Genomic DNA, 57,671 nt, shown 5'->3' on the forward strand with positions numbered 1-57,671 from the left:
TCTTCACTCCACTAGGTACGTTTTTCAGCTCATCTACGATTTCTTCCACATGATAAGGAATCAGTCTTACTTCACTCATATACATTCCTCCTATCCTATAGTTAGCTCGGACTAATATTCTGAATTATCAAAAATAATAAAGGAAAATGCTGTGAATTTCAATAGGGTGATATACCTGAATTTCCATATGGTAAAGTCACTCACCTTGTCATATGGTAATATATGTACTGGAAATTAAGGGGGGATAACTTGAAAGAAAAGTACTTCTGGGTTGCTATTGTTGTTGTGGTTATAGCTTGGATTGGAAATTATACATATTTAAAATCTCAACAATTGGATAAGCCGATCATTCTCAGTCATTACTATGAACTAGAGCAGGCGGATCGAACTGATATACGAATCTTTTACCTTACAAACAAAAATCATCAAGCATTACAAAGGGCACAAATAAATGGCATGGATGCTTACTGGAGAGATGATCAAGGCTTTTCAATGTACGATCAACCGATACAACCTCAAGTCGTGCAAGAATTCCGGCACCATTATTTAAAGTCAGCTGTGCTTGAAGTTGCCGGCGATATGCTGCCACTAAAGAAGGGATCAGGAGATATATGGTCCACAAATGAACTATCTCCAACCTTCATCGATTCAGGTCAAACGGTTCAATTAAAGCCAACTGAATTAGGGATGGTATCGATTATAGCTGGTTATCCGAATAAACAAGCCTTCCTTTTGACGGGTAATAGCGGAAATAATCGAACATATGTCACTAAAGAGGCACTAAAGCCAGTTGTCATTGATGAGATTAATCTACCGTTTAAAGAGCAACTTAAAGAACATATGAACATTAAGGTTGATTTAAATCAAAATCAAGTATACCAATCTAGTTGGAATCGCATTTCGTGGAATGAGGTGCCAGGTAAGGAGCTAAAGGAGGTTACTTTTCCTATACACCTTAAGAAAAGAGACAATATGAGTGTTTATGTACAACTAGATGATCAACTCAAAAGCTATGTTCACCTCAGTTTGAAATTAAAGGGAAAAACAACTGATGGAGACCAATTTATTACACCGGTTAGTATCTATTCACACCCGTATTTTACACAAAAAGATATTGACGAAATCATTTCTGATAAAGGAAGAGGGAGGTAGTCATGAAGGAAGCTTTTTCAAAACTATTTTGGGGATTCTTATTCATATTAATCGAAATACATTTCATTTGGATTGATATTCTGGCCGATCCAATCGGTTATTTCTTAATCTATCTAGGATTAGCAAAGCTTACGGAGATGTTCAAAATACAAAACTTTTCAAGAGTACTAGCCATACTATTGATTGTAATCTCACTGCCAACTGTGTTCATGGATCAAACGAAGAACAACGGCTCTAGCATGTCAGGAATGATAGAATGGTCCATGTATGAACAAGCCCTAGGTTTGGCGAAACTCGTACTTACGTATTTTGTATTGAAGGTCATGTTGGAAGTTGCCAAACAGATTGGAAATAACGATCTACAAGGGGTGACACTTAAGTTTTTCAAAATCTACATGCCCACCATGGTCATCATTAGCTTCGTACAACCATTTCTGATGAACATGCATAGTAAAATGCAAATTGGAGTGACCCTCTTTTCTGCAATTGTAAGTCTCATCTTAAACATCATATTCTTAGTCATTTTACGAAAGTTTAGAAAGAGTGAATGGCTAGAAAAGGAACCGGTGAAATCAAGAGAAGAACTAGGTCAAGCGTAGCGAATAAAATAGATTAGAAGAAAGGGCTAACCAATTATTTATACGATTCGGTCCAGCCCTATTGGCTTACTTCACATATTTCACATCGTATTCATGTACAAGATAAATTCGGAAGTCACCTTTCAACTCAAGATACCCGGAATCATACCTCCAAATTACTGTATAAGTTTTACCTCGATAAACAACCCTTGTGCCTTTGTTCACCACCTGTTGTTCCTCCTTTTGTGCATCTCGTCAACTCATGATAGGGAGTTCGGTACTGATTAGTTTCAAGTCATTTGATAATAAAAGTCGATTTGATTCAAGAAGGTTGTCAAAGGATTGTTGGTGATCATCTAATGATTTATAACAAATAGCCTTTTCAGATTTGACTAAAGCTAACCAAGAATCGTTCTTATGAGTATTGAAAATAGATTCAGACTTATTAAATTCCTTAATTGCACTCTGATGTTCTGTCTTTTTCATCAACACTTTACCAAGGGCATAATGACATTGGGCCTGGAGGTGTGATTTTCTTTCGGATCGCTCTATACCTAATTGAATATAATGTTCTGCGAGTTCAATATTATCGATATACAAATAGGATAATGATAATTCATAGTAATTGTTTACTGCATGTGCAGTGAAATTAAGTTTTTCAGCCTCATCAAGGCAAGCGTGTAGTTCTTCTAACGACTGAACAGCTTTGTTCTGCTTTCTTAGTAAAATGCCCAAATTAATTCGTGAACCAATATACCGGTGTGTATCTACTACAGGATCGAAATAGTCGATGGCTGATCTAGTAGATAAGAATCCTGCTGCATACTTACGCATATATAATTCTGCGATTCCTTTTAACATATAAAAGTGACCATTAGAAAACTTAATGTCGTTCTTCTCCATGATGGCCATAGCATCATCAACAACGTCCAAACCTTTTTGAAATTCCTTAATACGGCAATAACAAAGGGCTAGATTATAAAGAATATTGATTTCAAGTAGACAGTCTACTTCTGCGTGATAGGTGTTAATCAATGCAGAGGCTTTCAAAGCAGCGACAATACCTTCTTTATATTTATCTAACTTTCGATTAGAAAGTGTTATGTAATAATACACTTCTACAATTTCATTGGTGTCAGTTGATGATAGGTAGGAGAGGGATTCTTTGAAGTGTGTAAGTGCGCTTTCATGTTGATCCATTTTTTGGTGGATTCGGCCGAGCAATTTATACGCTAACCACTTATTCGGGAAATGAACACTCTTAATGTTGACTAGTTCATTCAATCTACTTTCTGCTTCTGAATACTTTTTTACCTTGAATAATGTTTGGCAAATATTTAGTCCTTTTTGTATGTCATCAGCTGTGGTCAATGGCATAGAAGCATCTTTTATTTCACCAAGCAAGTCCCCGACAGAAACACCCAGTTTGTATGATAAGTATTCAATCGTTCTGAGGGAGGGAGTAGTCAGGTCTCTTTCAATTAGACTTAACATGGCTCGACTTAACTGATCCCCTGCTAAATCACCTTGTGTTAATCCTAAATCCTTACGTAATCTTTTAATACGTGTTCCAACACTACTTTCCAATTTCTATCGCCTCCCACTACTATTTTACCATTGTTGTCAATTCATTAACACAATTTTTAAATAATTTAATATATTACTCAAAAAACGAGTTGACAATTCAAAATGTTAAATTTATGATAAAAATGTAAAAATATTCAAATTAAAACGGAGGTGCTTTATGGTAAGAGGTTTGAAGAAAATTGTAAATGGTGTTTGTGCAGGTGTTATGCTAGTTGGGATCACTTGGTCCGGACAGGCGGTAAATGTGGAATGGAAAGAGGGGGGAGCCTCAGAAAACATTTCATTCATCGTGTCTTCCGATCCAATTTGGCCTGACAATGATCCAGTTTGGCCAGATGGAACAACTGAAAGTGTAGACCCAATATGGCCGGATTCCCCTCAAAACCCCGATGAAGATCCAGTATGGCCCGATGAAAATGCTTCAACCAAATCAGACCCGATCTGGCCAGATGATGAACGATATTCCCTCTAAAGGAAGTACACCCTTCTCCATTAATCATTCTATCTTTTCCTATTCACTTAGAAATTCTCTGTAAATGAACGACCTTATCGATCATCCCCTTCTAAATTATTCATTCTAGCTCCCTAAAAAAAGCCACACCTACCAATTTAAATTCCGAAAACTCAAATTAAAGATCCTCCTGCCCTAATAAGTATGTAAAAGTGTGCGAGCATTACTTATCAGAATATAGGCAGGAGGAAATTTTATCTGACAAGTATGATTGTATTAAGGGAAGCTTAATTTTTATTTTGAAGAAATTGTAGGAGATCGACACACCATGGGGATTGAAAGGCGATGGTTAGTCTATTTTGTATTTGCGTTTGAATAGTAATGCATTGATCGTGCCACCTATAATTAACGTTTGTGCCGTTAAATATAGCCAAATCATGAGGATGATGAGTGTTTTTACATTGCCGTAAATTAATGAATACTGACTATACCGTACATAAAATGAAAACCCGAGCGAGATGAGCTGCCAAAGAATAGTGGCGGTTACAGCACCAGGTAACACCTCAATGAACTTCAGTTTCGCTTTTGGAACAAAGTGATAGAGTACATAAAAGAAAACGAACAAAACAATACTTCCTACTACCCATTTGATTGGATTCCAAAAGGTGATGATAAATGTGAATAACCACGCATCTTTGTCGATCAGGCTAAGAACAATCCGTTCAGCTACAGGGACAAGTACGGAAATGACTACAACACTAATGAATGCAAATGTAAGCAATAATCCTTCAAGGAGTTGGAAGAGAAAAGAGCGTTTTGTCCTTTGGGGGTAACTTTCATTAAGTATCCGTGAAAAAGATTGTATCGCAATAGATGATAACCAAATCGATGCTACGAACCCGAATGTCATCAAGCTTTTTTCTTGATTAGCGAAAATACCAACTAACGTTTCTCTTAAAAAGTAAACGGTCTGTTCAGGTGCATAAGGCTCAATTAAATCAAGAACAGAACCAGTATCAAGCGGAAGTTTACCAACTAATGTAATTACCACAATTAAAAATGGGAAAAGGGACAATAAAAAGTAATACGACATTTGTGCAGCAAGGTCGTACATTTTCCTATCAAAAAATTCTCTATATAGTGCTTTAACTAACCATCCCAAAAGCGCCATGCGACATCCCTCATTTTTCTCACTATGCTTGGTATAACCAAAATGAAGGACTTTATGAAGAAAGAGCAGTTATTTGAAAATGTGAGAGTAAAATTAAAGAAAAAAAGCTCATCTAGTTGATGAGCTTTTTTATATTCAAATCACTACTATTTAACAACATGTGGCGTTTTATATTGTTTATAAGCATCTAAAATAGCAGATAAAAGTGTTGCTTGGGCTTTCCCATAATAATGATTTTCGATTTCTTTATTAATTAAGTTCAGCCCATCTCGTAAACTCAACCCTTTAATAACTGAGGATAAATAGGATTGTGCATGATTAGTGTCGAGATTACAGTCTGCCCAAACAATTACGCCATACAATTTATCTACTTCTAATGTAACGGTGACAGACTGATTTAAATCGTTAAATGTTAACCCTTTTGGTAGTCCAGCATGTCCTGATATCATTATTGTATGAGGCAAATTTTACTCCTCCTTTAGAATACAAATCATTAGTGTTCAAGTATTAATTAGACATTATGCAGTTGATTCCTTTAATGAAATAGTTCTTTTATGATTTAGAATTGGATTTCAAATTTACAGTAGAAATTTACAGTAGAAAGGAAGAACGATACATGGACTTACAATTAAATGGAAAGAGTGTGGTTGTAACAGCAGGAAGTAAAGGTTTAGGGAAAGCGACTGCTATGGAGTTTGCTAAGGAGGGTGCTCATGTAATTATAGCAAGTCGTAATGAAGAACAGCTAAGCAAAGCGAAAGATGAAATCATTCGTGAATCCAAAAATGAACATGTTGACTATGTAATTTGTGACATTACCAATCCAAATCAAATAAACAACCTTGTCGATTTAGCTGTAGAGAGAAATGGAACAATTGATGTCTTAATTAACAATGCTGGTGGACCGCCAGCAGGACGATTCGAGGATATGAATGATGAAGATTGGCAATATGCATTCGAATTAAATTTACTTAGTTTTATCAGGTTATCACGTAAAGTAATCCCACATATGAAAGAGCAACAAAATGGACGCATCATCAATTTCGCTTCATCTTCTATTAAACAACCGCTCGACAATTTGATTTTATCGAATACGTTCCGTGCAGGGATTGTTGGTTTAGCAAAAAGTTTATCCCAAGAACTAGCAGCCGATCAAATCATGGTGAATACTATTGGACCTGGTCGAATTGCAACAGACAGGGTAGCCGAACTGGATGGCATTAGGGCAAATAACATGGGGACCCCGTATGAGGAATTTGTTCAATATACTGAAAAGAAAATACCACTCCAAAGATACGGTACTCCAGAGGAATTCGCCAAGTTAGTCGTATTTCTAGGTTCAGGTGCTAACACATACATTACAGGACAATCGATACTTGTAGATGGTGGTATGGTAAAAGCACTCTAAAGTCAATGATCATGGGCGTTTTCATAGTTTTTTGAAAACAACTTGCAATTTGTTCATTTACCTGATAATATAAGAGTTAGTTATTTTTGTTCGACACTTATGGATCGTTTATCACAATGAACATTACGTCTGTTTTGAGCAAGAATAGAAATACAATTGTGCAAAAAGCACTAGGAGGCAACAAAAATGGAACACGGAAAAGTAAAATGGTTTAACGCAGAAAAAGGTTTTGGATTTATCGAACGCGAAGGTGCAGACGACGTATTCGTTCATTTCTCAGCTATCCAAAGTGAAGGTTTCAAATCACTTGACGAAGGTCAAGAAGTAACTTTTGAAGTAGAACAAGGTCAACGTGGACCACAAGCTTCAAACGTTCAAAAAGCGTAAATTATAACTATGATATAAAACAGACTCTCCTGTAGAGTCTGTTTTTTTGTACTTCAATCATATGTATGATTAGCGTAATATTTGTGTAAATCTATTCACAATGGTTATGCTTGTAATATGATATAATGGAGTTAGAAAGGGAGTGACCGTTTGAAATATTCAAATAACCAGTTTAGTGCTGGGGATGTTGTAAATATTCAAAAGACTGGTGAGTCCGTTACGATAAAAGACTGGAAATATATTAAAAATATGAAGAGATACTCATATATCGTAAATGAACATCCAAACACATTCTTTTTTGAAGAAGAATTCGAGAAAAAGAAATAATGATGCTATACAAAAAGTAGTCAGCCAAAGGAAATTTGCTGACTACTTCTTTATTATATTTTACGTATGTACAGATTTGTTAGATTTTGTTTCGACGAGCAAATATGATTTAACAATATGTGCAAATCGATCAGCATCCTCATAATGGGGTGTATGGCCACAATTTTCAAAATGAATGATCTCACCATTCTCGGCACTATTATTGAAAGCAGAAACGTGGTGCGCACATGTCACGGCATCATGCTCGGCGGTTATTAACAACATCGGATTATTTACTGTTTGTAGCTTTGGAAGGAGAGAGTCGAAAATAACACCTTCTTCTCTTAACCTTGTATAATGAACTTCAGAACGATCATACAACTCATCAATTTCTTCTTCCGTATATCCTGCAAAATAATCAGTAGGATTGTCAAAATTGTAAGTGTAAATTTCCATTCGATGTTCACCAAGTTCATCACTTAAAGGAAGGTATTCCTCAACAAACTTTCTTGGTGATATATCTGATTCAATTAACTTAAGTGCTTTTGATTGAGCTTCCTCTTTACCATACTTTCCTAGTAACATTGCCGTTTTCCTCAAAAGCTCTTTAGCAGTTAACTTAAAATCAAATGTAGGACATTCAAATATAACTCGCTCAATGGAATGAGGATATTGATCAACATAGGATAACGCTAAATATCCCCCGACTGAATGACCGATTAGAGACCACTTAGTTATACCAAGTTCTTTACGAAGTGCTTCACAATCCTCTACAAGATCTTGAAACCCAAATGGTTCACCCTCTTCAATTAAAGCAGAGCGACATACACCTCTTTGATCAATTGCAATCAAATAAAAATCGTTTTGTAAACGTTCAGGCTGATGCGCAGAAAAATCGTAACAACTTTCACCAGGACCACCATGCAAATATAGGAGGGCTGGATTTTCTCTGGATCCGTAGGTTTCAACATAAAGATCCTTACCCCTGATGTTCATTAATGTACCCTTCATAAAATAACACCTCAAATCATCAATTTCTTTGCTAGACCTACTTCTTGAAAAAGATTAGCAATCCTTTTTTTGTAAAACGAAAAGGGAAACTTAATAAGGGTATGGAATTTTGTAATAAACATAAAGAGTTGATTTGTAAGAATCAACAAATTAGGGGTGTATAAATGAAATGGACAGGGCGCATTGCTATCTCATTGATTATGTTATTAGGCGTTTCATTCCTAAATGCACCTACTCCTGCACAAGCTTGTTCATGTGCTGTTCCGTCTTCTCCAGATGAGGAAATGAAACGTTCAGATGCTGTGTTTATGGGCACAGTAAAAGATATAAAGGATAAAAGCTTTCTCAGATATAGCCCAAAAAAGGTTGTATTTGAAGTGTCTAAATCATGGAAAGGCGAGATTAAAGAGGAAATTACTATCTTAACAGGAACCAATAGCGCGAATTGTGGATTCCCTTTTGAAGAAGGTGAGAAATATATCGTTTATGCAATGAAGCCGAACATGTATGGGGGTAATCGTCATCTTACCGCCACGCTATGTAGCTTAACTTCTAATTTAAACCCTGACAAAGAGGGTTTGTTGAAACCCCACAGTAATGTAATTCCCAGTGGCGATTGGAAGGTGCCAACACAAGAGACCGAGCAAAATCATACACTCTTATACACGTCCATATGGGCTGCCTTTACAGCAATCAGTGGGCTGATACTTTGGAAAATGGTCAAGTAAGGGGAGAGCACTATGGAATATCTATTAAGAGAAGGTCAAGATTCCGATTTCGAAAAGTTAAAACCAATCCACAAGGAGGTGCATGACCTTCATGTGATGGGAAGACCTGATCATTATAAAACGACTGAAGACACGTTAGATGAGAAGTACTTTAGGGGATTAATCAATGAGAACGGCGGAAAGGTATATGTCATCGAATTAGACTTGAGGCTGATCGGATTTATATTTTTGCGATTGAGGGAATCCCCGGATCGAACAACCCATGTGAAATCTACACAATTATTTGTGGAGGACTTTGGTGTATCAGGATCCTATAAAGGGCAAGGGCTTGGAAAGTTATTATTCGATAAAGCGGTTGAAGTAGCAAAGGAAATGAATGCTAGTAGGCTAGAGCTAGGTGTTTGGGAATTTAATCAAGCAGCTATTCAGTTCTATGAATCACTCGGGATGTCAACTCAGGTGAGGAAGATGGAGTTGAAAATAAAATAAGTCCCCTATAAAGCTCAATTTTTGAACAACTCTTATGTAGTGAAACATTCGGTCCATGTTCATACTAGGGAGTGTAGAGAGGAGAATGTTGAAAATGAGAGCGATGATGATTAATAAATATGGAAAAAATGAACAATTACATATGAAAGAAATCGATCAGCCAGAGGTAGGCGTTCACGATGTCTTAGTTGAAATTCATGCTGCGAGTGTAAATCCAATTGATTTTAAAATCCGGAACGGCGGGGCGTTAAAGCTGATCTTGAAATATGACATGCCACTAACACTTGGAAATGATTTTTCAGGGGTAGTCGTTGAAGTTGGTTCCAATGTAACGAAATTCAAAGTCGGTGATGAGGTTTATGGTAGACCGAGTAAAGATCGAATCGGAACATTTGCAGAAATGATTGCCATTCATGAAGACGAGCTTGCGAAAAAACCGAATACACTTTCCTTTGAGGAGGCTGCCTCTTTACCTCTAGTCGGGCTTACGACTTGGCAGGCATTTCACGAAAAATTCAACCTTAAAGCAGGGCAGAAAATATTGATCCATGCGGGCTCTGGTGGTGTAGGGACGTTTGCCATCCAACTCGCAAAAGCAATGGGTGCATATGTTGCAACAACAGTCAGTGATCAAGGATATGAGCTTGTTAAATCTTTAGGTGCGGACGAAATCATCAACTACCGAAAGAAGAACTTTGAAGAGGAATTATCTGGGTACGATGCAGTCTTTGATACTTTAGGTGGAGAATCGCTAGAGAGATCTTTCAAAGTATTGAAACCTGGTGGGAAAATTGTTTCTGTTTCGGCAGTTCCAACGAAAACGCTAGCAGAAGAGATGGGGTTAGGTCCTCTCAAAAAAATTCTGTTTTCAGTGATTAGTCGTAAGTTAATGATAATGGCTAAAAAGCACGATGCAGAATATGATTTCTTACTTATGCGCCCAAGCGGCGAGCAGCTTGATAAAATCAAAGAGCTAGTAGAGTCCGGCAAGATCAAACCCATTATCGATAAAATCTATGCACTAGAAGAAGCGCAAGGTGCGATGGCATACAATGAAACCGGGAGAGCAAAAGGGAAAGTCATCGTTAAAGTAAAATGATGTATAAATATGTGTTATTTAAGAAAATAAGAGCTGTCAGAATTTCTGAATTCTGACAGCTCTATGAAATATGAAAAGTTTTTATTTTCCTGGTAGTGGCACACCGACATTCCAATCGTTTACAGAGTCAGTATCTGTAGTTACGTCACTACGATAAATGGCTTGTCCTGTATTGGCAGTAATGTTCCAACCAGATACATAATTTTCATAGGCTAAAAAGTCGATTTCAGATCCAGAAGGATTTTGAAGTGAAACTTGGTCACCAGAATTTCCTAGAGCAAGTGACATTCCAGAAACATCTGGATCAAACCCGAATAAGTTACGGAACCCTGTAGTGTCCTTAGCTACTACTAGATATTGACCTGGATCAATTGTAGTACCGGAAGGCAGTGCAAATGTACTGTAGTTATCTTTTAATAAATATCCACTTATGTCGAGTGTTTGTGATGAAGTGTTGTAAATTTCTAAGTATTCACCAACGCTGTCGTTTCCTTCTGCATCATAATATACTTCTTGAATAAGTAACTCATCTGAAGTACCACCGCCCGAACAATTACATGTATACCCAGCAGATTGTGCATCTTGTTCAGTAAAGAAGAATACACGGTCTTCAATTGGTACTTGAGTGTAGTTTTGTGGAGTAACATATTCTTTCGAGAAATAGTTACCGACATATTTATCAGGCTGATCGTTGAACATGCGATCACGATATTCAAATGGAAGCTCTTCTAAAGGATTTGATGCATCCCAGACACCAACTTTATTGTTCATACCTGTGATCATTGCGTTACGGTAATCTTCAAACTTAGGATCCTCAAAAGGCCAGATGAAATAAGAGATAGCATGACCATTCTCCAACATAGAACGGTTTACATCCATATTTCCTTTAAACACATATGCTAACAGACGACCGAAGCCATCCACTTCTTCAGCACCAGTAACTAGTGTTACCTCAGTTCCACTTGGTAGAACTGATTTGAGATAATCGGTGGCTGCATTTCCGTGTGGGTCAATTTGATTACCAGGGTCTTTGCCACCCGATACGAATGTTTCAGGTGTATCAATACCTAAGAAACGAACTTCATCTGCACCTTGAACAGGATTTGTAAGCATGATCGTATCACCGTCCTTCACATAATCGACGGTGCCAGTGTAAGTTCCAGCAGCTGCGACATCCGGTTCGATAACGGAAAGTGGAACAAGTAATACAGCGACTAACATCCAGATGCTCATCATTTTCTTCACAATAAAAAACCTCCCCAATATATTTGGTACTCCCCAATAAACGTACCAAAAGACTGTGAAGGTTGTATAAAGTCACTGTAAAACCAGATAGGTCCTACTTTAGATATATGTATCCTCAAAAAAGATTATTAATAGATGGTTAGTGTAAACTTTTTTACTAAAAAATGAGACTTTTATTACCGGTTTCTACAAATTAAGACGAAGGTAGAGTCCATTGGCTTAATTAAATAAAACTTTACATTTGCGATTGTAGAATAAAGGAAATTCGACAAGAAATTTGTCGGGTTTTTTTCCTTGTCCAATGGTCAACATATTGATACTATAATAGTAATTATTTTTGTTCAGTAGATTCATGAATTTATTAGAGCAAGAATAGTAAAACAATGTGCTTAAAGTGCAATAGGAGGCAACAAAATGGAACAAGGTAAAGTAAAATGGTTCAACGCAGAAAAAGGTTTCGGTTTCATCGAGCGTGAAGGTGCTGAAGATGTATTCGTACACTTCTCAGCGATTCAAGCAGAAGGATTCAAGTCTCTAGAAGAAGGTCAAGACGTTACTTTCGACATCGAAGAAGGACAACGCGGACCTCAAGCTGCTAACGTACAAAAAGTATAATTTGACGATGCTGACGAACAGGCTCCTTTAATAAGGGGTCTGTTTTTTTGTTTTTTAATTAGTTTATAAGGATGAATTTGGAAATAGATGTTTTGATTCAATAATTTTAGGTAATAGTTCATATGTAAACAATTATAGAGAAGGGGTTTTAATTTATGTCACACGAAAAGTACCAATCAGTAATTGATGCGCTACATGAGTGTATGGTTGCATGTAACCACTGTTATTACTCCTGTTTACAAGAAGATGATGTAAAGATGATGGCAGAGTGCATCCGTTTAGATCGAGAATGTGCTGATATGTGCTCCTACTTAGAACAAGCATTAGTGAGAAATACGCCATTTGCACCTGAATTAGCTACCGTTTGTGCAAAGATTTGTGAAGCATGTGGAAATGAATGTAAGAAACATGATCATGAACACTGTCAACAATGTGCTGAAGCCTGCTACAAATGTGCAGAGGAATGTAAGAAGTTAGCATAACGATAAAAGAGCTAGACCCGCACGTATTTCGCTGGGTCTAGCTCTTTTCTTATCTTCCTTGTTGAATAACTTCATCTATGATCCCGTATTCTCTTGCCTCAACAGCTGACAGAAAATAATCCCGGTCTGTGTCCCCTGCTACTTTTTCAAGTGGTTGACCTGTTCGCTCAGCGATTATTTCATTAATGTGCGCCCTCAATTTTATTATTCTTTTTGCAGAAATTTCTATATCCGAAGCTTGCCCCCGAGCTCCGCCGAGTGGTTGGTGTAACATAATTTCGCTATTTGGTAAGGCATAGCGTTTGCCCTTCGTACCAGCGAGCAGAAGCATCGCACCAAACGATGCGGCCATACCTGTGCAAATGGTTCTGATGTCAGGCTTAATATATTGCATCGTATCAAAAATTGAAAATCCTGCAGAAGTTGAGCCGCCGGGACTGTTGATATATAAAGAAATATCCTTTTCGGGATCGTCAGCCGCCAGGAATAGAAGCTGAGCTACAATACTGTTTGCCATATGATCATTAATCTCATCACTGACCATAATGATCCGGTCCTTCAAAAGCCTTGAGTAAATATCGTATGAACGTTCTCCATTATTGGATTGTTCAATTACATAGGGAATGGTTGTCATCCCGTTCGTCCTCCTTCATTCAAGCCATTATGCTGCCATAGAGAGGATGCTTGAAGGAGAAGCCTTTGGTTTTGGTTGTTTTACCAACTGGAACAATTGCGGAATATGACGGATGAGTAGAGTAGGATCTTCCGTTACGATTGCATCGAAAAGTAAGACGTCTAGCCGTAATCGTTGATCGCATATTCTTGTAAAAGTGGAAGATTTTCATCAGACGATATTGTTTTTAGGCGTTTTTTCGCTCGGTGCAAAATTGCCTTAACCGCTGTTTCACTCATTTGAAAAATCTCCGCAATTTCTGAGATCTGGTATTTGAAGCTTTCCTTTAAAGTGAAAATAACAGATTGCTTTGACGTGAGCTTCGCTAAATACTCCTTGATATCTTTTGAACATTCATGCTGCTCAATAATTGATTCAGGAATAGCTCCTAGAACTTCACGACTTCTCTTTTTTAGCTGATCAAGCCACAAGTTGTGGGCAATCTTTTTCAGGAGAGCAGGAGTTATATTCACATTTAGTTCATAATGCTCCAAAGCTTTTCGAAATGCCTCATGCGCTAAGTCCTCACTATCCCAATCATTCTGTGATAGAAATCGGCAATACCGTTTTAACTTTGAGTAAAGCTCCTCAAGTTGAATGTCTTCACTTTGTTCTAATTTACTGCCAGGCCTGGCGTACATTTTTCTCACTCCTTTTTTGCTCCTCTCTAATCCTTAAACGATTAACAAACAATAAAAGATATGGGCAGAAGATATTTTTCTTTATTTTATTCTATTAAAGGATCTTCGTATACATATACTGGATTTCCATATGGATATTTATGTTAAAATCAAGAAAAAGGGGGGATGCAAATGAAAACATGGATATACCCGATCTTCATTTGCTTGGTTTTTATCAGTTTACTTGTAAATCACCATTTACAAAATGAAAGGAAATTACCAACGGATCAATGGAGTAGAACGATCACCCTAAAGGAAGCAACCAGTAAGAGTGTTCCGTTTACGTATCAAAAAGGTAATGAATACCACATTTTCCAAGCCGGTGAGCAAATGGTTAATCACCTCATTACAAATGATCGTTTGGAGACAAGTAAAGTAGAAGAAATTCCAGTGAGAATACCTGATCCTTTAGCGTTTTGGGCTTATGGTTCCCAGTTGATGTTCTTGAAAGATGGTGAAATCATACACTTCGATGGGGAACATGAAAAGGTCCTAGCAAACAATGTAAAAGGAATGTCTTCAAGTGAGAAACAAGTAATATATTGGAATGATAAGTCAATATACAGTATAGATACAGAATCTTTCCGTAGTGAACGTATAGCTGAAAGTGAACAAACTATTGAGGATGTCATTTTAAATATACAATCTGATTCATTTATCGTATTATCTGATCGTGCTTCAACTGATATTAAAGTCCATTATTTTACTAAACAAGGTAAAGATTACACACCGGTAAAGGTAACTGAAATTTCAGAGGCGGGTGTGGCGAGGCTAACGGAAATGGATTTCCTTGAGATAGATGGAAAATTACATATTACATATTCAACATTCGGTACTGCAAAACAACAATTGAACTATCGTTCTTATTACACAAGCATTAATCAAAAGTCGTTAGGTCAGCCGCTAAATTTTGAGGAATTGCTTTTTCATAATGAGGGGAATGGTGAGCGATTATTCAAACCGAGAGACTTACATCTATTTTTGAATGATGGAAAACCCTCTATCCTTTTCACTACAAAAGGAAGAACCGTTGGAAAGCAGATGGCAGACAACATCTACATGTCCTCAAAATCTGGAGAAAAGTGGATGGCAAGAAGAATTAGTACGGGTAATCATTCATCAGAACAGCCGCAAAATATTGGGGATGGTACAGTGATATGGCTTGATTACTCCGGAGAAGAGTACATGGTGAGTGGTGCATCCAACAATCCTGAAGCAGTGAAGCAAAGTATGAAATTAAATAGTGAAGATTGGAAGAATGCCTTGTCCAATTCGATGTCTGGTTTGTTCGCAGGCTTTATTATCTTATTGATTGCATTCATTTGGGTAGCGCCTCCAGCCATTTATTTATTTATCATCAACCTCGTTAAGGAGGAATCCATTGATCAGAAAAAGCAGTGGGTACTTTGGTCAACGATCATTGTGTATATTGCCGTTCAATTTATGCTTGTACCCAAAATATTTAATCGTTCATTCTTTGCGAATGCTCCAGAGTACTTAACTTTCTCAGGAACGATGTTTGTCATTCCACTTGGATTAGCTTTGCTCGCTTATGGATTGATGAAAATAGGTACTGAACATAATTGGGGAATATTTAGTAAGGTCTTTTATTTTGCATGTCTCAACATTCTTTTTTTTATAATTTTGATTGGACCATACACTATATAAGTTAAACCGCCTTTCAATAAGGTGGTTTTTCATATGAAAAAGAAGGAAATATAAGGGATTTATTGAAGTGTTAGTAATGCTTTTTATACTTAAAGTATATAAATTTCCAGATTCAAAATTACTCGACGTTTTAGGAAATTGCAGAATTAAGTATAAGCGCAACTAAGGCTCATCCTGCGCCAAGGCTTGGATTTGCCAAGTTTTCTTTACATAATAGGAGGATTAAGAGATGAACCAATTAACTGGAGTAACTTTTCAAGTTCGTGTATCTAATTTTGAAGAAGGACAAAAATGGTATGAAACGCTCTTCAATAGAAAGGCAGATTTCATACCACACGGTAATTTTGCAGAATGGGAGGTCATTCCGAATACATGGCTGCAAGTTTCAGAAGGGGTTCCATCAATCGGAAATGGACCACTTAGAATTGGAGTAGAAAATATTAAAGAAGAACGATTGAGACTTATGGAAAAGCTGAACTGCACTATAGAAGAAGTAAATACTCGTGAAGGTGTCCCTGCAGCATGGTGTACATTTGAAGACCCAGACGGGAACCTCATCGGACTATTTGAGGATTTAGCAAAAACGTCATGAGTTTAATAAGAGTGGGAACGACATATATACCTGTTCGCAACGTAGCTGAATCATTGAATTGGTATGTGGAGAAATTATCTGCAGTTAAGACTTATGAGGATGACCGAAAGGCGATTATCAACCTAGCGGACCAAAGCTTTTTTCTAGTTAAAGCAGATGAAGGAGAAACGGCAAACTTTAAAGATTCAGAGGGTAATGAACAATTTTCATTAACATTTGAAGTAGATGGATACGACAAGTTGGCGGAATTACATAAAGAGTTTGCTCGAAAAGAAATTCGTGTAGGAGAAATAGAAGACCGAGGTCATGCAGGCAACAACTTCGTTTTTTACGACCTTGATGGAAACAAATTCGATGTATGGAGCGAGCTGAGTGTGGGGTTTAAAGAAAACACTTAAGAATCATGGAGAATACAACTATGAAAATTATTCACACTGATGAACGTTCAAGAAAAACAGTTAAAGAATTTTTAGCACAACATTGGGGTAGCTCTCGGATTGTTGTTTCTACAGGAACTTATCAATGTGAGAGACTGGATGGTTTTATTGCGATTAATGATTCAGATGAAATGATTGGATTGATCACATATATAGTATTAGATGATTATATGGAAGTCATCTCTTTTGATAGCGTATATGAAAATAGCGGGACTGGAACAAAGCTTTTAGATACACTTGAACGATTTGCTGTATCATTAAATTTGAGGGCGATTCAACTGATTACCACAAACGACAATCTGAACGCGCTGGGATTTTATCAAAAAAGAGGGTTTCAGATTATGGATGTGTATCCCAATTCGGTAGCTAACGCTAGGAAAATTAAACCTGAGATCCCTCTTGTCGCTGAAAACAATATACCAATTAGGGATGAACTTCTTTTAATAAAGCCCCTGCACGAAACGAAAGGGAAATGAAAATGAAGGCTGAAAGAAAAACAAATCCAAATACAACTTTTGATTATACATTTATTGATAATCAGGCTGACAAAGTGTGCTTTATGTTTTCAGGAGCGGGATATACATACGATAAGCCTCTATTCTATTATTCTACAATGGTAATGCTTGAATCCGAATACGATGTTGTCCATATTCATTATGCCTATGAAAAAGATGTACGTAACCTTCCGTTAGAGAATCTAACAAAGATAATAGTCAATGATGTAAATCCGATTATTGAAGAAGTTCATAGTAACAAGGACTACAAGGAAAAGGTATTGTTAGGAAAATCCTTTGGTACGCTACCAATTATAGATGGATTTATGAAAGACGCTAAGAGGTTTCATGATTCGAAAATAGTGATTCTAACGCCTCTATTAACTAAAGAACCATTATATGAAACACTATTAACATGTAACCACGATGTCTATCTCGTAATTGGAACTAAAGATCAGTTTTATAGAATAGATAAGATCAATGCTTTATCAAAAAAGGAAAACATGACATTGAAGGTGATCGAGGATGCTAATCACTCTTTGGATATCATCCCGTTCCATACAGAAGAGGCAGTAGAAGTAATGAAAGAAACGATGGCAGGAATGAAGAATTTTATTAAAACAAAAGTAATTGAAAACACAGGGGGAAAATATGAAAGCAGCAGAGATGGAGAAAGCAGTAGATTTTAAGAAACTGACAATCGTAGATTTACAGATTTCACTCCAGGAGAGTGAGAATAGACTAAAGTTTGTTACGAGCACAGCATTTATTGAAGCAGATGTTCGAACGCATGAACCAGAAAGTTTTAATGATGATCCGACTTTAGGGCGAGCACTAGGAAAGTTTGAAACCAATCCGAACGTTGATTATTCTGACAGAGACGTAATTAACATCCACTCATGTGTGTATTTACAAAATGTGAAAATAACGCCTATTTCAGCTCCTGACTCAGCAACCTACTTAGATGAATTCGTGATCTTCACAGACCACATTTTAGGCCTGGCTTTGGCGGATGTTGAGTAAAAAGAGATTTATGTTTTTCGGACTGATAGGAGTCATCATATATTGTAGTCTTACATTCGGTGCTGGCTTCTATTTTAGTGAGAATGCTGCATTAAAGCATAGCTTCCATAAGATCAATGGGGATATCGTTTATGAGAAGGCATTTGCCAACAATAATAAAGTGATCATCATGGACTCTGGAGAAATGAGTACCATAAAAGTGGTGCACAGAACAATGGGCATTCTGTATCGAGTCAATAATATAAGTAGGTTAGGCTTAAGGGATGAAAAACATTTAGAGATAACATGGTCAGCAACTCAAAGAAAAGATGAGGATTATGATAACCTTGTAGCCGCAAAAGTTCTCAATCAAGACATTGAGAAAGTCATTGTTACACATAGGAAAACCGTGGATGCGCATTCGAAATTAATGGAAATGAAGAAGAATGCTTCTTTGTGGATTGAAATGGAAGTCTTGAATGGATACGCTTCAGATTTTCGTATCATTTCAATGTCTGAATTAAAGAATTATACATTTATAGGTGTAAATGCGAAGAAGGAGATTGTTTCAATTGTGAATGGGTAGCATAATTGGACAAAAATGATCACTTACATTAAGTTCTTAGACCGGTTTTTCGTAAAAAGTGCTCTGTTTACCTCACAAAACGGTCAACTTGTTACTAAACATATCCATAGAATAGGCAAATGGACTCCTTATCTAGAAAAATCCAATTTTATCTAGAAAAACGCGAAATTATCTAGAATTCTGAAGAATTATCTAGAAAAACCATTAAATGAACTCATCATTAAGAAAAGGAGCTAACTGATATGCACCCACTGAGGGGGTATGGGGTTAGCTCCTTCATTATTTTATTTTAAATCAATCTTGATCGGATCCATGATAATAGAATCATTGGAAGATAAGTTTTCGAATGGTACGACTAGTGAATAGTCTTTCATATTGAACGAATCAGGGTCCTTAATCTGTATACGAGATTGGAATTGCATCTTCTCTTTGTCAATCAGCTTTGCTTTGTTGTCCCGACTTACGTATTCATAGAAACTGTCTCCTAGCTCTCCGTTCTCGTCATTCTCAATTTTCTCAGTAGGGATGATGCGCACCCAATTTGCGAAGTTCATGAGTAAGTCTTTTCTAAACTCACCTTGCGCGACGTTTTGGAGAACATAATCAATAATCAATTCATCGTTCACTTTTTCAATTTTCTCGACGTTAATTTGATAGTCAAACCGTTTACTCTTCACTGTAAATGGAACAGGCTGACTCATACCTTCGAAAGTACGAGGCTCTCTTTTTCTTAAATCCAGATTAATCTCGAGATGCTTTGCATCTTCATTAATTTTACTCGTAAATAATTCCCTATAAGATAATTTCCATTGTCCGTCTTCAAAGCTTTCGTCTATTTTATTCGCGTGAGATTTGGATAATCGGTTCTTCTGATCATCGAATACGCTTAGAATGATTTCGTCGTTCTTTCCTTTTTCAGGAACCGTTACCGTGTACTCCAACATTGTCGTCGCTTTTCCTTTAATGATGGATTCCATTTCTACTTGATATGAGCCCTCATCATATATGGATTGTCCTGATACTTCAATTTTCTCAGGAGGTATTTGCTCTATGGGTATGTCAAATTTCCATTTTCCATTTACATCCGCCATGTGAGTAAAAGTAAGTGGTAAAGTGAAATTTTCAGGTAAATCAGTTTGATCATTATAAAACTCGATGGCTCCAACGAACGTGCCATCCTTCGTTTCTTTCAACTCTGGTGAGCTCGACGACCAATGCGTTTGATCCAGACCATCGAACAAATGGTAACTGAAGCCGCTAACAGGACGATTCCCGACATCCATATTCTCAATGGTCAATTTTTCACCTTCTGCCTTAAACGTAACCCCGATCACGTTGCCATCATAGTATGCACTCCTAATCGTGATATCTACGCCTTTGCTTGTTGCTTTTTCGTCTAATTCTGTAACTAGATTACTCGCAAACAGTTCACTTCCTACAGAAAGATGCTCATAGAGTGAACCTAGCAACGGAACCTTAGCAAGCGCATCGTTCATCGGCGCGAACAGAAATCCAGAAGCAAGCACAAGGGATGCTGCAGCTGAAGATACAATGGTACTGAGCTTTAGAGCTTTCTTACGTTTTTTCACAACACGATGTTTTCGTCCATCATGGATTCCCAAAGAGATGGCGTTGAATACATCCTCTTTTGGTACTTCAATTTTCTCTGTTTCTTTTTCAAACCAGTCCTTGTTCATAGTGGTTCACTCCTTCCAATTGTCTCTTCAACTCTATTTTGGCCCTTCGTAAATACGTTTTGATCGTACCTTCAGGTTTATCCATCGTTTCTGCAATGGTTTGAATGGACAGATCATGGTAATAAAATAAGATAATAGCTGTTTGGTATTGTTCGTTTAGAACAGAAATAGCTTTAACTAAGTCCATATCCTCTTCAACATTTTTTCGTTTGTTCTCAGGAACAGTACGTAGAAAGTCTTCTCCAGCGAGCACCAACTTCTTGCTTTTTCTTAAAGAATCGTAAGCCGAACGAATCAATATTTTTGTAAGCCAAGTGCTGAAATACTCAGGATTTTTCAGTTGGTCAATAGAGGTATAAGCTTTGCAAATCGCCTCTTGAACAATATCAAGAGCATCTTCCTTATTTCGAACGTATAGGAATGCTGTTCGATAGAGCTTTTCACTCTCATTACGGACGAGCGATTCAAAAGCTTCTTCGTTACCTTTCATCGCTTTCTTCACTAGCTTTGTATGTATCATGTTCAACCTCCTTTCAACCATTAGAGCAATCTTGTATTCAAAAAGTTTCAAAAAAATTTATTTGAAGAAAATGTAGTTACCTCAAACATTTTACATGATGTATTCAACTCTACTGTATAAAATTTCCCCTTTCGTTTGACCCTGTAGTAAAGTACAGGGTTTACTATTTACATAGAGGTGGTGATGATGGTGGCTTATCAAACAGGTGAATTAGCTGAGTTATCTGGCGTCAATAAGGAAACCATCCGTTATTACGAACGGATTGGTCTTTTACAAGAACCACCCAGAAATGAATCGGGGTACAGGATCTATCCCGAGGATGCGCTTAATCGGCTCAAATTTATAAGAAAAGCGCAAGAGCTTGGTTTTACATTAATGGAAGTGGACCGACTACTTGGCGTAGTGGATCAAGACGAGCGTCGGTGTGAAAACATGTCAGATTTTACATCGACTAAAATTACAGAAATCACACAAAAAATCTCAAACCTACAACAAATGAAGTCGATTTTAGAGGACTTGAACAGACGTTGCGAGGAAAACGATGATTTGTATGCGTGTCCTGTGATTGAGCGATTAACTGAGGAATAGAGGTATTGAGAAATGAGAAGAGATAAGAAGTTTTTAATTGGTGCTGTAATAGGAACGGCTATAACCGCACTTTGTTGCTTCACACCCATTTTGATAATTCTTTTTGCGACGGTTGGGTTGGGGGCTTTAACAGGATACTTGGATTATGTATTGATTCCAGCACTGTTCGTTTTTATCGGATTAACGATTTACGCTTATAACAAATACAAAAAGGGGAGTGAATGATTCATGTACGATCTTATCGTCATAGGTTCAGGAGCGGCTTCATTTTCGGCAGCGATTCGAGCTGTCGAAGGTGGTGCGAAAGTTGCGATGGTCGAGAAAGGTACAGTCGGTGGCACATGTGTGAACGTTGGTTGTGTTCCTTCGAAAACATTGTTGAGAGCGGGTGATATTCAGCGTACCGCGAATCATCAACCTTTTAAAGGATTAAATCTTTCTGCAGAAGCCCCGGATCTTTCTAAATTGAAAAACCAAAAGGACGCACTTGTTAACCAACTCCGACAAGAAAAGTACGAGAACCTGATCGAGGATTATGGCTTTGAGTTCATAAAAGGAGAAGCTTCGTTCGTTGATGAGAAGACCATTACGGTATCAGGTGAAAAATTTTCTACTAAGCATTTTCTCATCGCAACTGGCGCATCGCCTGCAATTCCTGCCATACCTGGTTTATCTGAAATAGACTTCTTGACGAGTACTACTGCACTTGATTTGACGGAAGTTCCAAAAAGCATTGCAATCATTGGTGCAGGATACGTTGCTATGGAACTCGGACAGTTGTTCCGCAACCTAGGATCAGAAGTGACACTTTTGCAACGGAGTGACCGGGTTATGAAAGAGTACGATCAGGAGATATCAGACACTGTTGAAAAAGTACTTATAGACGAAGGCATTAAGATAAAGACAGGCGTTACCTATAAAAAAATAGATGAAGTAGACGACAAGAAGCGTATTCACTATATTCAGTCTGGAGCTAAACATACGATTGAAGCGGATGAAGTCATTGTTGCTGCAGGCAGAAATCCAAACACGACATCATTAAAGCTTGAAAATGCAGGTGTTGAGCTAGGGGACGCTGGAGAAGTAAAGACGAATGAATACTTGCAGACGAATGTACCACACATTTATGCTGCAGGAGATGTCACGCTTGGACCTCAATTTGTATATGTTGCTGCCTATGAAGGTGGGCTTGTCGCGAAGAACATCCTGCAAGAGGAAAAACAGAAAGTGGATCTCAGCACCGTTCCAGCTGTAACTTTTACAAATCCATCAATTGCCTCAGTCGGAAAAACAGAGCAACAAGCGATTAAAGAAGGCTTGGAAGTCCAAACATCTGTCTTACCACTTGAGTCCGTGCCAAGAGCACTTGCTAACCAAGAAATGAACGGACTGTTTAAACTTGTGATTGATGCGAATACGAAAAGGTTACTTGGTGCACAAGTCGTTTCAGAAAATGCTGGAGATGTGATTTATGCCGCAACCTTAGCGGTGAAATTCAATCTGACAGCCGATGATATCAAAGATACGATGGCACCGTACTTGACGATGGCAGAAGGTATTAAGCTCGCCAGCCTTTCATTCGATAAAGACGTATCGAAACTATCGTGCTGTGCGGGATAGTACAATAACAAAAAGCGCCTTTAGGGAGGCGCTCTTTTACATGTTCCTTAAATTTTCACAGCGGACAATGTTTTGCCTGTTTCAAGAAGGCTTTTCAGGTTACTGATAATAGCCGGCCATCCGTTGTTCACGCCTTGGAAAGTGTTCGGGTCATTACTAAAATCTCTTTCAGAGAGGTTTTCATGTATCACCGTCAACTTCACCGTATCGTCCATTTGCTTTAAGTCAAACGTCACGGTCATTTGCTGCACCCGATCAACAGGATCTTTTGGAGAAAGCCATGTATATTTCAACATTTCGTAAGGCTCACTTTTTAACACTGTTCCGTGAATATCAATCTCATCATTTTCACGTAGAAAGGTGACTTCTGCTCCTTTCGTCCAATCTGACACGACCCTATGCCCAAAGAAATATTGTTTCGTAAATTCTCCTGAAGTTAGTGCTTCCCAAATTTTTTCCGGTGTTGATGCAATATAAGTCGCATACACGAAGGTTCGGTTATTCATTATTTTCCTCCTCTAATTTGTTTTTCATGTCGGTGAGCGATTTCACTTTGTTTTGATCAAATTTTCCAATCCACCGGTCATAAATGTTACCAATTGGAGCGGTGTTCAAATAATGGTGCTTCGTACGTCCTTTCCATACGACAGTAATAAGATCTGCATCCTCTAAAATTCTCAAGTGCTTCGTTGTTGCTTGCCTAGACATATCAAGATGCTCTACCAATTCGGAAAGTGTTTGTCCATTTGATTGGAAGAGTGAATCTAACAAATGTCTGCGATTTGAATCGGCCAATGCTTTAAATACTTTATCCATGAACCTATTATATGCAACTGAAAGGTTGCTTGTCAATCGGATAAAAAGCAACGAATACTCGTTGCTTCAAATAATTAGGAGCGAACAGGTGAGATGAGGTGTAATTGGTCCTCTCGATTCGCAGGCTTTATCAATATTGGTCTCATCGAACCATTGAAACTGATAGAGACTTCTTGATCATTCATTGTTTTCAATGCATCGATTATGTACTGTCCATCGAATGTAATATCCAATGCTTTTTCTCCAGTGATTTGTTTTACACTCTGCCATTCACATATTTGTCCAACTTCAGAAGAGAGGGATGATATTTGAATTTGGTCATCTTCTTCTGATAGTTTTAGCGTTACATTATTGTTCTGTTTATCACTTGCTAATATGTATGACCTATCGATTCCTTTCAATAGTTCCTTTGTATCCATAATGATTTCAGTCGTTGTTTCAGATGGAATTAATCCAGAGGTACTTGGGTAATCGCCACCAATTAAACGTGAATATAATTTGATGTCTTCAGCCTCAAATAGGATATGATGGTCACTTATTGAGATCTCCAAATGCTCACAAAATGAAGAGCTGAGTTTCAAGAATTCAGTTAGTGTAGACTGAGGTATAATACATGAAATCTCACAATCGGACTGAATCGGTAAGGATCGCATTGCTAGTCTAATTGAATTGGTAGCTACTGCCAACAGCTTTTCGGTAGTGAAAGACACATGGATCCCTGTTAATGCAGGTCTAGATTGATTTGTAGAAACTGCAAAGGATGTCTGCTTAATGACTTCAACAAGTTGAGCTGAGTTCATCTTTAACCGGACGTGAGTAGGAGCATCAGGAATATCGGGGAATTCTTCCAAACGAACCTGATTTAATCTCGTATTGATTGACTCGGATTCGATATTGATAAACCGATCATCATTTACTGTTACTGAAATTTGATCTGGAAGTCGTTTAACTATTTCGGTAAAAGCTTTGCTTGGAACGTAAACTATGCCAGTTTTTTGGATACTTACGATTTGCTGATCTCCAATCTTAACAGGAATGTCTCTTTGTATGAAAAAATCTAAATTTGTGCCAACGAGGGTCAATCTATCTTCTTTAGCTATAATTGAAATTCCTGATGTAACCGGGATGAGTGAGGATGAAGAAATGACTTTTCGTATGTCAGATAGTGCATCTAGAAAATGTGTTTTGTTAACGGTAAACTCCATTTAATACTCCTTCCGTAAAAAAACGACCGACATATCTTGCCGATCCATTGTCCTACCACTCTGTTAGTGGGGTGTTCCTTATTATGTACTTGGCATTTTCACACTTGAAGACTTTCTATTGTTATATTAACATTAAATTCCATAGAGTTGTAGTTAACAAATTTTTGCTTCTGTACATTTGGTATGCATGCACTTTAACCGTTTTACAAGACAAATAGATAGATGTTTTTCTTTTGTGTTTAGGAATAATAGGGGATTCTTCCAGATATCTTGAAATAAACTTCTTAATAACCGTTCTGATTTGATACGATCTGCGGTCATGTTCATTGCATAGTTAAATAACATTTTATGATAAAGATCATAACAATGATCTAGTGCGCCACGGTCTTTTTGAAGTACTTTTTCAAGTAATATCTTTTCAGAAGATTTCATTAGAAGACACAACCCTTTCCTTAGGCGCTACTACTTTAGTTCTATTCCTTTTATCCCCAGTTAATAAACACATTTTTTTACAATTGTTACAATTACATAACATATAGGAGGCTAAGCCCATGAAAAAAATCGCTGTAATTGGTTGTCCTGGTGCAGGGAAGTCGACGCTCTCCAAAAAGCTAGGGGAGAGTCTAGAAATTGAAGTATTCCATTTGGATCGACTTTACTGGAAGCCTGGTTGGGTTGAGACTCCGAGAGAAGATCTACGCGCCATTCAAGAACAAATTGTGAAGCAAGATACCTGGATTATTGATGGTAACTTTAGTGGAACTTTAGACATACGGTTAGAGGCGGCGGATACGATCGTGTTTCTAGACGTGCCAAGAATAAAGTGCTGTTATAGAGTCCTCAAGCGGAGGTTCATGTATCATGGGAAAACTCGACCTGACATTGGTGAAGGGTGCCCAGAACGAATTCCATTAGAATTTCTACGCTACGTTTGGAAGTTCCAAAATGATCAGAGACCTCAATTACTAGAGAGGCTCTCACGTCTAGATCATCAGAAATGCATGATCACCTTATCTAGTGAAAAGGATATTGACTTGTTCTTAGAACTTGCGAATCAAGAAAGGATATTAAGAGAAGAAATCAGCGCATCAAAGTTATAGAAGATCAAGACGCCCCGAGTTTAAAGGGCGTTTTTTTGCGCATAAAATAAGCTTGTCTTTTAGAGAAAAACAGGTATTTTGTCCTGGAAATTTCAAATAAATTAGACAACTAGTAGTACATGGATTTTAAACTTTTGTACGTAGGAAGTAGCCGTTCTTATATGGAAGCCCTATTAGAATACAAATAGGGAGGACATCTTTATGAACAGAACATTAGCCATCTTCGCATCAATCATGTTGACTTTCAGCATGGTAGTCCCATCAGTAGAAGCAGCGAGCGTCAAGTTGGAAGGAGAAGCGAGTGTGCCCGTTTTATCTAGTGAGAACGTACAACTAGTGAATAATATTCCACACCTGTCAATCATATCTGCAGCTTTTTCCAGTAAGGAACCTTTCATGTATGCAAACACACTAACTGGAATTGCAATTTATGATATTTCAGATCCAACAAATCCTCAGTTGAAAGGAGAACTACCAGAAGCTCATTTTGAAAATGAAGATATGACATTTGGAGAAAGGGAGGATGGTACTAAGTTCGTCATCATTGGATATGATCCTGCTGGTGTAACACCGACCTATGATGATAAGAGTATATCGACAGGTGCTGAAATTGCAGTTGTTGATGTATCCGATCCAGCCAATCCTTATATCGCATCTCGTGTACAAACGACTACTCGTACGCATACCGTTACGTGTGCCAATGATGAATGTACGTATGCATATACTTCGGGAAGCGAAGATAAGGATGGAAATCCAGCATTTTCAATTATTAACTTGGAAGACCCTGCGAACCCTTTTGAAGAGAAAGTGTTTCCGAGCTCAGTTGATACAGTTGGCCATGATTGGGATATAGACTCATCTGGTATCGCATGGCACACTGGACTTGCTGGTACGGTCGCCTACGATATTTCTGACCCAGTGAATCCAAGAGTTCTGAACTCAACCGACGAAAGGGGATTGAACGGAACTTCATGGAATAACTTTATTCATCACAACACGCTGAGACCAAACGGAGATCAATTTGTCAGTCGTGCACCAGAAGATATGGAGACAGATGAAAGTACTGAAAGAAGTGCGAATCAAGTTCGTTCAGGAGAAGTTGTTATGGTTACAGAAGAGGATTACTTACACCCAGGAACGTGTGAAGATGAAGGATCATTCCAAACTTGGCATTTGCAAAACTTAGACGAATTTTCTGGGGAAGGAAATGTTGCACCGGGTTCGGGATCAGTTGAGCCACTTGACTCTTGGAATTCAAAAATATTAGGAACAGATGAAAATACGAAAGCTGGATTTATATGCTCAGCACACTATTCTTCCTACCATGAGGATGGATTTGTGTCGATTGGGTATTATCAACAAGGTGTTCGTATTCTGGATGTAAGAAACCCAACGGATATCAAGCAAATTGGCTACTGGTTTACTGGCATCCAAGAAGCGTGGGGCGCACAATGGGTACCTGCTCGAAATGAGAAAGGTCAAACAACTGGAGAGCATACGAATTATGTTTATGCGTATGATCCGACAAGAGGATTGGATATTTTGAAAGTGACTTTCCCAAATGAGTCACCGGCGAATACTTTAAATCTAGAAGCACAAATCAGCCTAGACATGATTCAAGTACCTGCTACTGATTTGTCTGAAGCACTTCAAGACAAGATGTCACACAGTCATAGTCACTAAATATGCAGTTTCCCTCATAGTAATTCTCTTATTTAAGAGCACTCAGCAATGCTGGGTGTTCTTTTTTAGTCCTGGATAGGTAAAAAGACTCACTTACATACAGATTTATGCAAGAATAGCCAAATAATTGAGGGATATCTGTATCTTATGAATCGGATTACGAGAATTCAATTGACATTGAGAATCAATATCAATTAATATTAGTATTGCTTAAATGATAATCATTTTCAATAACTTGACATATAACGATGATTCGAAAGAGGAGGGGACGATTTTGACAACCATACTTAAAGATGACCCACTTAAATTAGCAGATTACGGAACTGAAGTTCTCGCACATTTGCAAACTGATTTTCCTTATTTAGTAGATGCTTATCATGCAAATTTAAAACATGCAGAAAAGACCATTCTCCATCAGCTCATTCAAGCAATTTTACGAGAGAAAATTGTAGACATTGAATGGGAAAATGTAGATTCCTCCAGTCAAATGAGTGCCGCAATCAAGTTGAATAAGGAAGAGCAAATCATTGTTCCAATTAAAAAGCTATATACGTTGAAACATATTGATATTGATGGTGAAATCCTTTACTCAGACCGCCTAGGGGAGAAGAGTACAATTATCAATCCTGATCAACTCTTAACCTTACTCATTGTGAACGGGATCGCTGTAACATTTGATAATATTGAACAGTTTTGCAACGAAATTACGAATAGCACTTATAATTATGCGCTAGCATTGACAAGTGCGGAACATAGACAGAAGTTCATTAAAGTTGATGCTTCCAATATCGAAGCTTCCAACACGATTGAATATATTCAAAGAAAACAACAACTCCATCAGAACTATAGTCCACTTACGTTTTTTGAACAATGGGTTATCCAAGGGCACACAATCCATCCGTGTTCAAGAACGAGACTTGGTTTGTCACCAAATGATGTAACAGGTTTTGCCCCAGAATGGGAAGGACAACCGAGCGTTGTTCCTGTTGCGGTCCATAAAGATCACTGCAGACTGACGCATCATGACACACATTCAACAACTCAGATCATTTTTGATGAGTATCCGACGGTAAAGCGCGCATTCTATGAAACACTTGAAAACAACCAGCTTGAACCGTCTCAGTTTGAACTGATTCCTGTTCATCCGTGGCAGCTTGAACATACGATTCGAAAATTTTACAAGCAAGAGCTCAACTCAAATGTGATTATCCCAATTGAGGATACATCCATTGAGACGGGGGCTTTAATTTCATTCAGGTCATTGGCTCCACTTAACAGCCTAACGAATCATCACATTAAGACGGCTATAAATGTTCAAATGACGAGCGCTGTACGAACTGTATCTGCCGCTTCAACAAAAAACGGACCCGTAATCTCAGAGGTGTTGCGTACCATTCAAAATGACGATTCGTTCCTTTCGAATGCTTTAAGCTTCATGCGTGAAAGTGCAGGCATCCATTATGAACCGGAGGATCCGGAGAGTCCTGAAGAACGCCACTTTCTGCAAAAGAATTTGGCTTCCATTTTACGAGAAAATCCAGAAAAAACGCTCGAAGAAGGTGAGATTGCGATTCCGGCAGCAGCTTTAATTGCGGAGTCACCGGTTACACAGCAACTCATTCTTGAAGAATTAGTGCGAACGTACGCAGGTCACAACGCGTTAAAGATAGAGGATGCGGCAGTGGATTATATAGAAAAATACGCAAATGTTCTATTGCCAGGCGTGCTGACACTCATTACGAAGTATGGCATTAGCATGGAGGTTCATCTTCAGAACAGTGTATGTGTATTCCGGAATGGACTACCGGAGCGTATGATTGTGAGGGATAACGGTGGAATTAGGATTCATGAAGAGAGGTTAAAGGCGTTTATGACGTTTGATGATCTCGATAACAGTACGAACTTGATCACGACTGAACGTGAACCGTTAATTGAAATCTTCTTCCATGCGATTATTCATAACCACCTTGGTGAGATGATTGTTGCATTATCTCGCGCACTCGAAATGAGTGAAGAAAGACTGTGGGCATCTGTCAAAAACGTTATTGACCACGTTTATATCGCATTACTACGGGATGCCTCTATACCAAAAGAGAATTTCGAAGATCAACAGCTCGTCTTCTCTGAGCAATCTCGATTGAAAGCACTAGTGAAAATGAGACTCACAGACAAGTTTACGGAAAATGCCTATGTAGATGTAGCAAATCCTTTATTTTCTAAAGACGAGGTGTTCACAAAATGACCATTCAATTAATCAATAAACCGACTGTGCAACAATCGAATAAGGCCGCAATGCTTGATGAAGAAGTGAACTGTATTCGTTACATAATGAAGCAGAAGCCTTCTTATGTCGTTCAATACGTTGGAAACCTGGAAAAAGGTCGACAAGGGATTCTCCATAAACTTGCATCTTCCATTTTGAGAGAAGATATTCTTAACCTAAATTCGAATGCAATCGATTTGAAAAGAATCGGATCTGTGTTTGCTGTAAATATGGCACATGGACAAAGCCTTTCAGATGAATTCTTTTATCAAATTCAAGGGTATCCGATACGTGAAGATATCACTTATAAAGTAGTGGAAGTGGAAAATGGCACGATTGTATTTCCGATAAAAGATGAATTTGCCTTTCAACGGATTGAGACGACGGATGAAATTATTCATATCAATGAGCATGGGCTCACAACAATTTCATTAGCCTCTCATTTGTTAAAAATGTTGTTCACAAACACACAACAGTTGAACTTAGATGCGTTTATCCAAGAGCTGGACAATGGCACAGCAAATATGACACTTGCTTATATGTACATGGATGTTTGGAAAGAAGACATCCAAACTGAGGCAAGCCAGTTGTCAACGACTGGAACGTTCGATTATTTGCTAGCCAAAAAGAAAAGTAATCGTGATTTCTCACCGAGCTTATTTTTTGAACAGCTCGTATTAGAAGGTCACCATTTGCATCCAGGTGCAAAAACGAAGATCGGTCTTACACAGAAAGATGTCTTTAAATTCTCTCCAGAATTTCATCAAACTTTTGATGTCCGATTTGTTGCTGTAAAAAAAGAATATGTAAAATCGACAACAGACAACCCATTGCTGACAGTAGGGTTTGAAGAAGAGTTAGCACGATGTAAAGAGGAGTTAGAACAACGCGATTACGTGACGGATGATTATGAAATCTTTCCAGTACATGAATGGCAATTCGAACAAGCGTTACCTTCAATATATGCAAAGGAAATTGCAGCGGATCAAGTCATTTTAATCAAGAACGTGACGATGGAGGCAGAAGCGACATCTTCATTTAGAACCGTTTATCCGAAGAAACAGCATGCGCCTGCACTCAAGCTTGCAGTAAATAGTCAAATGACATCTACGGTCCGGTCCATTTCAACGCAAACGGCTTTAAATTCAACAAGATTTACAGACATGATCACATCCATTATGGACATAGAATCACAGCTGTATGATTTTATTCCTTTGAACGAAATTGCTGGTGCAGCATTTAAGTCAGAAGAAGAATTGAAGAGTCGTAACCTGACGATGCTCATGCGAGAGAATGTAGAGGACAAGCTTGTTGAAGGTGAGCTCGCAATTGCAGGACCAGCTTTATATGCTGAGTCACCGTTGACTGGACGGACTATTTTAGATGAGCTCGTTAATCAATATGCTGAGACGAACAACTTAACAAGGAACCGAGCTGCGTTTCCGTTTTTTGAAGACTACATTACAACTGTCATTCCTGGTTATCTGACATTGATGGTTAAATACGGAATCGCACTTGAAGGTCACCTACAGAATAGCATCCCTGTTTTCAAAGACGGTAGGTTAACTCGATTCTTTTTCCGTGACTGGGGTGGAGCGCGGATTTACAAGGAAAGGCTCAGGCAACAAGGCATAGACCTTAAGTTTACGCCTGGATCAGTTTCGGTGACAGAAGATTGTTCAGAAATGCATAATAAACTTTATTACACGGTATTCCAAAATCATCTAGGGGAGATTATCAGACAGCTTGTCCATTACTCTGGAATTAAGGAAGAAGAGTTCTGGAAACGTGTGAAAAATGTATGTGAATCTACGTTGCAATCTTTGGCTGAGCATGGTGGGCTTGATGAACAGATCGCTGAAGATCGCGCATTTCTTTTCCAACAGATTGTGATGCATAAATCGTTGACCAAAATGAGATTGTCTGACGGAAAAGGGTATTGTTACAGCGAGGTTCAAAATCCGCTTTATGCAGCGGAAGAGCTAAATGATTAAAGCGGCATTCAACCAGGCGCATGCACTCAAGTCGAAATCATTTCGTCAATTCATGCTCGGGAGTTTCTTTGTACGTACGACAGATTGGATGGACTTGACACTATTGAACTGGCTCGTCTATCAATGGACTCAATCCCCAGTAGCTCTGGGGGTTTTGAATGCTTGTCGTCTCATGCCAATTTTTATTTTTGGATTACAAGCAGGTGTTCTTGCCGATCGTTATGACCGCAAGAAGGTCCTTCTCATCAGTTATGCTGGTATTTTTATTAGTACATTACTTCTCGCATATTTCGTCTTTGCAGACTTTTCGATCCTTTGGTTATATGCGGTCGTATTCGGCAGATCATTATTTATGACTATAGAAGTCCCAGTTCGGAACGCCTTTTTAGCAGATCTCGTAAACGGCGAGCAACTACCGAATGCAATATCGATTCAGACGTTGATCATTAATGTTGCACGAATGATCGGACCTGCACTTGCTGGTTGGCTATTACTCCATATGAACGCACCCGATTTGTTTATTCTCATAGCGCTAGGAACGATTGTCGTTACACTTGCGTTAAACGGAATGAAGGTGACGGAAAAGAAGAAGTGTGTGATTGAACGCTCAGTCACATCGCAAAAAACGGAACTAAAAGAAACATTCCAATACATTAAAGAAAACCATCTCATCGTCTCCATTTTGTTGATTGCTGTTGCGCCAATGATTTTTGGATTCCCATATACGACGATGCTGCCATTGTTTGTAGAAGAGCTGATGGACATGGGGCCTGATGGATTTGGACTTTTACTTTCGGTTTCATCTGTAGGTGCCATTATTGCAACGCTTGTCCTGTCTATGAAACCACCACGTCATCAAGGGAAGATCCTTGTCTTTTCAGCATTAGGCTTTGGTCTGTTTCTCGGATTCTTTATTATGTTCAATGGGAATTATTTGTTGTCGATTCTCCTTATGTTGAGCGTTGGTTTTACGAGTCAATTGTATCGAACGACAAGTAGAATCACTCTACAAATGCAGGTTGCCGATCAATTAAGGGGAAGAGTATTAAGTATCGCGCTAATGGACCGGGCATATATTCCACTTGGGGCATTGATCATAGGTTTTGTTGCGGCTGAATTCGGTGCCTTGGCTGCAGGCTTATTTATGGGGTTCGGATGCTTTATTACGACCCTGCTCATCGTTTGGAAGAGACCGGATTTATGGCACACTTAAGTTGGAGGTAATTGGATGCTTACGTTAGAAAAGAAAAATAAAGTTGAAGCTTATATTCAGGAACAATTGCAGCATCGTGAAAGTGGAGACCCAATATGCGCTTACGTGTATGATCTTGAAAGGTTAAAGACCCATGCAAAAGGCATTAAAGAAAGTCTGCCGGCATCATGTAGGTTGTATTATGCTGTAAAAGCAAATCCAGACAGGCGATTGCTTGAGGTGTTGGAACCGGTGATCGATGGTTTTGAAGTCGCTTCTTACGGAGAAATCAGTAACGTTGGAGAGGTATCTGATAAGCCGATGCTGTTTGGTGGACCAGGAAAGAAAGATCGAGAAATTAGAACCGCTCTGCAAACGAATGTGGAATATTTGAACGTAGAGAGTTTCCATGAGTTGAACCGGATGATGCATATTGCAGAACAGCTAAGTGTCACCATCCCGGTCTTGCTGCGAGTCAATTTAAGTAAGAATGTATCCGATAGTCATATAAGAATGTCAGGGGTACCAACACAGTTCGGTGTTGATGAAAGGGACATTCCAGGGTTGATTACACATGCACTTCAATCCGATTACATTGATATAAAAGGTTTCCATTTTCACGCGATGTCGAACAACTTGGATGCAAAATCACATGTCAAATTCGTTGGGATGTGTATTGAAAAATCGCTATCTTGGAAAAAGCAGTTTGCGCTTGATGCTTCTATAGTTAACGTCGGAGGCGGCATTGGCATCAACTACTGGAATCCTGAAGAGCCCTTTGAATGGAATATACTTGCTGATGGATTAGCAGACTATCATGAAACGTATCAGGAACAAGATTTGACGCTCTTCCTCGAGATAGGGCGTTACATGGTTGCGGGTTGTGGCTCTTACGTATCCGAGGTGCTTGATGTAAAGACAAACCATGATGAACACTTTGCCGTTATTCGTGGCGGATCGCATCATTTACGAATGCCTGCAGCATGGAAAATTAGCCATCCGTTTAACGTATTTTCAGTTGAGGAGTGGCATTATCCATTTGTCCGCCCAGAGGTAATCGATGCAAAGCTAACAATTGCAGGCGAATTATGCACACCGAATGATGTGCTTGTTCGAAAAGAGCATGTTGATCGGCTTAGAGCGGGAGATATTGTGATCTTTCAGTATGCAGGCGCATATGGTTGGACGATCTCACACCACGATTTCCTCAGCCATCCCCATCCAGAGATTGTTTTTATATAGCGTTCAGAACCTAGCCGCGAGGTTTTACGGGTTTACATCAGAATAAATATCAAAGCAAAACGCACTAGATTTCATTCAGAATGAAATTCATAGTGCGTTTTTATATGTTATATTAACGATTCCGAAAGGAAGTGAAAATCTCTAATAATTGCAGAAGGAGTTATTCGTACCGCGAAAATGCTAAAAACAGATTTTGACGGATCGAATAGAGCGTATTGTACCAGTAACCTGCTTCTACAAAATTTAAATAGTGGAGTTTTGAATAACATCTATGTTAGTTTAATCATTGTTGAGATGAACTGATTTCCCATTAAAACATGAACTTATTTCATAAATAGAAGAGAGAGATTGTAATGTTATCGGCGCTACTGATTTTTATCCTACAAATTATTTTTGTTCCTGTATTAACTCTTCGAACGATCTTCTTGGTTAAAGGTAGGACGGTATCCGCAGCTAGTATAGGGTTGTTAGAGGCGGGTATATACATTATTAGCTTAGGCATTGTATTTGCGGATTTGTCTAATATCTACAATATTATTGCTTACATTATAGGCTTTAGTGTAGGACTTTTACTAGGTGGAGCATTAGAAAAGAAACTTGCGATTGGCTATATCACATATAACGTAAACTTGCTTGATAAATGCGAGGAATTGGTTACTGCACTTAGAACTGCAGGCTTTGGTGTTACTGTATTTGAGGGGGAAGGAATTGATACAACTCGTTACAGATTAGATGTAGTTTCGAAGCGTTCTAGAGAAGAAGAGGTACTTGAAATTATTAACGATATTGCACCTAAAGCATTTCTAACGTCATATGAGATTCGTTCCTTTAAAGGTGGTTACTTGACAAATTCTATGAAAAGACGGTCTAAACTTTTCAAGAAAAGAATGAAACAAAAATCAAAAGCAAGTTAACCCACTCTTAATACACTTTACGGGTTCGTGATATCTGCAACTAAAATAGACCCCTTTTTATTATTAATAAACAAGAAGCTTAGCAGGCCAAAAGACAAAATTTTTGGTCTGCTATTTTTTGTGGATTCGTGATCAAGGGAAATGGTTTCCGGACTGGACCACTAGATCCATATAAGGATTTATCTACACGTTTTTAGCTTGTTCTTCAACTTTTGATCCCAGCTTTTCCACAACTTTAGGAACATGGAATCACTTCACATGAATGGGTAACGCTTACGCGCATGCCAACTAGCTGAAAAGCCTTATAAGTCGATTTTTCTCCTCACACTCACAAGCGTTTGTTTACTAACGAATAGGTCTGTACAATAAGACGAAAAATTCAGATATTTCAATAGGGGAGGAATTTACATGGGTGTTCCACAGCAAAAAACCGATGATAATCAGTTTCAAACTGGAAAACGAAGAGGCATGTTTAACAAGTTTCTCGATTGGATTGAAAGAAACGGAAACAAACTGCCTGATGTTCTCACGTTATTTGCTATTTTTACAGCGATCATACTACTGGCTTCATTTGTTGCAGGGAGGTTGAACTGGAGTGCGGTTAATCCAGCCACGAAAGAAACCGTTAATGCCGTCAATCTGCTAGACGACAAAGGAATCGTGAAAATTCTAACAGAAATGGTCAACAACTTCATGGCATTTCCACCACTTGGTCTCGTGCTCGTTGTTATGCTTGGTGTCGGTTTAGCTGAATCAACAGGACTTGTTTCAGCGTTTATGCGAAAGGTTGTTTTAGCATCACCGAAGGCATTGATCCTGCCGATCATTGTCATCATAGGTATGTTCGGAAACGCTGCAGCTGACGCAGCTTTAATTGTCCTGCCACCTATAGCTGCCTTCGTTTTTGTAACGATGGGCCGTCATCCAATCGCCGGGCTAGCACTTGGCTATGCTTCTGTCGCGGGTGGTTTCAGCGCAAATTTGATACTAAGTATGCTCGATGTGTTGCTAGCTGGTTTTACAGAATCTAGCGCTCAAATTGTCGACAAAGGGTACAAGGCGAATCCAGCGATGAATTACTATTTCCTCGTTGCTTCTACCTTCGTGTTAGTGCCTGTAGCTGTATTCGTCTGTTCAAAAATTGTCGAACCAAGACTCGGAGCCTATACGTTAAATGCAAAGGTCGAAACTGATTCTAAATTGAGTCAAAGTGAGCGGAGAGGATTAGTATGGGCTGGGGTTGGTGTCTTCTTTTACCTCTTACTCTTATGCTTTCTCACGATTCCAGAGGGTGCGTTACTGCGGAATGCAGAGTCCAATTCACTCATTGAAGATTCACCTTTCATGAATGGGATCGTACCGATTATGCTCTTCTTCTTTTTCATACCTGCGCTCCTTTATGGAATCGGAGCGAAGGTCATAAAGTCTGATAAAGATGTAGCTGACCACCTGTCCAAAGCAATGTCTGGTATGGGGTATTATATTGTTCTAGCGTTTATTGCTGCACAAATGATTACTTATTTCAACTGGAGCAACCTTGGCACAATCATTGCGATTAAAGGGGCAGGCTTCTTAAAAGAGTCTGGTATGACAGGGTTACCATTATTACTCGCATTTATATTGTTTTGTGCACTCGTTAATTTGTTGATTGCGAGTTCTTCAGCTAAATGGGCGTTATTAGGACCTGTATTTGTCCCGATGTTCATGTTTATGGACTATAGCCCCGCATTCACACAAATGGCTTATCGTATCGGGGATTCGATTACAAATGCAGTGACGCCAATGCTTGCTTATTTTGCAATTCTACTCACCTTTGCAAAGAAATATGATCCGAAAATGGGTGTTGGAACGTTGATTTCCGTTTTGTTGCCTTACTCGATTGGGTTTGCTATTTTTTGGACGATTTTATTTGCAGTTTGGTATTGGCTTGGATTGCCGCTTGGTCCAGGGGAATATATTCATCTGAAATCTTCTTAGAAGAGGTAGCCCTCCCCTTTATGATGCTATTGATAACGGATTATTCGTTTCGTATGACGGAACCTGTGAAGTTGACTGTCGGACTGACCGAATTCAAGAGATTCTAAGATCTTCTCTTCTGTGTAACCTGTCAAAGCACAAATACGCTTAACATTAGGGAACTTTTGATGATTCTCATATTCGAGCAAAATAGCTATTTGACAGTGATGAAGAATCGTGGAGTAGTAGCATTTCTGCTCATTGACAAAGTCGTTCACGGTTCCTCATCCTCTCTATCACAAGACGTGGGTAAACAGGGAAGGGAGGGCTAATTTAACTAGTTCCCATTAACTAACCGACTGAAACCTAGGGTGATAAAACGAATGGTATATTGGGGCTATTTTTGTCGAAAGTGGTTTTAAATGGGGCCATGGTGGAAATTAAAAAAGAGGTTATTCATCTTGCATAGAAAGCAACATTGTGCAAAAGTATAGTCTTAAATGACTATAAAGGACTGATTGAAGTTGTCGATTCAACAGAAAATCTTGCCTGCTGTCCGTAACATGAAGGACTTTGAAAAGCTCTTGGAAAGTTCTTATGAATATCTTGTCATTCTCGATAGCCATATTAGCCAATTAAAGAGTATCGTACAAATGGGGAAACGGCATAATAAGAAAATGCTGATTCATGTCGACCTCATTCACGGACTAAGCAATGACGATTATGCAGCTGAGTTCTTATGCCAGGATATAAAGGCGGACGGGTTAATCTCAACACGGACAAATGTCATATTGACCGCGAAGAAGAAAGGTGTACTAGCTATTCAAAGGCTATTCCTACTTGATTCTAGTGCGCTAAATAAAAGTTATTCTCTGCTAAAGAAGACGCAACCAGATTATATTGAAGTATTACCCGGCTTAATGCCGAACATTATCCGTGAAGTACATGAACAAACGAAAATCCCTATATTCGCTGGTGGGTTAATTCGAACAGTGGATGATGTTGAACAAGCACTTGGAGCTGGTGCGAGTGCAGTTACAACGTCGAGGGGTGAGTTGTGGAAATATTATGTTAAGGATTTGTAAACAATTCTTGACAACGCTTTCCTAATCATGTAACTTGGTAATCAAGTTAATAACATGTGACGGAGAAACGGAGATCCACACTTATTCCTCATTCAGAAATGAGGCAATACGTGTGGATTTTTTTGTACTTATACTGGATTTCAAAACTTTTATAAACAGTCTTTTTCTCTGTCAAATATGAAAGGGTTTACACAATTGTTAAATTGAGAAGGAGGAATTATCATGTCAGCTTTTATGGCAGAAATTATTGGAACAATGATTTTGATCATTTTAGGAGGAGGCGTCGTTGGAGGCGTCGTACTAAATAAAACAAAAGCACAGGATTCAGGTTGGATCGTTATTACAATGGGATGGGGGCTTGCTGTTGCAATTGCTGTTTATGCAGTTGGCGGCGTCAGTGGGGCGCACATCAATCCGGCTGTAACCTTAGGTTTAGCATCTATCGGAGAGTTTCCTTGGGCTGATGTCCCAATGTATATAACAGCTCAAATGATTGGAGCCTTCATCGGTGCAGTAATCGTGTACTTTCACTATTTACCGCACTGGAGAGCAACTGAGGATCCAAACTTGAAACTGGCTGTTTTCTCAACAGATCCTGCGATCCGTCATACATTTTCAAACTTGTTAAGTGAAGTCATCGGTACATTCGTATTACTTATGGGCTTACTTGCAATTGGGGCTAACGAATTCACTGAAGGTCTTAATCCATTAATTGTCGGATTCTTAATTATTGCAATTGGTATGTCGTTAGGTGGGACAACCGGGTATGCGATTAACCCTGCCCGTGACTTAGGACCAAGAATTGCACACTTCGTATTACCGATTCCAGGAAAGAAATCATCTGATTGGGCATACTCATGGATTCCAGTAGTCGGACCTATTCTTGGAGGCGTGTTCGGCGCTCTATTTTACAAGAAGTTCTTTACAGGAACAGATTCAATTGCATTTTGGATCGTTGGGGCACTCGTGCTTGGCGTACTCGCAATTGCATATGCAACAAGTGAAAAGGACGCACCAGAAAATGTAAAAGAAAAAGTTTCAGAGTTAGGATTAACAAACCAATAATGAAATGAAATGAGAAAGGGAGAGTGGATTCATTGGAAAAATATATCTTATCACTAGACCAAGGTACGACGAGTTCAAGAGCAATCCTCTTTAACAAAGAGGGAGAAATCGTAGAAACTGCACAAAAGGAATTTACACAACACTTCCCTAAGGCTGGTTGGGTTGAACATAACGCGAGTGAAATTTGGGGCTCAATTCTAGCAGTTATCGCACAAGTTTTGTCACATTCAGATACAAAGCCTGAGCAAATTGCGGGCATCGGAATTACAAACCAAAGAGAAACGACGGTTGTATGGGACAAGAACACTGAAAAACCAATTTACAACGCAATTGTTTGGCAATCTCGCCAAACGGCTGAAATTTGTGATGAGTTGAAAGCGCAAGGCCATAGTGATACGTTCCGAGAGAAGACAGGTCTATTAGTAGATGCATACTTCTCTGGAACTAAGGTGAAGTGGATCTTAGACAATGTAGAGGGTGCTCGCGAAAAAGCAGAAGCGGGAGACCTGATGTTTGGAACAATTGATACGTGGTTAATTTGGAAGCTTTCGGGTGGAAAAGCACACGTAACGGACTATTCCAACGCATCTCGTACATTAATGTACAACATTCATGAGTTAAAGTGGGATGAAGAATTACTAGACATCTTAGGTGTTCCAGAATCCATGCTTCCAGAAGTAAGACCGTCATCTGAAATTTATGGTCAAACGGTCGCACATCATTTCTTTGGTCACTCTATTCCAATTGCTGGAGCGGCTGGTGATCAACAGGCAGCCCTATTCGGACAAGCTTGTTACGATAAAGGAATGGCCAAAAATACGTATGGTACGGGATGCTTCATGCTGATGAATACTGGAGATAAAGCTGTTTCATCTGACCATGGATTACTTACAACGATAGCATGGGGAATCGATGGCAAAGTTGAATATGCTTTAGAAGGAAGTATTTTTGTAGCAGGCTCAGCTATTCAATGGTTACGTGATGGGCTTCGTATGTTCAATGACGCCGCTGAAACAGAGAAATATGCGAAACGAGTGGAATCTACTGATGGGGTTTACGTCGTCCCTGCGTTTGTTGGTCTAGGTACACCATATTGGGATAGTGATGTGAGAGGTGCTGTGTTTGGGCTGACACGTGGAACATCGAAAGAACATTTTGTCCGAGCGACCCTTGAATCTCTTGCTTATCAAACGAAGGATGTTTTGACTGCAATGGAAGCTGATTCTGGCATTTCGTTGAAAACACTACGCGTAGATGGCGGAGCTGTTAAGAACGATTTCCTTACACAATTCCAAAGTGACGTGCTAGGTGTTCCGGTTGAACGACCAGTTGTGAATGAAACGACTGCACTCGGTGCTGCATACCTTGCAGGACTAGCTGTCGGATTCTGGTCAGGTCGTGAAGAAATCGCGAAACAATGGAAAGTTGATCATACTTTCACGGTTGAAATGAGTGAAAAGGATCGCGAGTCACTTTACGCAGGATGGAAAAAAGCGGTTAACGCAGCTATGGCTTTTAAATAAAAAACAATTATGATATGATGAAATCAAGTTAATAACTGGTTGGAGAAATGGAGAGACCGCAACGGCTTATAAGCAATTCGCTTATAGGTATCAGTTGTGGTCTCTTTTTTATGGTTAATTGTAAAAAAATGAATAGAGCGTACTAAATCTCGTACTTGTTAAAAAGGATTCATTTACACCGTTGCTTTGGGAAAGAATAAAGTATAAGCAGACGAGGTTTTCGGGTATGTAATCTATATAGGAGGAGAGTAATGATGAACGGCTCATTTTCAGGAAAAGAACGTGTAAATAAACTACAACAAATGCAAGAGGAAGAATACGACGTATTAGTCATTGGTGGAGGCATTACTGGAGCAGGTATTTCACTCGATGCTGCTTCACGAGGCATGAAAACAGGACTTGTGGAAATGCAGGATTTTGCAGCAGGTACATCTAGTCGTTCCACTAAGCTTGTCCATGGTGGCCTTCGTTATTTGAAACAATTTGAAGTGAAGATGGTTGCAGAAGTTGGGAAAGAACGTGCAATCGTATATGAAAACGGACCACACGTAACAACACCTGAATGGATGGTTTTACCGATTTATGAAAATGGTACATTCGGTAAATTCAGTACATCAATTGGATTGCGTGTATACGACTTCCTAGCAGGGGTCAAGCGGAAAGAGCGCCGTAAAATGCTCAGTGTGGATGAAACATTGAATCGAGTACCAACATTGAAAAAAGACGGCATTAAAGGTGGCGGGTATTATGTCGAGTACCGTACAGATGATGCCAGGTTAACAATAGAAGTAATGAAGAAAGCAATTGAACATGGTGTAAATGCAGCTAACTACGCAAAAGTGGAAGACTTTATCTATGAAGACGGCAAAGCGGTTGGTGCTGTGATCCGTGATGTTATAAACGGTGAAACTTACAACGTTCGTGCGAAAAAAATCGTCAATGCTGCTGGCCCATGGGTTGATAAGCTCCGTGAACAAGATAAATCTAAAAAAGGGAAAACGTTACACTTAACTAAAGGTGTTCACCTCGTCTTTGACCAAAGTAGCATGCCGCTAGATCAAGCAGTGTACTTTGACACAAAAGACGGGCGTATGGTCTTTGCGATACCGCGTGACGGCAAGACGTATGTCGGTACAACCGATACGACGTACGATGCAGACATCGCACATCCTCGAATGACGATTGAAGACCGTGACTATATTATCGATGCAATCCATTACATGTTCCCGGATGTGAATGTTACAGCGGACGATGTTGAATCTAGCTGGGCTGGACTTCGACCACTTATTCATGAAGAAGGGAAGGACCCTTCTGAGATTTCACGAAAAGATGAAATCTTCATCTCAAATTCTGGTTTAATCACGATCGCAGGCGGAAAGCTGACTGGATACCGGAAGATGGCTGAAAGCATTGTGGACTTAGTGAGAGATCAGTTGAAGGAATCTGGATTTGACGCATCATACCCAGATTGTCAGACGAAAGAGATGCGTATTTCAGGTGGAGAAGTAGGCGGCTCAGCCAAGTTCCCTGAATTTAAAAAAGAGAAGGTGCAAAAAGGTGTTGCGATAGGTCTCGATACAGACATTGCTCGACTTCTTGTACAACGGTATGGCTCTAATATCGATCGCATTTATGAATTGGTGAAGCGTTACGGGGATGCTGAAGACCTCGGATTATCTAAAGAAGTTTACGCGATGATCGAGTATGGTATTGAAGAGGAAATGGTCAGTAAGCCTGTTGATTTCTTCATTAGACGAACAGGTGCATTATTCTTCGATATTAACTGGGTAAGAGAATGGAAAAAACCAGTTGTGGATTACATGGCTACACAATTTGGTTGGACAGAAGAAGAGAAAATGCGTTACATGGCAGAGCTCGATCAATACATTCATGACGCAGTAACACCACTGGATCAAAGCAAAACTGAAAAAGCAATCTAAATAAATCGGAGAAAGGCTATCCCTAAGGATAGCCTTTTCATTTATGTGATGTGGCTTTGCAGATATTTTCGTGCAAAACTCCGATTTTATTGTACATTTCCTTTTTTTAAGGCGGAAACCGGGGATTTCCCCGGTTTTTACTTTATTAAATGAGATATTTTTTGAGTGGAATTTCAGCTTATCGATCAAAACTCCGATTTTATCGTGCAAAACTCAGGATTTATCGTGCAAAACTCCGATTTTATCGTGCAAAACTCCAATTTTATCGTGCAAAACTCCAATTTTATCGATCAAGCACCCAATTTTCATCCAATCTATTCACGTCTCACGTCTTAATGGCAGGGTCATACATCTAATGCCGCCGCCACCTTTTTCTAATTCTGTTACGTTGACTTCAATACACTTTAATTTTTTCAATTTGGGATGATCTTTGAAGATGCTTTTCCGTCTTTGTTTGCTAATTAAAATGGTTTCGGGATCGAGGTTGAGGAAATTGATATCTGCTAGTGAATCCGTCACTTTTGATGTCCAATGGGTTTCAAAGCCGTGACGCTTCAACAAATTATGAAGCATCTCATGCTTTGAAGCTTTTTCAGTCATTGTGAGGACCGGTAAGTATCGCAAATAGCATTTGGAAAGAATCATATTTTCACCAGCCAGATTTAGATTCATATCTGTATGAAGCGTATCAGAACGTCGCGGTAAGTCAATAATTGCAATCTCTGAAAACCCCGCTTTGAAAATTTCACCCTTTACTTGTTCAATACTTAGAATACTCGTACGCATCCCAACATTTATGAGCACAACATCACGGTTCAAGATCATGACGTCTCCGAATTCCAAAGCTTTTAAACCATTGTTCGCTTCCGCCTTAAATGGTTCTTCGTACCACTTTTTGAATAAACGATGAGCATGTATGTATTCAGGCTGTCTCATTGAAATGCCAGCTTCACCAGGAAGGATCGTTTCCCCGAAAACACATGCCAAATCTCGTACATATATGCGGTTCAGCAGTTGCTCGTTCATATGAAAGTCTTCTACAGAAAGGTATTTAGCGTAATTGATAACTTGAACACCAGCATCTTCAAGTGCTCGGCAAAGTCTTGCATGATTTTCTGTAGCTCTTTTCTGATTTACTGGCTTTTCCCAAAGAACATCTTCGGCTGTCTGCTGATCCCGCACATCCAAAATGGAAGGCGGGCATACGATGACAGTTTTCAACGTATCGGTCTCTGACCAGCAGCTTGGCTTTATGTTCAACATCAAATGCTTCCTCCCTTTCATAATTTACCTTGTATTAGCGTATCCAGCCAAGCCATATTCAATCCAATACATAATCGTAAAATTTCTCCGAAAACTAACCGTAAAGATTTTGTGAGAGGAGGAGGTTTGTTGAAGAAATGTGTGGACGCACCAGCTCTATCCTGGTGGCAGCTTTCACTGATTGGTGTTGGATGCATCATTGGGACAGGTTTCTTTCTCGGGTCTTCGATCGCCATTCAGAAGAGTGGTCCATCAGTATTAATCGCTTTTTTTCTTGCAGCAGTTGGTACTTACATCGTTTTTAACGCGATGGCTCGCATGACGGTTGAGTATCCAGAGCGAGGGTCATTTCGTACTTTTGCGAAAAAAGCATACGGAAAATCAGCTGGGTTTGGAGCGGGGTGGATTTTCTGGACTTCAGAAATGCTCATCATGGGTAGTCAGCTAACAGCACTGGCGATTTTTACACAAGTATGGTTTCCATCATTACCGTTATGGTTACTTGCGACTGTCTATGCCGTGATTGGTCTCACCATTATCTTGTTAGGTGTCGACGATTTTGAGCGTGTTGAAAACATATTTGGTCTTATAAAAGTTGCTGCAATCATTATGTTCATCATCATTGGAAGTTTAGCGCTCTTTGGTGTTTTAGAAGTCAAGAAAGAGAGTGTGATGGAACAGCAAGGTTTAGGTACCTATTTTGAAAAAGGAACGATCGGATTATGGACAGCGCTCATTTACGCATTTTACACTTTCGGAGGTATCGAGGTGATGGGCTTGATGGCGACTGAGCTGAAAGATAAAGGTGATGCGCCTAAGTCGGGGAAACTGATGTTGATTGCTTTAGCTGTAATGTATAAGGTTTCAATCGGGTTCGTCTTGTTACTCGTTTCCTGGAAAGAGATCAGCATAGATGAAAGTCCATTTTTGACGGCACTGAATGATTACAATTTGCCTTATATTCCGCATGTTTTCAATGGCATGCTAATTGTGGCTGGTTTTTCGACGATGGTCGCAGCGCTTTATGGGGTAACGACGATGATTGTTACCTTGTCCAAAGACGGTGATGCGCCTAAAGCTTTTTCGAAAAAAGGAAGATTGGACGTACCGGTGCCTGCTCTTGTCCTAACCGCAGGTGGACTAATTGCATCAATCGTGATCTCACTCATTTTTCCTGAAAAAATGTATGAATATATCACAACCGCTGCAGGCTTGATGCTCTTGTACACTTGGTTACTCATCCTATTATCTTTCGTTAAATTAATGAAAAAGAATATGTGGGATTGGATGAAGATAAGTTTAGGCGGCGTGCTGATTTTGCTGGCGGTGAGTGGCACGCTGTTTGATGAAACGAGCAGACCCGGTTTGTATGTGAGCCTGCTGTTCCTCATAATTATTGGGAGTACGGCGTGGTTACGTAATCTGAAGAAAAGTGATGTAGTATAACATTATTTACGTAATGACTTCAGTTTATTTTTCATATACGTATACGGGCATTTAGAGGGTGATTGCTCATCATCACTCAGAAAATACTGCTTCCATTCGTGGTTATCAGATTGACCATACCATTTCAGGTCTGGATGTATCGGGGCGTGGTCATAATCGGAGAGTCTTTTGCGAATCGCCTTCTTCATTTTACGACCAAACACCGTTGAATCATTGATTTCATCAAATACCCATCGTGGCTGAAACGCCATCATAAAACAGGGAAAGCTGCGACTTTTACGAAAAATGTGAGCAGGCGTCGCACAAAACGCAAAATAAGGTTCACCATTGAAGCAAAACTCCCACTCATGATGAGAAGGATCAGTCGGAATATTCGCGGGCCACTCTTTTTCATCGATCGCGCTCAGTCTGTTGAGGACAGACCAGAACAATGACTCGAAATCCTCTACACAATAGTCTGATATCATCTCTTGTGGCGTTTTGAAAAATACGACAAGCGAGGCATATTTTCCGGTGGTTCTTGCAGTTTCGCCGTACGCTTTTAATAAGGATGCTAATTCAGAAGGCGCATCTTCATTTCTTGGATCCGAAGTGAATCCGAATCGTAGGTTATCTGATAAGAAGCCTTGTCGACCTGGGATGCAAGGATATGTGTTTTCAGGATCTGCAATCATAGAAGCGAAATGATGAAAGGCATCCTTCTGCCACTCCTCTTGTTCGGACAGATTATGCTCAAGCCAACTTTTCGTATACAATTCAGCCATTTACGTCCCCTCCTAGCTACACAACATACTATTAGGGAACACCTAAATGGGTGAATGTCTATTTATTGGAGAGGTGGAAGGCGAGGATAATGGCAGTTATTTTATATGAACATTTGGTATGCTTGGTAGCCGAAGTAACAGCCGAATGCGATTAGGAAAAGACCTGCGACAATAGAGATGCCTGACAGGATTTGCGGTTTCAAATAACCACGAAGTCCGCTTGCAACGGAAGCCATAATAAGATCCCAAATTAAGATGCCTATAAAAATGCCAGAGCTGTAAATGAAAAGCTGGAAGCTTCCATTGGAATGAGCGGTTTTTGCGAGAACCGATCCGTAGATACCAAGCCAAAATAGGATATTCAGAGGATTAGATAATGCCATGTAAAAACCAGTGCGGAATGACTTTGTCGCGCTTTCCTGAATCGACTTCCCACTCGACATGCTCTGTTTAGAATGAACGATACTCTCAACTCCTGTATAAACGAGGACGAAGAATCCGAACAACCATAGGAATGTTTTTACAAAAGGCATGTCCAAAAATTGCGCAACGCCAAAATAGATGAGCAGCATGAATAGAAGGTCAGCCACCATCGCACCGATCCCAACGATCCATGCGTTCAAAAATCCGAATTTTATCCCCTTGTCTAACTGTGCAGCATTAATAGGACCTATCGGAGCGGATAAGGAAAGACCTAACACAATGTAACCGAAAAATATTCCCAATTTAATCACCTCATGAACTTGTCTGCTTTTTAAAATGTTTATTCAGAAGTGTGAGATTGTAACACTTTATTTGAAGGTGAAGCGCAATTTTTCGTAGTAGAAAGGTACCGAGTTCCACAAGTAGGAGCAAAAGTTCCACAAGCAGGAGCAAAAGTTCCACAAGTAGGAGCAAAAGTTCCACAAGCAGGAGCAGATGTTCTACAAGCAGGAGCAAAAGTTCCCCAAGCAACACCGAAGGTTCCCCAAGCAAGAGAATAAACCCTCCAAGAAACTGATCATTTGTCCACATTTTACATTCTTCCAAGTCCTCTTGTGCGCATCACTATTCCTGATTGTCCAGGTAACCAATTAGCGGGTATGCCTTCACCTGTTTTCTCCGCGTATTGAAGGCCTTGGAGTAATCGGAGAATTTCAAATACATTTCGACCGACTGTAAGGGGATTCACTAGCTTTGAGACGATTACCCCTTCTGGATTGATCAAAACTGTCGCACGGTAAGCAGCTCCAACACTTTCATTTAATACACGATAACTTCGACAAATCTCTTGTGTACGATCACTTACAAGTGGGTACTGAACGACTGCGGCTTTAGGGGACACTTCGGTAAAAACTTTATGGGCGTAAACACTGTCAGTACTGATTGCGAGCACTTCTGCATTTAAGCCTTTAAACTGTGGATAAAGGGCAGCGACCGCTGCGAGTTCGGTCGGTCAGACGAAGGTGAAATCACTCCCATAAAAGAAGAGGATCACCCACTTTCCTTTGTAACCTTCTAATGAGAGATCGACAATCTTTTTTTCGGGGTTAATATATGCTTGTGCAGAAAAGTTAGGTGCAAGATCTCCAGGCTGAGCACAAAAAGGCTGTACACAGGCATCATTTGCACCCGGATATTGATCGTGTCTCATATCGATCACCTCACTTATTGTTATAGAGAAATACTTTATAAAAAGAGCACCTACATCTAAGGTACTATTGGTAAATATATCTTTTGATGAATTGGTAACATGAAAGAAGTTTGCCATAATGGAAGATAACGAATCCTACATTTAGGTAGGAGCCGTCCGCCGGAATTGGTTAGTGGATCCCCATTAGACCAGTTTCGGCTTTCTTCGTTTTCAAGGAATTCTTTATTAATTTTAAGTTTCAAGGTAAAATAAAATTATTAACAGAAAATTTCGATAGAAGGGTGGTGGGATGAAATGGGACAGGACATTCAGTTGTTTAAAAAGGAACGCTACGCGAATTTATATTTACTTCTCATTTCGATTATAGGATGGGTGTCAATCGGTATTTCTAGCTTATACTTGGATACGCCAGAGAATTCCATTGTTTTATTATTATTCGTGCTATTTCTTTTCATAACTGAATTCTTCCCGATGGCGGTTTGGAAAGGACATAGTTCACTTAGCTTTCCACTCGTATTTACCATCTACCTTGTCTATGGATTATCTTGGGTTGTCGTGACTTATGGATTCGTCGTTTTTGCAGTTAACTATTTTCAAAGGCGACCGTTACGCATTTTGTTCTTCAATCCAGCCCTATTAGTCCTCAGCTTCATCATTGGGGAAACCGTTTCCCGCTGGCTGATCGGGGACAATTATTTATCAGGTACTCTCATTGCTATGGTTCTGATCACGGTTCTGTTTTATATCTTCAACAATATACTCGTGGATATTGTTTTGATTCTCCGTCCACAATCGTATACGAAGAAAATATGGGTGAAGAAGTTCAAGTCGGAGTTAATCAGCTTTCTCATTGCAATCATATATATCGGAATCATGTTTTACCTAGGAAAACAAAATCGTGGTGTAATCGATGTATTCTCATATTTCTTCTTCTTCTCACCACTTGTCGGGCTTGCCTTACTCAGCTCGATCATTGCAAGACTACAAACGGAGCGTAATCGTTTAAATGCTTTATTTGATATATCGACTGATCTGAATCGCGGTTTACCGTCAAACGAGTGGGTTGATTCCATCCGTTCTAGCTTAAATCAATTTGTCGATGCAGATGCGAGTATTTTATGGGTCAAAGAAAACGGGCAGTGGAAGGTCCATTTTCATAATGGACAAGTAAATGAACATGCTTGTAATAGTGTTGATGAGCTTCGGCAGCTTGATGAAATTAACGAACTCACTATCGTTCATGATCGAAAAAAGCATCCACACTACTCAGCGTCTTATTTTAATAAAGGACTAAAATCAATTATTTTTGCACCGATTATGCTAGAGGATCATTTGCTTGGAATGTTTACCATTGCGAAAAGCCGTAGTAATAGCTTCAGTACTGAAGAAATACAGTCGATTGCTACGCTTGCAAATCAGCTTGCTGTTGTCATCAAAACGAGGACACTCATTTCCGAACAGGAAAAGCGAACGGTGCTAGAAGAACGCAACCGTATTGCGAGAGAAATTCATGACGGGGTTGCTCAATCTTTAGCGGGAGCAGTTATGAAGCTCGAAACAGCAGATCGGAAGTTTCATCAAAAACCACCTGAAGCTCATCGTCTCGTTACAGATAGTCTTGGTAAGCTCCGACTAAGTTTGAAAGAAATTCGGGAATCTATTTATGCGCTTCGTCCTTATGAGACAGAGCGAGTAGGTTTGAAGCAGGCAGTATTGAAGCGAATTGATGTAATCAAAAAGGAAACAGGACTGAATATTCATTTTGAAGAACGCGGCAAATCTGTTTATTTAAGCCCGATGGTAGAAAAAGTGATGTACGACATTTTTCAAGAAAGTGTTCAAAATATTATTAAACATGCACAAGCAACTAAGATAGAAGTACTTCTCAGTTATCAAAAAGAACACGTCTTACTGAAGGTAGCTGACAATGGTATTGGGTTTTCACTACTCGATGCTATGATCAAAGCGAAAAACGATCCACACTTTGGGATTCTTAGTATGAACGAACAAGCAGAGAAAATTGAAGCGGTGTTACAAATCGATAGTAAAGAAGGTAAAGGTTCGGAAATAAATTTACACGTTCCGAAGCTAGGTATGGAAGGGGGAATGAGCGATGATCAACGTCATGCTAGTGGATGATCATGCAGTACTAAGGGATGGATTGTCGAATATCTTTGAAATGGAAGATGACATTAATGTTGTGGGTGAAGCTGTTAGTGGAAATGAAGCGCTAGAATCTATAGCGGAAATCAATCCAGATGTCGTATTACTTGATATCAATTTACCCGATAAAAATGGGGTAGAGCTGACGTCCATACTGAAGAAGGATTACCCAGATGTTAAAGTGCTCATCTTAACGATGCATAGCCACGATGAGTATTTCATGGCTGCCATTCGGGAAGGGGCGGATGGTTACTTGCTGAAGGATGCACCATCTATACAAGTAGTTGAAGCGATCCGAACGGTTGCAAAAGGTGAATCAGTCATTGACCCATCACTTACGAAAAAGTTACTCGGTTTCTACAACCAAAAGAATGACCCAACGGATAAGAATGAATTGACCGACCGAGAAAAAGAAGTGCTTCTCTGTCTCGTTGAAGGCCTAAGCAATAAAGAAATTGGAGAAAAGCTGTATATAAGTGACAAGACCGTTAAGATTCATGTGAGTAAAATCTTTCGGAAGATTAACGTGAAAAGCCGATCTCAAGCGGTTATCTACGCCGTGCAAAATCAGCTCGTACCGTTGCCGTAATCATATAAGAGGAAAGCACCCATCTGATTTTAGATGGGTGTTTTTTTGTGGATAATATATTCATTACACACTTATAATTGAATACTACTTTTTCTCATGCTGTATAACTTTTGTACGACCCCGAATAGTGCAAATGAAAAAAAGAATAAGCCATTCGCGTAATAGTCAAATGAACATCGTCAGAGGATAATAGAAGTATAGAATTTTTATACTATTCTGACGGGGAGGATACATGATCATGAGGAAAGTCTTTTCAGTATTGCTCGCGATTGCAATCGTATTTCCACTATTATTCACACAGGTGCCAAATGCGAATGCGCAATCCGGAGCAACGATAGACCCATTACTTACGGAGAAATTAGCAAATACAACAGGTGCAGTTCAGGTCATCGTCACCTTTGAAGGTGATGGAAAACCGACTGCAGAACAGCTGGACATCTTAGAGGCAGCAGGAGTAAACACGGGAATTACAATGAATGCTTTACCGATCGCGGGAGTCCTAGCGACGAAAGCACAAGTCGATGCATTAGCTTCAAATTCTGAAATCCGTTCACTTTATTTGAATGAAAAAGTGAAGTACTACAACGCGGACGCAACAGAAATAACGGGCGTTGATAAAGCTAGAATCGACGCAAAAATGACGAAGGAAAACGGTGGCATGCCTGTATCAGGTAAAGGTGTCGGTGTCGTCGTGAACGATAGTGGAGTAGATGGAACGCACAAGGACCATCAATTACGCAAAAACCTCGTGCAAAATGTTCTAGGAAGCACGAACCTTAACAGCATTGTCTCAGGTGTCATTCCAATTACGTACACAGAAGATGTGCCGAATACCGATACGAACTCTGGACACGGTACGCACGTTGCCGGAACAGTTGGTGGAACAGGCGCAATGTCAGGTGGAAAATATGAAGGAGCTGCACCAGGAGCTGACCTAATCGGTTATGGAACAGGTGGTGCATTGTTCGTCCTTGATGGAATCGGTGGTTTTGACTACGCAATTTCACACCAAGAGAAATACAACATCGGATTAATCACGAACTCTTGGGGATCTTCTGGCGGGTTTGATCCAGATCACCCAGTCAATGTTGCAAGTAAAGAAGCATACGACAGAGGGATTACGGTACTTTTTGCAGCAGGAAATGAAGGCCCTGGTGAAGATACGCACAACCCTTACTCAAAAGCACCTTGGGTCATTTCAGTAGCAGCAGGGGTGAAGGATGGATCGCTCGCAGATTTCTCATCTCGTGGTACAAAAGGTGTTGGTGGAACATTTACAGTAGACGGTGAAGAATGGACGTGGGTAGACCAGCCAACAATTACTGCACCTGGTGTAGATATCATCTCAACTCGCGTCATTGCACCCGTATCTTCTTTAGCATTAGCAGATGATGCAGAACAGATTGAATCAGCGCATCTACCGTATTACACATTAATGAGCGGAACGTCGATGGCAACACCGCACGTTGCTGGTATCGTTGCATTGATGCTTGAAGCAAATCAGAATTTGACGCCAGATGAGATTAAGACAATTTTACAAGATACAGCGACAAACATGCCTGGATATGAAGCTTGGGAAGTTGGCGCAGGCTATGTCAATGCATATAACGCAGTGGATCAAGCAATGTTCGGAACAGAATACGGAAAGACGACGAACATGAATCAAGACTTTAATAGTTCTGCAGATTCAGAGATTGAACGCGAGGAATTTTCGGTTGACTATAATCCTGCAACACTTGTATCAGATAATCAGCACGAGTTCACAGTCGAAGAAGGATTAACGAGCTTAGTAGCTAAAGTAAACGGAAAAGGAATACTAGAAGAAACAGGTAACCCGATTAACTTGGTGCTCATCTCACCAGATGGAACGGAGTACAGCTCAGGAATCAGCCTACTATTTACACTTTACACAGATCGTACAGTTTCGGTTAACGCACCGATGGCTGGAACGTGGAAAGCGGAAATCAGAGGGATTCGCGGAGCTGAAGAAAACCCAGTTGGATCAGGAACACCTGAGAATGTAAAAGGAACACTCACGTACAAATCAGTTAGCGGTTTTACGGGACTTAATGATATAGAAGGACACCCCGCAGCAGCCGCAATCAAAACGAGTGTAAATGAAAGATTAGTAGATGGATTAGCTAATGGTTCATATCTGCCAGATGCTAACTTACTAAGAAAAGAAATGGCAAAATACTTGGTGATGGGAGCAGAAATCCGACAACAGCTTCCAGCTGAAAGTACGATATCAGATGTAAACGTTGCTGATCAGCCATTTGTTGAAGCAGTTGTTGCAAAAGGTGCAGCACTCAAGGGTGGATCTTATGAAACGAACGGTGTTATGAAAGCAACGTCTAGTTCTTTCAATCCGAATGGAACAGTTTCAAAAGCTGAGGTCGCTTACTCACTTGTCCAAAGCTTAGGTTTACAAGAACAAGCGGAAGGTCATGAAGGAGATGTCACTGTACAGTATGGTGATGAGCGCTTAATGATCGAGGATGCTTCAGATATCCCAGCAGAGTTGAAAGGCTATGTTCAACTAGCTTTGGATTTGAATATCTTGAACGCAAAGTTTAACGTCACGCAAAGACCTTACGATCATGAACCAACCGTACACGCAACGTTCGCACCGAACGAAACTGTAAAACGCGGTGACTTTGCAGTTGCAATCTCCCGCTACTTCAATGCGTACCATCAATAATTGTAAAACTCAGCCCAAAACAATTGGGCTGAGTTTTTAATTTGAAGGTAAGATTGCAGTAGAGTTTGACTTCAAATAATTATTTTGAATGAGAGTAACATACGATTTTTTATTCTGAAGGCTGAATACCTGTATAGCTTTCTGAAAGGATTCCTGTGCAAGAGATAAATGATTCAGCTTATGATAGTTCCGTCCGACCTGGAAATAAAGTTCACCAATTAAGTAGAAACTTTCATTTTCTATACATGATTGGATTCCTTCTTTTGCAATACTAATTGATTCATTATATTTTTCTAAGTTGGTTAATGCGTTTGAATAGTTATAACATAGTCGTGAAAACACTTTTTTTTCATTTTTAAAGGGAAGGCGTTTATATTGAATGAGTGCCTTTTGAAACGTTTCATCTGCTAAATTGTATTGCTCCGTTTCTAAATATATAATACCTATGCTATTCAGAATTTCTAGTTCACGTTCTATATAATAATCTTTGCTATGATTGGTCATTTCTAGAGAATTATTTAGTAGTTCAATAGCCCTTTTGGCATCATTATTTACATGATAAATACATATCCCTTCATGCCATCTCAGCAATTGTTTCATTGCTAAATTGTTCTGGAACAATGGGTTATTCTTTTCTGAACGAATCATCCGTTGTAAATTTACATAGTCTTTTTTTCTTACGGCGTTTCGTAGAAAATAGAAAAAATCATCTATGTATTCGTAATTATTACTTTCACTACTTTCAAAGAAATAATCAATCTTCACACCTAATTTCTTTGAAATATGATATAAAGTATTTGCTAGAGGAGCGGTCTGGTTGTTTTCAATCTTACTAATCTCAGCTTGTGTGCAGATACCTTTACATAACTCCTTTTGAGAGATTCCCATAGTCTTCCGCAATTTTCTTACCTCTTCACCCACCATAATGAAATCCATCGACTTCCCCCCTAAAACAATATTCATATAATTATATATTGTACCAAAATTTAACGAAAAATTACAAAAATTACGGAAAATACCTGTCAAAATGGTTTGAAAGAGAAATGTACCTATTACCTAATACCTGTATAATCAATTTAACATCAATTACTTAAGGCTATTTAGTATAGGAGGTGTATATATATGATTAAGAAACTCATGACAAATGTAACGGTTGCGTTAATGGTCGTTGCTTTTTCTACTGGTTCTTTAGATGGCATTGAAGAAATAAAAGTAGAAAAATCTGTTGAGGTAGATATACTTTCTGATGAGAAATTACCACCAGAGCACTAAATGCATGTAATAGTTTGTTTACGTAATAAACCTTACAATACATAAAAGGCAACTGCTAAATAACATAATTTTTGCCTTTATGATAAAGGTGGTAAATGTTGTGGCGGAAAATAATAAATCTTTAACTCCAGAAGCATTTAAGGTAAATGAAAATGGTAAAGTTATAGTTAACGATGCTCGATTGATTGATTTGATTAGAGCGAGTGTCGATGAAGCCAATACAGGCAAAAGAGGGATTGCGCCTGATCTTTCAATAAAGCCTTAAATTTTTTATTATTTCTTCATTAAATGTCTAAGTGTAACCTCGGAATCGTTCCGGGGTTTTTTACTTTCTGTTTGGTGTATCTAAACAACTATTGAATTTCAAAATATTCTTATAATTATTATTAGCATAGAAAATAGGAGGAAACCAGATGTTACATAGGTGAGGGTCTTGTATAGAACTATAGACCCAAAAAATATATTTTTGCACTGACATGTATAATCAATTCAAGAGATTAGAGATAAGTCTATATGGGAAGGTGAATATTTTTGAGAGTAGCGCTGATAAACATGCCGTTTGGATCGATATACAGACCTTCAATAGGTTTAAGTTTACTTAAGTCTGGATTAGAAAATAATGACATTGATTGTGATATTCATTATCTGAATCTGAAATTTGCTGACATGGTTTCACCAGAATTATATAATGCCATTTCTGAAGGTCATACATTTTCAAGTAATGCGTTAGCGGGTGAAATGGTTTTCTCTAAATCGTTATTCGGGAAAGACACACTAGATTCTTATATCAAAGAAGCAAAAGTGAAGTTAGGCAACCCGAGTGAAGATTTTGAGATTATCTATGAGATACAATCACATGTTGAATCCTTCATGGAAGCTTGCTTAACAGAAATTGATTGGAGTAAGTATTCAGTAATTGGGTTTACAAGTGTCTTTGAACAGAATGTAGCTTCAATAAGCTTCGCGAAAAGACTGAAAGAAAAGTACCCAGAGAAATTCATTATTTTTGGTGGAGCGAACTGTGAAGAAACAATGGGAACAGAGTTAATTCGTCAGTTTTCATTTATCGATGCGATATGTTCTGGAGAAGGTGATGATTCATTTGTAACTTTCATTTCGGAATGGAAAACGAAAAATAACATTCCAAATGTAGGTGGGATATTGTTACAAGATGGACTCGAAGATAAAAAAGAGAGAGAAACCCCTAGATCTAAATCAATAGTCAACCTTGATAACTTACCATACCCTGATTATTCAGATTATTTTGAACAATTTGTCGAGTGCCATTACGGAGATCAGGTGGAAAATTCACGTTTTCTTTTTGAATCCTCTAGAGGATGTTGGTGGGGACAAAAGCACCACTGTGTATTTTGCGGTCTTAATGGCACAAATATGAACTTCCGAAGCAAGTCGGCAGATAGAGCGTTGGAAGAGCTTATGTACTTGAGTAATAAATATAAAGACTATACCACAAAGGCTTCCGCAGTAGATAACATCATAGACATGGCTTATTTCAAAAGCTTATTGCCAGAACTGAAAGAAAAAGGGCTCGATTTGGATATGTTTTATGAAACCAAAGCAAATTTGAAAAAAAGTCAAATCGAACTTTTCAGAGATGCAAACTTTAGAACGATCCAACCCGGCATTGAGAGTCTTCAAACTTCTGTCCTTAAGCTTATGAATAAAGGTGTCACTATGCTACAAAATATCCAACTTTTGAAATGGTCCAAAGAATTTGGTGTCCTACCGATATGGAATATTCTATATGGTTTCCCGAAAGAAGACCCTGAAGAATATCAACGTTTGCCTGAATTGGTTAATAAAATTACACATTTGACACCTCCAGGGAGTGTTGCTCAAATACGGCTTGATCGGTTTAGTCCATATTTTAACAATTATAAGGAGAACGGACTCACTTCTGTACGAGCCATGTGGCCCTATAAGCATATTTACAGTGGGATAGAGGAAAATTCAGTTGATAGAATTGCCTATCATTTTGACTATGATTATTCAGAACCACGTGATCCACTGGCTTATACCAGCGATTTGCGTAAAGCAGTATCTTCATGGCGGGAGTTTCATTCCAACAGCGATTTATTTTTTGTTGATAAGGAAAATGGCTTGATCGTTGTGGATATGAGAGATTCAGAGAATATTGAAATCACCGTTTTGAAAGATGAGGAACGTTTGTTGTTCATGTCATTAGATGCGGCTAAAAGTCTATCAAATGCTCATAAAGAGGTTCAAAAAGCAGGGTACGACATTTCCTTAGAGGAAGCTTCTTCCATTGTGGAAGGATTTATCCAAAAATCATTAGTATTAGAGGAAGATGGAAGGTTCATAAGTTTGGCTCTAAATACCTCCATTTATAGTCCGAAAAAAGCATCTCTTATCCGTCTTTCTGAATGGAATAAGAAAAAAACAGAAAAAACAGCCGTATACGCTTAAAATTGAAAGGAGGTGAATGATTATGTCAGAGAAGAAAGTGAGCTTAACGCCGGATGTGTTCAAGGTCAATGAAAATGGTGAAGTAGTTATCAGCGATTCTCAGTTGGTAGATCAAATTGAAAAAGCTACCGATGAGATGGCTGCTGGA

General features: G+C 39.1%; 60 protein-coding genes and 1 pseudogene (2 of these 61 only partly in view). 41 read left to right on the plus strand and 20 right to left on the minus strand.

What is annotated here, in order from left to right:
* A protein-coding gene (locus tag L2716_RS01530) for a S8 family peptidase (protein ID WP_236331008.1) crosses the window boundary here: on the minus strand, positions 1-79 show its 5' end (the start). 935 nt of this gene lie to the left of the window's left edge; the window shows 79 of its 1,014 coding nt (coding positions 1-79); its start codon is at positions 77-79; its stop codon lies beyond the left edge, outside the window.
* A 170-nt stretch (positions 80-249) separates the two neighbouring features.
* Between L2716_RS01530 and L2716_RS01535 the strand changes: the two genes are divergently transcribed.
* Together L2716_RS01535 and L2716_RS01540 are read left to right on the plus strand one after the other, a co-directional pair.
* Positions 250-1,152: a hypothetical protein gene (locus L2716_RS01535; RefSeq protein WP_236331012.1), complete on the plus strand. Its 903-nt coding sequence runs from the start codon at positions 250-252 to the stop codon at positions 1,150-1,152.
* A 2-nt stretch (positions 1,153-1,154) separates the two neighbouring features.
* Positions 1,155-1,751, plus strand: a complete 597-nt coding sequence (locus tag L2716_RS01540; protein ID WP_236331014.1) for a hypothetical protein — start codon at positions 1,155-1,157, stop codon at positions 1,749-1,751.
* Between the two features lie 66 nt (positions 1,752-1,817).
* Here the strand turns inward: L2716_RS01540 and L2716_RS01545 are convergent, their stop codons facing one another.
* Together L2716_RS01545 and L2716_RS01550 are read right to left on the minus strand one after the other, a co-directional pair.
* The gene (locus L2716_RS01545) at positions 1,818-1,958 is read right to left on the minus strand and encodes a hypothetical protein (RefSeq protein WP_236331017.1); all 141 of its coding nucleotides are present in this window, start codon (positions 1,956-1,958) and stop codon (positions 1,818-1,820) included.
* Positions 1,959-1,985: 27 nt separating this feature from the next.
* Entirely contained in the window at positions 1,986-3,317 is a 1,332-nt protein-coding gene (locus L2716_RS01550; protein ID WP_236331022.1) for a helix-turn-helix domain-containing protein, read from the minus strand.
* Positions 3,318-3,474: 157 nt separating this feature from the next.
* Between L2716_RS01550 and L2716_RS01555 the strand changes: the two genes are divergently transcribed.
* On the plus strand, positions 3,475-3,789 hold the full coding sequence (locus L2716_RS01555) for a hypothetical protein (protein WP_236331025.1): 315 nt from the start codon (positions 3,475-3,477) through the stop codon (positions 3,787-3,789).
* 328 nt (positions 3,790-4,117) lie between these two features.
* Here the strand turns inward: L2716_RS01555 and L2716_RS01560 are convergent, their stop codons facing one another.
* Both L2716_RS01560 and L2716_RS01565 read right to left on the minus strand, forming a co-directional pair.
* A complete protein-coding gene (locus L2716_RS01560; protein WP_236331028.1) occupies positions 4,118-4,939 on the minus strand; it encodes a YihY/virulence factor BrkB family protein in 822 nt (273 codons plus the stop codon).
* A 146-nt stretch (positions 4,940-5,085) separates the two neighbouring features.
* Positions 5,086-5,403, minus strand: coding sequence for a DUF3870 domain-containing protein (locus L2716_RS01565; protein ID WP_236331031.1), 318 nt, complete (start codon positions 5,401-5,403; stop codon positions 5,086-5,088).
* 152 nt (positions 5,404-5,555) lie between these two features.
* Between L2716_RS01565 and L2716_RS01570 the strand changes: the two genes are divergently transcribed.
* The 3 genes from L2716_RS01570 (at position 5,556) to L2716_RS01580 (ending at position 7,061) form a co-directional block, all read left to right on the plus strand.
* A complete protein-coding gene (locus L2716_RS01570) occupies positions 5,556-6,347 on the plus strand; it encodes an SDR family oxidoreductase (protein WP_236331034.1) in 792 nt (263 codons plus the stop codon).
* 186 nt (positions 6,348-6,533) lie between these two features.
* Complete coding sequence (locus tag L2716_RS01575) at positions 6,534-6,734, plus strand: cold-shock protein (RefSeq protein WP_236331037.1); 201 nt, start codon at positions 6,534-6,536, stop codon at positions 6,732-6,734.
* Between the two features lie 150 nt (positions 6,735-6,884).
* Positions 6,885-7,061: a hypothetical protein gene (locus L2716_RS01580; protein ID WP_236331040.1), complete on the plus strand. Its 177-nt coding sequence runs from the start codon at positions 6,885-6,887 to the stop codon at positions 7,059-7,061.
* Between the two features lie 60 nt (positions 7,062-7,121).
* Here the strand turns inward: L2716_RS01580 and L2716_RS01585 are convergent, their stop codons facing one another.
* Complete coding sequence (locus tag L2716_RS01585; protein WP_236331043.1) at positions 7,122-8,051, minus strand: alpha/beta fold hydrolase; 930 nt, start codon at positions 8,049-8,051, stop codon at positions 7,122-7,124.
* Between the two features lie 164 nt (positions 8,052-8,215).
* Between L2716_RS01585 and L2716_RS01590 the strand changes: the two genes are divergently transcribed.
* The 3 genes from L2716_RS01590 (at position 8,216) to L2716_RS01600 (ending at position 10,367) form a co-directional block, all read left to right on the plus strand.
* Complete coding sequence (locus L2716_RS01590) at positions 8,216-8,779, plus strand: hypothetical protein (RefSeq protein ID WP_236331046.1); 564 nt, start codon at positions 8,216-8,218, stop codon at positions 8,777-8,779.
* Between the two features lie 12 nt (positions 8,780-8,791).
* Positions 8,792-9,268 (plus strand): GNAT family N-acetyltransferase, encoded by a 477-nt coding sequence (locus L2716_RS01595; RefSeq protein ID WP_236331050.1) that lies wholly within the window; start codon positions 8,792-8,794, stop codon positions 9,266-9,268.
* 94 nt (positions 9,269-9,362) lie between these two features.
* On the plus strand, positions 9,363-10,367 hold the full coding sequence (locus L2716_RS01600; protein ID WP_236331053.1) for an NADP-dependent oxidoreductase: 1,005 nt from the start codon (positions 9,363-9,365) through the stop codon (positions 10,365-10,367).
* A gap of 81 nt (positions 10,368-10,448) precedes the next feature.
* Here the strand turns inward: L2716_RS01600 and L2716_RS01605 are convergent, their stop codons facing one another.
* Positions 10,449-11,603 (minus strand): lamin tail domain-containing protein, encoded by a 1,155-nt coding sequence (locus L2716_RS01605; RefSeq protein WP_236337765.1) that lies wholly within the window; start codon positions 11,601-11,603, stop codon positions 10,449-10,451.
* A gap of 423 nt (positions 11,604-12,026) precedes the next feature.
* Between L2716_RS01605 and L2716_RS01610 the strand changes: the two genes are divergently transcribed.
* Together L2716_RS01610 and L2716_RS01615 are read left to right on the plus strand one after the other, a co-directional pair.
* On the plus strand, positions 12,027-12,227 hold the full coding sequence (locus tag L2716_RS01610; protein WP_236331055.1) for a cold-shock protein: 201 nt from the start codon (positions 12,027-12,029) through the stop codon (positions 12,225-12,227).
* 155 nt (positions 12,228-12,382) lie between these two features.
* Positions 12,383-12,709 (plus strand): four-helix bundle copper-binding protein, encoded by a 327-nt coding sequence (locus tag L2716_RS01615; protein ID WP_236331058.1) that lies wholly within the window; start codon positions 12,383-12,385, stop codon positions 12,707-12,709.
* 49 nt (positions 12,710-12,758) lie between these two features.
* On the opposite strand, the gene clpP is transcribed toward L2716_RS01615, so the two are convergent.
* Positions 12,759-13,343 carry an ATP-dependent Clp endopeptidase proteolytic subunit ClpP gene (gene clpP / locus L2716_RS01620; protein WP_236331060.1) on the minus strand — a complete coding sequence of 195 codons (585 nt, stop codon included), beginning with the start codon at positions 13,341-13,343 and terminating at the stop codon, positions 12,759-12,761.
* A gap of 161 nt (positions 13,344-13,504) precedes the next feature.
* Complete coding sequence (locus tag L2716_RS01625; RefSeq protein ID WP_236331062.1) at positions 13,505-14,023, minus strand: sigma-70 family RNA polymerase sigma factor; 519 nt, start codon at positions 14,021-14,023, stop codon at positions 13,505-13,507.
* Between the two features lie 171 nt (positions 14,024-14,194).
* On the opposite strand from L2716_RS01625, the gene L2716_RS01630 reads away from it, so the two are divergent.
* From L2716_RS01630 to L2716_RS01660, 7 genes are all read left to right on the plus strand, one after another.
* On the plus strand, positions 14,195-15,730 hold the full coding sequence (locus tag L2716_RS01630) for a hypothetical protein (protein ID WP_236331065.1): 1,536 nt from the start codon (positions 14,195-14,197) through the stop codon (positions 15,728-15,730).
* 229 nt (positions 15,731-15,959) lie between these two features.
* A complete protein-coding gene (locus L2716_RS01635; RefSeq protein ID WP_236331067.1) occupies positions 15,960-16,322 on the plus strand; it encodes a VOC family protein in 363 nt (120 codons plus the stop codon).
* On the plus strand, positions 16,319-16,720 hold the full coding sequence (locus tag L2716_RS01640) for a VOC family protein (RefSeq protein ID WP_236331070.1): 402 nt from the start codon (positions 16,319-16,321) through the stop codon (positions 16,718-16,720). Before L2716_RS01635 ends, L2716_RS01640 begins: the two co-directional genes overlap by 4 nt.
* 20 nt (positions 16,721-16,740) lie before the next feature.
* Entirely contained in the window at positions 16,741-17,235 is a 495-nt protein-coding gene (locus L2716_RS01645; protein ID WP_236331073.1) for a GNAT family N-acetyltransferase, read from the plus strand.
* Positions 17,236-17,237: 2 nt separating this feature from the next.
* Entirely contained in the window at positions 17,238-17,942 is a 705-nt protein-coding gene (locus L2716_RS01650) for an alpha/beta family hydrolase (RefSeq protein ID WP_236331078.1), read from the plus strand.
* Positions 17,905-18,276, plus strand: coding sequence for a hypothetical protein (locus tag L2716_RS01655; RefSeq protein ID WP_236331080.1), 372 nt, complete (start codon positions 17,905-17,907; stop codon positions 18,274-18,276). The genes L2716_RS01650 and L2716_RS01655 overlap by 38 nt, the downstream gene beginning before the upstream one ends.
* Before the next feature lie 10 nt (positions 18,277-18,286).
* Positions 18,287-18,841 carry a hypothetical protein gene (locus tag L2716_RS01660; protein ID WP_236331084.1) on the plus strand — a complete coding sequence of 185 codons (555 nt, stop codon included), beginning with the start codon at positions 18,287-18,289 and terminating at the stop codon, positions 18,839-18,841.
* A gap of 284 nt (positions 18,842-19,125) precedes the next feature.
* Here L2716_RS01660 and L2716_RS01665 read toward each other — a convergent pair whose 3' ends face one another.
* Complete coding sequence (locus L2716_RS01665) at positions 19,126-20,538, minus strand: DUF4179 domain-containing protein (protein WP_236331087.1); 1,413 nt, start codon at positions 20,536-20,538, stop codon at positions 19,126-19,128.
* Positions 20,519-21,058 (minus strand): sigma-70 family RNA polymerase sigma factor, encoded by a 540-nt coding sequence (locus L2716_RS01670; protein ID WP_236331090.1) that lies wholly within the window; start codon positions 21,056-21,058, stop codon positions 20,519-20,521. The genes L2716_RS01665 and L2716_RS01670 overlap by 20 nt, the downstream gene beginning before the upstream one ends.
* Positions 21,059-21,244: 186 nt before the next feature.
* On the opposite strand from L2716_RS01670, the gene merR reads away from it, so the two are divergent.
* The 3 genes and pseudogenes from merR to merA all read left to right on the plus strand — a co-directional run.
* Positions 21,245-21,646 (plus strand): mercury resistance transcriptional regulator MerR, encoded by a 402-nt coding sequence (merR, locus tag L2716_RS01675; protein WP_268963920.1) that lies wholly within the window; start codon positions 21,245-21,247, stop codon positions 21,644-21,646.
* Between the two features lie 12 nt (positions 21,647-21,658).
* On the plus strand, positions 21,659-21,871 hold the full coding sequence (merF, locus tag L2716_RS01680) for a mercury resistance system transport protein MerF (RefSeq protein WP_236331095.1): 213 nt from the start codon (positions 21,659-21,661) through the stop codon (positions 21,869-21,871).
* A gap of 6 nt (positions 21,872-21,877) precedes the next feature.
* Positions 21,878-23,266 (plus strand): annotated as a pseudogene (gene merA, locus L2716_RS01685) (mercury(II) reductase); the annotation flags it as partial.
* Between the two features lie 47 nt (positions 23,267-23,313).
* Here the strand turns inward: merA and L2716_RS01690 are convergent.
* The 3 genes from L2716_RS01690 to dnaN all read right to left on the minus strand — a co-directional run bounded on the left by L2716_RS01690 (position 23,314) and on the right by dnaN (position 25,287).
* The gene (locus L2716_RS01690) at positions 23,314-23,772 is read right to left on the minus strand and encodes an SRPBCC family protein (protein WP_236331101.1); all 459 of its coding nucleotides are present in this window, start codon (positions 23,770-23,772) and stop codon (positions 23,314-23,316) included.
* Positions 23,765-24,082: an ArsR/SmtB family transcription factor gene (locus tag L2716_RS01695; protein WP_236331106.1), complete on the minus strand. Its 318-nt coding sequence runs from the start codon at positions 24,080-24,082 to the stop codon at positions 23,765-23,767. Before L2716_RS01695 ends, L2716_RS01690 begins: the two co-directional genes overlap by 8 nt.
* A gap of 74 nt (positions 24,083-24,156) precedes the next feature.
* Positions 24,157-25,287 carry a DNA polymerase III subunit beta gene (gene dnaN / locus L2716_RS01700; RefSeq protein ID WP_236331109.1) on the minus strand — a complete coding sequence of 377 codons (1,131 nt, stop codon included), beginning with the start codon at positions 25,285-25,287 and terminating at the stop codon, positions 24,157-24,159.
* Between the two features lie 551 nt (positions 25,288-25,838).
* Here dnaN and L2716_RS01705 point away from each other — a divergent pair.
* The 8 genes from L2716_RS01705 to L2716_RS01740 all read left to right on the plus strand — a co-directional run bounded on the left by L2716_RS01705 (position 25,839) and on the right by L2716_RS01740 (position 37,652).
* Positions 25,839-26,387, plus strand: a complete 549-nt coding sequence (locus L2716_RS01705) for a DNA topology modulation protein (RefSeq protein WP_236331112.1) — start codon at positions 25,839-25,841, stop codon at positions 26,385-26,387.
* A gap of 201 nt (positions 26,388-26,588) precedes the next feature.
* Complete coding sequence (locus L2716_RS01710) at positions 26,589-28,070, plus strand: LVIVD repeat-containing protein (protein ID WP_236331114.1); 1,482 nt, start codon at positions 26,589-26,591, stop codon at positions 28,068-28,070.
* Between the two features lie 274 nt (positions 28,071-28,344).
* A complete protein-coding gene (locus L2716_RS01715; RefSeq protein WP_236331118.1) occupies positions 28,345-30,312 on the plus strand; it encodes an IucA/IucC family protein in 1,968 nt (655 codons plus the stop codon).
* Entirely contained in the window at positions 30,309-32,327 is a 2,019-nt protein-coding gene (locus L2716_RS01720; protein WP_236331121.1) for an IucA/IucC family protein, read from the plus strand. Before L2716_RS01715 ends, L2716_RS01720 begins: the two co-directional genes overlap by 4 nt.
* Positions 32,320-33,540: an MFS transporter gene (locus L2716_RS01725; protein WP_236331124.1), complete on the plus strand. Its 1,221-nt coding sequence runs from the start codon at positions 32,320-32,322 to the stop codon at positions 33,538-33,540. Before L2716_RS01720 ends, L2716_RS01725 begins: the two co-directional genes overlap by 8 nt.
* A gap of 15 nt (positions 33,541-33,555) precedes the next feature.
* Entirely contained in the window at positions 33,556-34,761 is a 1,206-nt protein-coding gene (locus L2716_RS01730; protein WP_236331127.1) for a type III PLP-dependent enzyme, read from the plus strand.
* Positions 34,762-35,114: 353 nt separating this feature from the next.
* Positions 35,115-35,675 (plus strand): DUF2179 domain-containing protein, encoded by a 561-nt coding sequence (locus L2716_RS01735; protein WP_236331130.1) that lies wholly within the window; start codon positions 35,115-35,117, stop codon positions 35,673-35,675.
* 408 nt (positions 35,676-36,083) lie between these two features.
* Entirely contained in the window at positions 36,084-37,652 is a 1,569-nt protein-coding gene (locus L2716_RS01740) for an AbgT family transporter (RefSeq protein ID WP_236331133.1), read from the plus strand.
* A gap of 26 nt (positions 37,653-37,678) precedes the next feature.
* Here L2716_RS01740 and L2716_RS01745 read toward each other — a convergent pair whose 3' ends face one another.
* Complete coding sequence (locus L2716_RS01745; protein ID WP_236331136.1) at positions 37,679-37,909, minus strand: hypothetical protein; 231 nt, start codon at positions 37,907-37,909, stop codon at positions 37,679-37,681.
* A gap of 246 nt (positions 37,910-38,155) precedes the next feature.
* Here L2716_RS01745 and L2716_RS01750 point away from each other — a divergent pair, with 246 nt between their 5' ends.
* The 4 genes from L2716_RS01750 to L2716_RS01765 all read left to right on the plus strand — a co-directional run bounded on the left by L2716_RS01750 (position 38,156) and on the right by L2716_RS01765 (position 43,244).
* Positions 38,156-38,716 (plus strand): glycerol-3-phosphate responsive antiterminator, encoded by a 561-nt coding sequence (locus L2716_RS01750; protein WP_268963921.1) that lies wholly within the window; start codon positions 38,156-38,158, stop codon positions 38,714-38,716.
* A gap of 222 nt (positions 38,717-38,938) precedes the next feature.
* Entirely contained in the window at positions 38,939-39,781 is an 843-nt protein-coding gene (locus L2716_RS01755) for an MIP/aquaporin family protein (protein WP_236331139.1), read from the plus strand.
* A gap of 32 nt (positions 39,782-39,813) precedes the next feature.
* Positions 39,814-41,304, plus strand: coding sequence for a glycerol kinase GlpK (gene glpK, locus L2716_RS01760; RefSeq protein ID WP_236331142.1), 1,491 nt, complete (start codon positions 39,814-39,816; stop codon positions 41,302-41,304).
* A gap of 254 nt (positions 41,305-41,558) precedes the next feature.
* Positions 41,559-43,244, plus strand: a complete 1,686-nt coding sequence (locus L2716_RS01765) for a glycerol-3-phosphate dehydrogenase/oxidase (protein WP_329610124.1) — start codon at positions 41,559-41,561, stop codon at positions 43,242-43,244.
* Positions 43,245-43,562: 318 nt separating this feature from the next.
* Here L2716_RS01765 and L2716_RS01770 read toward each other — a convergent pair whose 3' ends face one another.
* A complete protein-coding gene (locus L2716_RS01770) occupies positions 43,563-44,507 on the minus strand; it encodes an arginine deiminase family protein (RefSeq protein ID WP_236331148.1) in 945 nt (314 codons plus the stop codon).
* A gap of 129 nt (positions 44,508-44,636) precedes the next feature.
* On the opposite strand from L2716_RS01770, the gene L2716_RS01775 reads away from it, so the two are divergent.
* A complete protein-coding gene (locus tag L2716_RS01775; RefSeq protein ID WP_236331151.1) occupies positions 44,637-45,953 on the plus strand; it encodes an amino acid permease in 1,317 nt (438 codons plus the stop codon).
* Positions 45,954-45,955: 2 nt separating this feature from the next.
* Here L2716_RS01775 and L2716_RS01780 read toward each other — a convergent pair whose 3' ends face one another.
* The 3 genes from L2716_RS01780 to L2716_RS01790 all read right to left on the minus strand — a co-directional run bounded on the left by L2716_RS01780 (position 45,956) and on the right by L2716_RS01790 (position 48,350).
* Positions 45,956-46,717 (minus strand): YqcI/YcgG family protein, encoded by a 762-nt coding sequence (locus L2716_RS01780; protein ID WP_236331153.1) that lies wholly within the window; start codon positions 46,715-46,717, stop codon positions 45,956-45,958.
* Between the two features lie 101 nt (positions 46,718-46,818).
* A complete protein-coding gene (locus L2716_RS01785; protein ID WP_236331157.1) occupies positions 46,819-47,442 on the minus strand; it encodes a LysE family transporter in 624 nt (207 codons plus the stop codon).
* Positions 47,443-47,732: 290 nt separating this feature from the next.
* Positions 47,733-48,350: a peroxiredoxin gene (locus tag L2716_RS01790; protein ID WP_236331160.1), complete on the minus strand. Its 618-nt coding sequence runs from the start codon at positions 48,348-48,350 to the stop codon at positions 47,733-47,735.
* A gap of 294 nt (positions 48,351-48,644) precedes the next feature.
* Here L2716_RS01790 and L2716_RS01795 point away from each other — a divergent pair, with 294 nt between their 5' ends.
* From L2716_RS01795 to L2716_RS01805, 3 genes are all read left to right on the plus strand, one after another.
* Entirely contained in the window at positions 48,645-50,489 is a 1,845-nt protein-coding gene (locus L2716_RS01795) for a GAF domain-containing sensor histidine kinase (RefSeq protein ID WP_236331164.1), read from the plus strand.
* The gene (locus L2716_RS01800; protein WP_236331167.1) at positions 50,464-51,102 is read left to right on the plus strand and encodes a response regulator; all 639 of its coding nucleotides are present in this window, start codon (positions 50,464-50,466) and stop codon (positions 51,100-51,102) included. The genes L2716_RS01795 and L2716_RS01800 overlap by 26 nt, the downstream gene beginning before the upstream one ends.
* Before the next feature lie 238 nt (positions 51,103-51,340).
* Positions 51,341-53,803 carry a S8 family serine peptidase gene (locus L2716_RS01805; RefSeq protein ID WP_236331170.1) on the plus strand — a complete coding sequence of 821 codons (2,463 nt, stop codon included), beginning with the start codon at positions 51,341-51,343 and terminating at the stop codon, positions 53,801-53,803.
* A 36-nt stretch (positions 53,804-53,839) separates the two neighbouring features.
* Here the strand turns inward: L2716_RS01805 and L2716_RS01810 are convergent, their stop codons facing one another.
* Complete coding sequence (locus L2716_RS01810) at positions 53,840-54,739, minus strand: helix-turn-helix domain-containing protein (protein WP_236331174.1); 900 nt, start codon at positions 54,737-54,739, stop codon at positions 53,840-53,842.
* A 186-nt stretch (positions 54,740-54,925) separates the two neighbouring features.
* Here L2716_RS01810 and L2716_RS01815 point away from each other — a divergent pair, with 186 nt between their 5' ends.
* The 4 genes from L2716_RS01815 to L2716_RS01830 form a co-directional block, all read left to right on the plus strand.
* Entirely contained in the window at positions 54,926-55,075 is a 150-nt protein-coding gene (locus tag L2716_RS01815) for a hypothetical protein (protein WP_236331177.1), read from the plus strand.
* A 100-nt stretch (positions 55,076-55,175) separates the two neighbouring features.
* Positions 55,176-55,340, plus strand: coding sequence for a hypothetical protein (locus L2716_RS01820; RefSeq protein WP_236331180.1), 165 nt, complete (start codon positions 55,176-55,178; stop codon positions 55,338-55,340).
* A 266-nt stretch (positions 55,341-55,606) separates the two neighbouring features.
* Complete coding sequence (locus L2716_RS01825; RefSeq protein ID WP_236331181.1) at positions 55,607-57,523, plus strand: RiPP maturation radical SAM C-methyltransferase; 1,917 nt, start codon at positions 55,607-55,609, stop codon at positions 57,521-57,523.
* 22 nt (positions 57,524-57,545) lie between these two features.
* Positions 57,546-57,671: the 5' portion of a hypothetical protein gene (locus L2716_RS01830; protein WP_236331184.1), read on the plus strand. 39 nt of this gene lie beyond the right edge of the window; 126 of the gene's 165 nt are visible here — the first part of the coding sequence; it begins with the start codon at positions 57,546-57,548; its stop codon lies off the right edge, out of view.

The organism is Pseudalkalibacillus berkeleyi, from assembly GCF_021608225.1.
GTDB lineage: Bacteria > Bacillota > Bacilli > Bacillales > Fictibacillaceae > Pseudalkalibacillus > Pseudalkalibacillus berkeleyi.

Coding starts and splice junctions, on each gene's coding strand:
- L2716_RS01540 (WP_236331014.1), top strand. CDS start 1,155: ATGAAGGAAGCTTTTTCAAAACTATTTTGGGGATTCTTATTCATATTA.
- L2716_RS01555 (WP_236331025.1), top strand. CDS start 3,475: ATGGTAAGAGGTTTGAAGAAAATTGTAAATGGTGTTTGTGCAGGTGTT.
- L2716_RS01560 (WP_236331028.1), bottom strand. CDS start 4,939: ATGGCGCTTTTGGGATGGTTAGTTAAAGCACTATATAGAGAATTTTTT.
- L2716_RS01570 (WP_236331034.1), top strand. CDS start 5,556: ATGGACTTACAATTAAATGGAAAGAGTGTGGTTGTAACAGCAGGAAGT.
- L2716_RS01575 (WP_236331037.1), top strand. CDS start 6,534: ATGGAACACGGAAAAGTAAAATGGTTTAACGCAGAAAAAGGTTTTGGA.
- L2716_RS01585 (WP_236331043.1), bottom strand. CDS start 8,051: ATGAAGGGTACATTAATGAACATCAGGGGTAAGGATCTTTATGTTGAA.
- L2716_RS01590 (WP_236331046.1), top strand. CDS start 8,216: ATGAAATGGACAGGGCGCATTGCTATCTCATTGATTATGTTATTAGGC.
- L2716_RS01595 (WP_236331050.1), top strand. CDS start 8,792: ATGGAATATCTATTAAGAGAAGGTCAAGATTCCGATTTCGAAAAGTTA.
- L2716_RS01600 (WP_236331053.1), top strand. CDS start 9,363: ATGAGAGCGATGATGATTAATAAATATGGAAAAAATGAACAATTACAT.
- L2716_RS01605 (WP_236337765.1), bottom strand. CDS start 11,603: ATGATGAGCATCTGGATGTTAGTCGCTGTATTACTTGTTCCACTTTCC.
- L2716_RS01610 (WP_236331055.1), top strand. CDS start 12,027: ATGGAACAAGGTAAAGTAAAATGGTTCAACGCAGAAAAAGGTTTCGGT.
- L2716_RS01615 (WP_236331058.1), top strand. CDS start 12,383: ATGTCACACGAAAAGTACCAATCAGTAATTGATGCGCTACATGAGTGT.
- clpP (WP_236331060.1), bottom strand. CDS start 13,343: ATGACAACCATTCCCTATGTAATTGAACAATCCAATAATGGAGAACGT.
- L2716_RS01625 (WP_236331062.1), bottom strand. CDS start 14,023: ATGTACGCCAGGCCTGGCAGTAAATTAGAACAAAGTGAAGACATTCAA.
- L2716_RS01630 (WP_236331065.1), top strand. CDS start 14,195: ATGAAAACATGGATATACCCGATCTTCATTTGCTTGGTTTTTATCAGT.
- L2716_RS01635 (WP_236331067.1), top strand. CDS start 15,960: ATGAACCAATTAACTGGAGTAACTTTTCAAGTTCGTGTATCTAATTTT.
- L2716_RS01640 (WP_236331070.1), top strand. CDS start 16,319: ATGAGTTTAATAAGAGTGGGAACGACATATATACCTGTTCGCAACGTA.
- L2716_RS01645 (WP_236331073.1), top strand. CDS start 16,741: ATGAAAATTATTCACACTGATGAACGTTCAAGAAAAACAGTTAAAGAA.
- L2716_RS01650 (WP_236331078.1), top strand. CDS start 17,238: ATGAAGGCTGAAAGAAAAACAAATCCAAATACAACTTTTGATTATACA.
- L2716_RS01655 (WP_236331080.1), top strand. CDS start 17,905: ATGAAAGCAGCAGAGATGGAGAAAGCAGTAGATTTTAAGAAACTGACA.
- L2716_RS01660 (WP_236331084.1), top strand. CDS start 18,287: ATGTTTTTCGGACTGATAGGAGTCATCATATATTGTAGTCTTACATTC.
- L2716_RS01665 (WP_236331087.1), bottom strand. CDS start 20,538: ATGAACAAGGACTGGTTTGAAAAAGAAACAGAGAAAATTGAAGTACCA.
- L2716_RS01670 (WP_236331090.1), bottom strand. CDS start 21,058: ATGATACATACAAAGCTAGTGAAGAAAGCGATGAAAGGTAACGAAGAA.
- merR (WP_268963920.1), top strand. CDS start 21,245: ATGGTGGCTTATCAAACAGGTGAATTAGCTGAGTTATCTGGCGTCAAT.
- merF (WP_236331095.1), top strand. CDS start 21,659: ATGAGAAGAGATAAGAAGTTTTTAATTGGTGCTGTAATAGGAACGGCT.
- L2716_RS01690 (WP_236331101.1), bottom strand. CDS start 23,772: ATGAATAACCGAACCTTCGTGTATGCGACTTATATTGCATCAACACCG.
- L2716_RS01695 (WP_236331106.1), bottom strand. CDS start 24,082: ATGGATAAAGTATTTAAAGCATTGGCCGATTCAAATCGCAGACATTTG.
- dnaN (WP_236331109.1), bottom strand. CDS start 25,287: ATGGAGTTTACCGTTAACAAAACACATTTTCTAGATGCACTATCTGAC.
- L2716_RS01705 (WP_236331112.1), top strand. CDS start 25,839: ATGAAAAAAATCGCTGTAATTGGTTGTCCTGGTGCAGGGAAGTCGACG.
- L2716_RS01710 (WP_236331114.1), top strand. CDS start 26,589: ATGAACAGAACATTAGCCATCTTCGCATCAATCATGTTGACTTTCAGC.
- L2716_RS01720 (WP_236331121.1), top strand. CDS start 30,309: ATGACCATTCAATTAATCAATAAACCGACTGTGCAACAATCGAATAAG.
- L2716_RS01725 (WP_236331124.1), top strand. CDS start 32,320: ATGATTAAAGCGGCATTCAACCAGGCGCATGCACTCAAGTCGAAATCA.
- L2716_RS01730 (WP_236331127.1), top strand. CDS start 33,556: ATGCTTACGTTAGAAAAGAAAAATAAAGTTGAAGCTTATATTCAGGAA.
- L2716_RS01735 (WP_236331130.1), top strand. CDS start 35,115: ATGTTATCGGCGCTACTGATTTTTATCCTACAAATTATTTTTGTTCCT.
- L2716_RS01740 (WP_236331133.1), top strand. CDS start 36,084: ATGGGTGTTCCACAGCAAAAAACCGATGATAATCAGTTTCAAACTGGA.
- L2716_RS01755 (WP_236331139.1), top strand. CDS start 38,939: ATGTCAGCTTTTATGGCAGAAATTATTGGAACAATGATTTTGATCATT.
- L2716_RS01765 (WP_329610124.1), top strand. CDS start 41,559: ATGAACGGCTCATTTTCAGGAAAAGAACGTGTAAATAAACTACAACAA.
- L2716_RS01770 (WP_236331148.1), bottom strand. CDS start 44,507: ATGTTGAACATAAAGCCAAGCTGCTGGTCAGAGACCGATACGTTGAAA.
- L2716_RS01780 (WP_236331153.1), bottom strand. CDS start 46,717: ATGGCTGAATTGTATACGAAAAGTTGGCTTGAGCATAATCTGTCCGAA.
- L2716_RS01795 (WP_236331164.1), top strand. CDS start 48,645: ATGGGACAGGACATTCAGTTGTTTAAAAAGGAACGCTACGCGAATTTA.
- L2716_RS01800 (WP_236331167.1), top strand. CDS start 50,464: ATGATCAACGTCATGCTAGTGGATGATCATGCAGTACTAAGGGATGGA.
- L2716_RS01805 (WP_236331170.1), top strand. CDS start 51,341: ATGAGGAAAGTCTTTTCAGTATTGCTCGCGATTGCAATCGTATTTCCA.
- L2716_RS01810 (WP_236331174.1), bottom strand. CDS start 54,739: ATGGATTTCATTATGGTGGGTGAAGAGGTAAGAAAATTGCGGAAGACT.
- L2716_RS01815 (WP_236331177.1), top strand. CDS start 54,926: ATGATTAAGAAACTCATGACAAATGTAACGGTTGCGTTAATGGTCGTT.